General features: G+C 60.5%; 55 protein-coding genes and 1 riboswitch (2 of these 56 cut by a window edge). Of the genes, 22 read left to right on the top strand and 33 right to left on the bottom strand.

What is annotated here, in order from left to right:
- A protein-coding gene (locus tag TK42_RS04370; RefSeq protein ID WP_005790125.1) for a patatin-like phospholipase family protein crosses the window boundary here: on the top strand, positions 1–976 show its 3' portion. 1214 nt of this gene lie to the left of the window's left edge; the window shows 976 of its 2190 coding nt (coding positions 1215–2190); the start codon falls outside the window, past its left edge; it ends in the stop codon at positions 974–976.
- A 128-nt stretch (positions 977–1104) separates the two neighbouring features.
- Here the strand turns inward: TK42_RS04370 and TK42_RS04365 are convergent, their stop codons facing one another.
- Both TK42_RS04365 and recQ read right to left on the bottom strand, forming a co-directional pair.
- Entirely contained in the window at positions 1105–1539 is a 435-nt protein-coding gene (locus TK42_RS04365; RefSeq protein WP_003193007.1) for a MarR family transcriptional regulator, read from the bottom strand.
- Between the two features lie 121 nt (positions 1540–1660).
- Complete coding sequence (recQ, locus tag TK42_RS04360; RefSeq protein WP_005790127.1) at positions 1661–3790, bottom strand: DNA helicase RecQ; 2130 nt, start codon at positions 3788–3790, stop codon at positions 1661–1663.
- Positions 3791–4065: 275 nt separating this feature from the next.
- On the opposite strand from recQ, the gene TK42_RS04355 reads away from it, so the two are divergent.
- The 3 genes from TK42_RS04355 to TK42_RS04345 all read left to right on the top strand — a co-directional run bounded on the left by TK42_RS04355 (position 4066) and on the right by TK42_RS04345 (position 8646).
- Complete coding sequence (locus TK42_RS04355; RefSeq protein WP_005790129.1) at positions 4066–4653, top strand: YecA family protein; 588 nt, start codon at positions 4066–4068, stop codon at positions 4651–4653.
- 20 nt (positions 4654–4673) lie between these two features.
- Complete coding sequence (locus TK42_RS04350; protein ID WP_103733678.1) at positions 4674–5057, top strand: YbaN family protein; 384 nt, start codon at positions 4674–4676, stop codon at positions 5055–5057.
- A gap of 118 nt (positions 5058–5175) precedes the next feature.
- Positions 5176–8646 (top strand): PAS domain-containing hybrid sensor histidine kinase/response regulator, encoded by a 3471-nt coding sequence (locus TK42_RS04345; protein ID WP_103733677.1) that lies wholly within the window; start codon positions 5176–5178, stop codon positions 8644–8646.
- A gap of 61 nt (positions 8647–8707) precedes the next feature.
- On the opposite strand, the gene rmuC is transcribed toward TK42_RS04345, so the two are convergent.
- Together rmuC and TK42_RS04335 are read right to left on the bottom strand one after the other, a co-directional pair.
- The gene (rmuC, locus tag TK42_RS04340) at positions 8708–10072 is read right to left on the bottom strand and encodes a DNA recombination protein RmuC (RefSeq protein WP_177464428.1); all 1365 of its coding nucleotides are present in this window, start codon (positions 10070–10072) and stop codon (positions 8708–8710) included.
- Positions 10073–10247: 175 nt separating this feature from the next.
- Positions 10248–10571, bottom strand: coding sequence for a hypothetical protein (locus TK42_RS04335; RefSeq protein ID WP_032880044.1), 324 nt, complete (start codon positions 10569–10571; stop codon positions 10248–10250).
- 457 nt (positions 10572–11028) lie between these two features.
- On the opposite strand from TK42_RS04335, the gene TK42_RS04330 reads away from it, so the two are divergent.
- The 4 genes from TK42_RS04330 to TK42_RS04310 all read left to right on the top strand — a co-directional run bounded on the left by TK42_RS04330 (position 11029) and on the right by TK42_RS04310 (position 14183).
- Positions 11029–11334: a hypothetical protein gene (locus TK42_RS04330; protein WP_032880043.1), complete on the top strand. Its 306-nt coding sequence runs from the start codon at positions 11029–11031 to the stop codon at positions 11332–11334.
- Positions 11335–11776: 442 nt separating this feature from the next.
- Positions 11777–12001: a hypothetical protein gene (locus TK42_RS04320; RefSeq protein WP_005790139.1), complete on the top strand. Its 225-nt coding sequence runs from the start codon at positions 11777–11779 to the stop codon at positions 11999–12001.
- A gap of 275 nt (positions 12002–12276) precedes the next feature.
- Positions 12277–12759: a hypothetical protein gene (locus TK42_RS04315; RefSeq protein ID WP_078821982.1), complete on the top strand. Its 483-nt coding sequence runs from the start codon at positions 12277–12279 to the stop codon at positions 12757–12759.
- Positions 12760–12905: 146 nt separating this feature from the next.
- A complete protein-coding gene (locus tag TK42_RS04310) occupies positions 12906–14183 on the top strand; it encodes an OmpP1/FadL family transporter (RefSeq protein ID WP_005790143.1) in 1278 nt (425 codons plus the stop codon).
- Positions 14184–14248: 65 nt separating this feature from the next.
- Here the strand turns inward: TK42_RS04310 and TK42_RS04305 are convergent, their stop codons facing one another.
- The 13 genes from TK42_RS04305 to cobO form a co-directional block, all read right to left on the bottom strand.
- Entirely contained in the window at positions 14249–14800 is a 552-nt protein-coding gene (locus TK42_RS04305) for a glutathione peroxidase (RefSeq protein ID WP_005790144.1), read from the bottom strand.
- A 150-nt stretch (positions 14801–14950) separates the two neighbouring features.
- Entirely contained in the window at positions 14951–16150 is a 1200-nt protein-coding gene (locus TK42_RS04300) for an MFS transporter (protein WP_164365808.1), read from the bottom strand.
- 63 nt (positions 16151–16213) lie between these two features.
- Positions 16214–16618, bottom strand: coding sequence for a MarR family winged helix-turn-helix transcriptional regulator (locus TK42_RS04295; protein WP_103733676.1), 405 nt, complete (start codon positions 16616–16618; stop codon positions 16214–16216).
- A 42-nt stretch (positions 16619–16660) separates the two neighbouring features.
- Entirely contained in the window at positions 16661–17389 is a 729-nt protein-coding gene (locus TK42_RS04290; protein WP_103733675.1) for an adenosylcobinamide-GDP ribazoletransferase, read from the bottom strand.
- A gap of 2 nt (positions 17390–17391) precedes the next feature.
- Positions 17392–17967, bottom strand: a complete 576-nt coding sequence (cobC, locus tag TK42_RS04285; protein ID WP_103733674.1) for an alpha-ribazole phosphatase family protein — start codon at positions 17965–17967, stop codon at positions 17392–17394.
- Positions 17964–19019 (bottom strand): nicotinate-nucleotide--dimethylbenzimidazole phosphoribosyltransferase, encoded by a 1056-nt coding sequence (cobT, locus tag TK42_RS04280; RefSeq protein ID WP_103733673.1) that lies wholly within the window; start codon positions 19017–19019, stop codon positions 17964–17966. Before cobT ends, cobC begins: the two co-directional genes overlap by 4 nt.
- Positions 19016–19537, bottom strand: coding sequence for a bifunctional adenosylcobinamide kinase/adenosylcobinamide-phosphate guanylyltransferase (gene cobU, locus TK42_RS04275; RefSeq protein WP_103733672.1), 522 nt, complete (start codon positions 19535–19537; stop codon positions 19016–19018). Before cobU ends, cobT begins: the two co-directional genes overlap by 4 nt.
- A gap of 161 nt (positions 19538–19698) precedes the next feature.
- On the bottom strand, positions 19699–21150 hold the full coding sequence (locus tag TK42_RS04270; protein ID WP_103733671.1) for a cobyric acid synthase: 1452 nt from the start codon (positions 21148–21150) through the stop codon (positions 19699–19701).
- Positions 21147–22136, bottom strand: coding sequence for a threonine-phosphate decarboxylase CobD (cobD, locus tag TK42_RS04265; RefSeq protein WP_103733670.1), 990 nt, complete (start codon positions 22134–22136; stop codon positions 21147–21149). The genes TK42_RS04270 and cobD overlap by 4 nt, the downstream gene beginning before the upstream one ends.
- Positions 22129–23037 (bottom strand): adenosylcobinamide-phosphate synthase CbiB, encoded by a 909-nt coding sequence (cbiB, locus tag TK42_RS04260; RefSeq protein ID WP_103733669.1) that lies wholly within the window; start codon positions 23035–23037, stop codon positions 22129–22131. Before cbiB ends, cobD begins: the two co-directional genes overlap by 8 nt.
- Positions 23034–23684, bottom strand: a complete 651-nt coding sequence (gene bluB, locus TK42_RS04255) for a 5,6-dimethylbenzimidazole synthase (protein ID WP_103733668.1) — start codon at positions 23682–23684, stop codon at positions 23034–23036. Before bluB ends, cbiB begins: the two co-directional genes overlap by 4 nt.
- Complete coding sequence (locus tag TK42_RS04250; RefSeq protein ID WP_103733667.1) at positions 23681–25072, bottom strand: cobyrinate a,c-diamide synthase; 1392 nt, start codon at positions 25070–25072, stop codon at positions 23681–23683. The genes bluB and TK42_RS04250 overlap by 4 nt, the downstream gene beginning before the upstream one ends.
- A complete protein-coding gene (gene cobO, locus TK42_RS04245; RefSeq protein WP_005790169.1) occupies positions 25069–25680 on the bottom strand; it encodes a cob(I)yrinic acid a,c-diamide adenosyltransferase in 612 nt (203 codons plus the stop codon). Before cobO ends, TK42_RS04250 begins: the two co-directional genes overlap by 4 nt.
- 78 nt (positions 25681–25758) lie before the next feature.
- Positions 25759–26005: riboswitch (cobalamin riboswitch) on the bottom strand.
- A 99-nt stretch (positions 26006–26104) separates the two neighbouring features.
- Between cobO and TK42_RS04240 the strand changes: the two genes are divergently transcribed.
- Positions 26105–27418 (top strand): sorbosone dehydrogenase family protein, encoded by a 1314-nt coding sequence (locus TK42_RS04240; RefSeq protein WP_078821988.1) that lies wholly within the window; start codon positions 26105–26107, stop codon positions 27416–27418.
- Between the two features lie 131 nt (positions 27419–27549).
- Here the strand turns inward: TK42_RS04240 and TK42_RS04235 are convergent, their stop codons facing one another.
- From TK42_RS04235 to TK42_RS04215, 5 genes are all read right to left on the bottom strand, one after another.
- On the bottom strand, positions 27550–28089 hold the full coding sequence (locus tag TK42_RS04235; RefSeq protein ID WP_005790173.1) for a C40 family peptidase: 540 nt from the start codon (positions 28087–28089) through the stop codon (positions 27550–27552).
- Between the two features lie 144 nt (positions 28090–28233).
- Positions 28234–28863: a C40 family peptidase gene (locus TK42_RS04230; RefSeq protein WP_005790175.1), complete on the bottom strand. Its 630-nt coding sequence runs from the start codon at positions 28861–28863 to the stop codon at positions 28234–28236.
- A 209-nt stretch (positions 28864–29072) separates the two neighbouring features.
- Positions 29073–29777, bottom strand: a complete 705-nt coding sequence (gene hda / locus TK42_RS04225) for a DnaA regulatory inactivator Hda (RefSeq protein ID WP_027603798.1) — start codon at positions 29775–29777, stop codon at positions 29073–29075.
- Between the two features lie 203 nt (positions 29778–29980).
- Entirely contained in the window at positions 29981–31054 is a 1074-nt protein-coding gene (locus tag TK42_RS04220; RefSeq protein WP_078821990.1) for an AI-2E family transporter, read from the bottom strand.
- Between the two features lie 55 nt (positions 31055–31109).
- Positions 31110–32150: a DUF2066 domain-containing protein gene (locus tag TK42_RS04215; protein WP_103733666.1), complete on the bottom strand. Its 1041-nt coding sequence runs from the start codon at positions 32148–32150 to the stop codon at positions 31110–31112.
- A 355-nt stretch (positions 32151–32505) separates the two neighbouring features.
- Here TK42_RS04215 and purM point away from each other — a divergent pair, with 355 nt between their 5' ends.
- The 7 genes from purM (at position 32506) to TK42_RS04180 (ending at position 40935) form a co-directional block, all read left to right on the top strand.
- Positions 32506–33564: a phosphoribosylformylglycinamidine cyclo-ligase gene (purM, locus tag TK42_RS04210; protein WP_005790182.1), complete on the top strand. Its 1059-nt coding sequence runs from the start codon at positions 32506–32508 to the stop codon at positions 33562–33564.
- The gene (gene purN / locus TK42_RS04205; protein WP_032880020.1) at positions 33564–34214 is read left to right on the top strand and encodes a phosphoribosylglycinamide formyltransferase; all 651 of its coding nucleotides are present in this window, start codon (positions 33564–33566) and stop codon (positions 34212–34214) included. Before purM ends, purN begins: the two co-directional genes overlap by 1 nt.
- Before the next feature lie 8 nt (positions 34215–34222).
- Complete coding sequence (locus tag TK42_RS04200) at positions 34223–34936, top strand: DUF3108 domain-containing protein (RefSeq protein ID WP_032880017.1); 714 nt, start codon at positions 34223–34225, stop codon at positions 34934–34936.
- A gap of 378 nt (positions 34937–35314) precedes the next feature.
- Positions 35315–35503: a hypothetical protein gene (locus TK42_RS04195; protein WP_003193064.1), complete on the top strand. Its 189-nt coding sequence runs from the start codon at positions 35315–35317 to the stop codon at positions 35501–35503.
- Positions 35504–35691: 188 nt separating this feature from the next.
- Positions 35692–37617: an IucA/IucC family siderophore biosynthesis protein gene (locus TK42_RS04190; RefSeq protein WP_103733665.1), complete on the top strand. Its 1926-nt coding sequence runs from the start codon at positions 35692–35694 to the stop codon at positions 37615–37617.
- Positions 37607–38833: an MFS transporter gene (locus TK42_RS04185; RefSeq protein WP_078821993.1), complete on the top strand. Its 1227-nt coding sequence runs from the start codon at positions 37607–37609 to the stop codon at positions 38831–38833. The genes TK42_RS04190 and TK42_RS04185 overlap by 11 nt, the downstream gene beginning before the upstream one ends.
- Positions 38830–40935 carry a TonB-dependent receptor gene (locus tag TK42_RS04180; protein WP_103733664.1) on the top strand — a complete coding sequence of 702 codons (2106 nt, stop codon included), beginning with the start codon at positions 38830–38832 and terminating at the stop codon, positions 40933–40935. Before TK42_RS04185 ends, TK42_RS04180 begins: the two co-directional genes overlap by 4 nt.
- A 66-nt stretch (positions 40936–41001) precedes the next feature.
- Here the strand turns inward: TK42_RS04180 and TK42_RS04175 are convergent, their stop codons facing one another.
- From TK42_RS04175 to TK42_RS04145, 7 genes are all read right to left on the bottom strand, one after another.
- Positions 41002–41547, bottom strand: a complete 546-nt coding sequence (locus TK42_RS04175) for a DUF2058 domain-containing protein (protein ID WP_014719402.1) — start codon at positions 41545–41547, stop codon at positions 41002–41004.
- Positions 41548–41572: 25 nt separating this feature from the next.
- Entirely contained in the window at positions 41573–42406 is an 834-nt protein-coding gene (mazG, locus tag TK42_RS04170) for a nucleoside triphosphate pyrophosphohydrolase (RefSeq protein WP_032880011.1), read from the bottom strand.
- A 154-nt stretch (positions 42407–42560) separates the two neighbouring features.
- Positions 42561–44804: a GTP diphosphokinase gene (relA, locus tag TK42_RS04165; RefSeq protein ID WP_032880009.1), complete on the bottom strand. Its 2244-nt coding sequence runs from the start codon at positions 44802–44804 to the stop codon at positions 42561–42563.
- A 121-nt stretch (positions 44805–44925) separates the two neighbouring features.
- Complete coding sequence (gene rlmD / locus TK42_RS04160) at positions 44926–46278, bottom strand: 23S rRNA (uracil(1939)-C(5))-methyltransferase RlmD (protein WP_103733663.1); 1353 nt, start codon at positions 46276–46278, stop codon at positions 44926–44928.
- Complete coding sequence (gene cysM, locus TK42_RS04155) at positions 46278–47180, bottom strand: cysteine synthase CysM (RefSeq protein WP_003193080.1); 903 nt, start codon at positions 47178–47180, stop codon at positions 46278–46280. The genes rlmD and cysM overlap by 1 nt, the downstream gene beginning before the upstream one ends.
- A 231-nt stretch (positions 47181–47411) precedes the next feature.
- On the bottom strand, positions 47412–48017 hold the full coding sequence (locus tag TK42_RS04150) for a tRNA-uridine aminocarboxypropyltransferase (protein ID WP_032880007.1): 606 nt from the start codon (positions 48015–48017) through the stop codon (positions 47412–47414).
- 7 nt (positions 48018–48024) lie between these two features.
- A complete protein-coding gene (locus TK42_RS04145; RefSeq protein ID WP_005790200.1) occupies positions 48025–48918 on the bottom strand; it encodes a LysR family transcriptional regulator in 894 nt (297 codons plus the stop codon).
- A gap of 149 nt (positions 48919–49067) precedes the next feature.
- On the opposite strand from TK42_RS04145, the gene speB reads away from it, so the two are divergent.
- Together speB and TK42_RS04135 are read left to right on the top strand one after the other, a co-directional pair.
- Entirely contained in the window at positions 49068–50018 is a 951-nt protein-coding gene (gene speB / locus TK42_RS04140) for an agmatinase (RefSeq protein ID WP_103733662.1), read from the top strand.
- Positions 50019–50149: 131 nt separating this feature from the next.
- Positions 50150–51532, top strand: coding sequence for a sodium:solute symporter (locus TK42_RS04135; protein ID WP_103733661.1), 1383 nt, complete (start codon positions 50150–50152; stop codon positions 51530–51532).
- A gap of 187 nt (positions 51533–51719) precedes the next feature.
- On the opposite strand, the gene TK42_RS27090 is transcribed toward TK42_RS04135, so the two are convergent.
- Both TK42_RS27090 and TK42_RS04130 read right to left on the bottom strand, forming a co-directional pair.
- Entirely contained in the window at positions 51720–51842 is a 123-nt protein-coding gene (locus tag TK42_RS27090) for a PA1414 family protein (RefSeq protein ID WP_003193089.1), read from the bottom strand.
- A gap of 141 nt (positions 51843–51983) precedes the next feature.
- Positions 51984–52877 (bottom strand): LysR family transcriptional regulator, encoded by an 894-nt coding sequence (locus tag TK42_RS04130; RefSeq protein ID WP_103733660.1) that lies wholly within the window; start codon positions 52875–52877, stop codon positions 51984–51986.
- Between the two features lie 104 nt (positions 52878–52981).
- Here TK42_RS04130 and TK42_RS04125 point away from each other — a divergent pair, with 104 nt between their 5' ends.
- Positions 52982–54160: an MFS transporter gene (locus tag TK42_RS04125; RefSeq protein ID WP_103733659.1), complete on the top strand. Its 1179-nt coding sequence runs from the start codon at positions 52982–52984 to the stop codon at positions 54158–54160.
- Here the strand turns inward: TK42_RS04125 and TK42_RS04120 are convergent.
- Positions 54104–54502 (bottom strand): DUF2177 family protein, encoded by a 399-nt coding sequence (locus TK42_RS04120; RefSeq protein ID WP_032879998.1) that lies wholly within the window; start codon positions 54500–54502, stop codon positions 54104–54106. The genes TK42_RS04125 and TK42_RS04120 overlap by 57 nt on opposite strands.
- Positions 54503–54614: 112 nt before the next feature.
- The gene (locus tag TK42_RS04115) at positions 54615–55451 is read right to left on the bottom strand and encodes a S1 RNA-binding domain-containing protein (RefSeq protein ID WP_103733658.1); all 837 of its coding nucleotides are present in this window, start codon (positions 55449–55451) and stop codon (positions 54615–54617) included.
- A gap of 322 nt (positions 55452–55773) precedes the next feature.
- Between TK42_RS04115 and TK42_RS04110 the strand changes: the two genes are divergently transcribed.
- The 3 genes from TK42_RS04110 to TK42_RS04100 all read left to right on the top strand — a co-directional run.
- A complete protein-coding gene (locus TK42_RS04110; RefSeq protein ID WP_003193095.1) occupies positions 55774–55953 on the top strand; it encodes a hypothetical protein in 180 nt (59 codons plus the stop codon).
- A gap of 213 nt (positions 55954–56166) precedes the next feature.
- Entirely contained in the window at positions 56167–56889 is a 723-nt protein-coding gene (locus TK42_RS04105) for a TorF family putative porin (protein ID WP_078822001.1), read from the top strand.
- A 66-nt stretch (positions 56890–56955) separates the two neighbouring features.
- Positions 56956–57074, top strand: the 5' portion of a protein-coding gene (locus tag TK42_RS04100) for a DUF6279 family lipoprotein (protein ID WP_103733657.1). It continues 751 nt past the right edge of the window; only the first 119 of its 870 coding nucleotides appear in the window; its start codon is at positions 56956–56958; the stop codon falls past the right edge of the window.

The following is a 57074-nucleotide window of genomic DNA, read 5'->3' as shown; positions in this document are numbered from 1 at the left end:
GCGCAGCGGCACCGACTACCTGCGCCTGGGCTTGAACCTGTCGGATGACATGCGCGGCGACAGCGCTTTCAACCTTGGCGCCAGCTATCGAGTGAACGGCATCAACCGCCTCGGCGCGGAATGGCTGACTCGGGTGCAGATCGGTGATCGACAGGAGCTGTACAGCGAGTTCTACCAACCGATGGACACCGGGTCGCGCTACTTCGTCGCGCCTTACATCAGAGCCGAGGCGCAGAACGTTGAGCTGATCCTGGACAACGACCCCATCTCCGAATATCGCCTGGAACGCTATGGCTTTGGCTTGAACGTAGGACGCCAGATCGGCAACAGCGGCGAAATCCGCTTCGGCGTAGGTGAGGCGTGGGGCAAGGCGGACGTGCGTATCGGCGAGCGCGACCTGCCGAGCGTGAGTTTCAGCGAAGGGTTCTATGAGCTTAAATATTCCTTCGACTCCCTCGACAACGTCTACTTCCCGCACAGCGGCGAAGACATAGGCCTGGCCTTTCGCGAATTCGAACCCGGACTGGGTTCGGACCAGCGCTACCGTCAATGGGAGTTCAAACTGGACAAGGCCATGAGCCATGGCCCGGACACTCTGATACTCGGCGGTCGCTATGGACGCACGCTGGATAATTCCGATGTGGTGATCTCCAGCTTCCTGCTGGGTGGGGCGCGGCAATTGTCGGGCTTTCGCCAGGATGCGATTTCGGGCCAGAACGTCAGCCTGATGCGCGCGGTGTACTTCCGCCGGCTGACCCCACGCTCGTACCTGCCACTGGACTTCCCGTTGTACCTGGGTGCCTCACTGGAACGGGGCCGGGCGTGGAACAACGACAACGAATTCGACAGCGGGTATATCAATGCCGCGAGTATTTTCCTGGGGTTTGATACGCCACTGGGGCCGCTGAATTTCAGCTATGGGTTCAATGATGATAATCAGAAGGCGGTGTACCTGAACCTGGGGCAGACCTTCTGACACAGCACAGAACTAATGTGGGAGGGGGCTTGCTCCCGATGGCGGGGTATCAGTCAACAATTCTGTAGCTGGCCCACCGCAATCGGGAGCAAGCCCCCTCCCACATTTGGTTCTCGGCGAATTGGGAGTCAGGACTTTTCCAGGTTCGCCAGAATGTGCTCGTGCACACGCATGCACACGCGCAGATCCTCTTCATTCACCCCAACGAACAGCTCATGGCGCAAGGCCGTGGCGATGGTCTCGATCTGGTCGATCAGCGGTTGAGCGGTATCACACAACAAAATGCGTTTGGCGCGGCGGTCTTCCACCACGGCCTGGCGTTGCACCAGGCCCTGGCCTTCCAGGCTGTCGAGCAGGCGCGCCAAGGTCGGCCCTTCGACGCCGACACTTTGTGCCAGTTCACGTTGGGTAGGTGCTTCGACAAAACGGGCCAGATGCAGCAGCACCAGCCAGCGCGCCTGGGACAACCCTAGCCCCGCCAAACGACGGTCCAGCTCAGCGCGCCAACCTCGGGACATTTGCGCCAACTGCATGCCAAAACGGTGTTGATCGGTTAACGGCATAAAAAACTCATGTTTAAGACTGAAAATAAAGTGTGGCTAATTATTAGTCAGCTAAGCATGAGCCATGCCAGTAGGCAAGGCCCGGTATGTACTGATTCGTTACATTGTCGTAATTGCCACACTAAATTTCGAATTCCGACTGCAAAGCGGCACGCACGCAGTACAAAACACCCTCGGGAACACGCCCGGTGAACAATGGAGCGATCTCCACCACAGGTGGCAATTCGCCTTCTCCGTCGAGGAAGGCATCCTGGATTTCGCCGAGTAAATCCTCAGGCAAATCAAGGGCCTGCTCCAGCGACAACTGTTGCTTGCCAATGGCTTCGGCGAGCAGGGTATACACATTTTTTTCCGAGCATTGCAGTTGGCCGGCGATCTGGATCGGAGTCATGCCCGCGCGGGCCAGGCTGATCAGTTCGTGGCGAATATCGGCGATTTCCTTCGGCGCTTCTGCCTGGCCGCCGAGCACTTCGAGGAAGGCCTGGCCGTAACGCTCCAGCTTGCGCGCACCCACGCCACTGACCCGAGCCATCTCGGCCATGGTGGTGGGTTGCTCGCGGAGCATTTCCAGCAAGGTGGAGTCGGGGAAGATAACGTAGGGCGGCACGCTGTGTTCCTGCGCCAATTTGCGCCGCAGGGTACGCAACGCCTCCCACTGCTCGCGCTCCTCGCCCCGCACCAACTGGCTGGCCTGGCTGGTGCTGCTGCTTTTGGCGCTGGCCTGCGGCTTGAGGTCGCGGCGCAGTTCCAGGCTGACTTCACCCTTGAGCAACGGCCGGCAACTGTCGTTCAGGCGCAGCCCGCCATAGCCTTCGATATCAATGTCGACGAGGCCACGGGCAACCATCTGGCGAAACAGCGAACGCCATTCGCCCTCGGCACGGGCCTTGCCGACGCCATAGACCGACAGTTTTTCGTGGCCGAAGCTACGAACTTTTTCATTGTCCTTGCCGAGCAACACATCCACCAGATGGCCCACGCCATAGCGCTGGCCAGTGCGATAGATCGTCGACAACGCCTGGCGCGCAGGCTCGGTAGCGTCCCAGGTTTGCACGCCGTCGATGCAGTTGTCGCAGTGACCGCAGGGTTGCGGCATGTCTTCGTCGAAATACGCCAGCAGCGTCTGACGGCGGCAGCGGGTTTCTTCGCACAACGAAAGCATGGCGTCGAGCTTGTGCTGCTCCAGACGCTTGTGACGCTCGTCACCTTCGGAGTTCTGCAGCATCTGCTTGAGCATCACCACGTCCTGCAGGCCGTAGACCATCCAGGCATCCGCCGGCAGGCCATCTCGGCCGGCACGACCGGTTTCCTGGTAATAGGCCTCAAGGGACTTGGGCAGGTCCATGTGCGCCACGAAACGCACGTTGGATTTGTCGATACCCATGCCGAAGGCGATGGTCGCCACCATGATCAGGCCTTCCTCGTTGAGGAAGCGTTTCTGGTGCGCAGAGCGCGTTTCATTGGGCAGGCCGGCGTGGTAAGGCAGTGCCGGGTAGCCTTGCTCGCACAGGAACGCAGCGACTTCATCGACCTTCTTGCGTGACAGGCAGTAGACAATACCCGCATCGCTGCGCCGCTCGGACAGGAACGCGAGCAACTGCTTGCGTGGCTGCTCCTTGGGTACGATGCGATAGAAGATATTCGGCCGGTCAAAGCTGGACAGGAAGCGCTCGGCATTCTGCAAATGCAGGCGCTCGACGATCTCTTCACGGGTACGTTTGTCGGCGGTGGCGGTCAGGGCGATGCGCGGCACGTCGGGGAACAGCTCCGCCAATTGACCAAGCTGCAGGTATTCGCGGCGGAAATCGTGGCCCCACTGCGATACACAGTGGGCTTCGTCGATGGCGAACAGGGCGATTTCAAGGCTCTGCAAAAAGGCCAACATGCGTGGCTGCACCAGACGCTCCGGCGCCAGGTACAACATCTTCACTTCACCGCGCTTGATTCGTGCGGCCAGGTCGCGCTGCTGCTCGGCGCTGAGAGTGGAGTTCAGGGAAGCGGCGGCGACGCCCAGCTCTTCGAGGGTGGCAACCTGATCGTCCATCAACGCGATCAGCGGCGACACCACCACCGCCAGGCCGTTGCGCAACAGCGCGGGTACCTGGAAGCACAGCGACTTGCCGCCACCGGTAGGCATCAGCACCAGGGCATCGCCGCCGCTGGCCACACGCTCAATGATCGCACCCTGGCGGCCACGAAAACTGTCGTAGCCGAAGATGTCCTTGAGGACGCGTTGAGCCTGCTCGAGCATGTAAAACTCCAAAATGGTGCCGAAATCCCTCTGTACAGGCTGGCCGAAAAAATACGCTTTCACGGAAAATAATCCGTAAGCGAAGTTTTCCCGGATTGGCGCTAAGCCTGCAGGGGCATCACAAAACGCGGCAGTATACCCGAGCGTCATCGGCCAAAGGGCGCGACTGACGAATAGACGCCCGCTCTAAAACCGGGCAAATATGCCGTGCGGCTGGCCTGGGCGCTCAAGAAAGCCTAGAATTCAGCATCGTTTATTCCCAAGGTAGCCCTTCAATGTCCTTCGCTGAGCAACTAACCCGCCTGCAAGCCTTCCTCGACGCCGATGAGCTGCATGACGAGGCGCTGGACTACGTGGCCGCCCACGGCTACCTGACCGCCCTGTCGATCTGCTCCGAAACCGTCCCGGACCGTGAATGGATCGACGCGCTGTTCGCTGAAGAGCCTCATTACAGCGACGCCGCCCAGCGCGAAGAAATCGAATCCACCCTGATCGCCCTCAAGGCCCACATTGCGCGCCAACTGGCCTCCGACGAAGAGTTCGAGCTGCCATGCGACCTCGACCTGGGCGACGACCCGGACGACTCCGACCTGCGCGGCTGGTGCATCGGTTTCATGGAAGGCGTGTTCCTGCGTGAAGCCGCCTGGTTCGAGACCGCCGAAGAAGAAGTCAGCGAAATGCTCCTGCCGATCATGGTTGGTTCGGGCCTGTTCGAAGAGGAAGCAGAGTTCTCCGACATCGCCGCCGATGCCAACCTGATGGACGACATGATCGTGCAGATCCCGGAAGCCCTGACCGCGCTGTACCTGCTGTGCAACGCGCCTGACGAAAAACCGGCGATCCTCAAGCCACGTCACCACTGAGTCGCTTGCCCGTGGCACCCATGGGCGACCGCTCACTGCTCCTGCGCTACGTACTGCTGGCCATCGGCTGGCTGAGCGTAGCGCTGGGAGTGATTGGCATTTTCCTACCGGTATTGCCGACCACGCCCTTTCTACTACTGGCCGCCGCCTGCTTCGCTCGAAGCTCCCCGCGGTTCTATCACTGGCTGGTGGAACACCCACGGCTGGGCCCATGGATTCGTGATTACCTGGATGGCAACGGCATTCCACTCAAGGGTAAGGTCTACGCCATCGGCCTGATGTGGCTGAGCATCGCGCTATCCTGTTACCTGGTGCCCTTGCCGTGGGCTCGCGGCTTCATGCTGACCAGCGCCGTGCTGGTGACGATCTACATCCTGCGCCAGAAAACCCTGCCCCCGCGCTGAACGCACCTGCGACATTAGATCCCACGCGACCTTGGTCGACACTGACTAACAACAGGCATCATGCGAGACTGTCCAACCGGGCCCGGAATGCCCGGGTGTTCTTATGCTCGGAGTTACCATGACGCTGTCCAGCGGGCTGATCGCCGCCGTTGCCCTGGCCTATATGGCCATTATGTTTGCCATCGCTTTTTACGGTGACCGCCGCCATGCGCCGCTGCCACCCCGGGTGCGTGCGTGGGTCTATAGCTTGTCGCTGGCGGTGTACTGCACCAGTTGGACGTTCTTCGGAGCGGTAGGCCAAGCCGCCGAGCAGTTGTGGGCATTTTTACCGATCTACCTGGGGCCGGTGCTGTTACTGGTGTTGGCGCCTTGGGTGCTGCAGAAGATGATCCTGATCAGCAAGCAGGAAAACATCACCTCCATCGCCGACTTTATCGCCGCTCGCTATGGCAAATCCCAATCCCTGGCGGTGGTGGTCGCGCTGATCTGTCTGGTCGGCGTGCTGCCCTATATCGCGCTGCAACTCAAAGGCATCGTGCTGGGCGTAAACCTGCTGATCGGCGCCGGCCCCGACACCACCGGTACCCGGGCTCAGGACACCGCCTTGATCGTGTCGCTGGTGCTGGCGCTGTTCACTATCGTGTTTGGTACGCGCAACCTCGATGCCACCGAACACCACCGGGGCATGGTGCTGGCGATTGCCTTTGAGTCTTTGGTCAAGCTGTTCGCATTTCTCGCGGTCGGCGCGTTTGTGACCTACGGCTTGTACGACGGTTTCGGCGATCTGTTCAGCCAGGCCATGCTCGCGCCGCGCCTGGAGGAATACTGGAAAGAAACGATCAACTGGCCATCAATGGTGGTGCAGACTGGCGTCGCCATGATGGCGATCATCTGCCTGCCCCGGCAATTCCATGTGACTGTCGTTGAGAACATTGACCCGCAGGACCTGCGCCTGGCCAAGTGGGTATTCCCGGCGTACTTGATCCTCGCCGCGTTGTTCGTGGTACCGATCGCCCTGGGCGGAAAAATGCTGTTGCCCGGTTCGGTGCTGCCCGACTCCTACGTGATCAGCCTGCCGATGGCCCAGGCCCACCCGGCCCTCGCCGTACTGGCGTTCATCGGCGGGGCTTCGGCAGCCACCGGCATGGTCATCGTGGCCAGCATCGCGTTGTCGACCATGGTCTCCAACGACATGCTGTTGCCGTGGTTGCTGCGCCGCTCCAGCGCCGAGCGGCCGTTCGAAGTGTTCCGCCACTGGATGCTCTCGGTACGCCGGGTGAGCATTGTGATCATTCTGCTGCTGGCGTATGTGAGCTACCGTCTGCTGGGCTCGACTGCCAGCCTGGCCACCATCGGCCAGATCGCTTTTGCCGCGGTGACCCAACTGGCCCCGGCGATGCTCGGTGCGCTCTACTGGAAGCAGGCCAACCGGCGCGGTGTATTTGCCGGCCTGGCCGCCGGTACATTCCTGTGGTTCTACACCTTGGTCCTACCGGTGACGGCGAAAAGCCTTGGCTGGTCGCTCAGCCTTTTCCCCGGCCTGACCTGGATGCACTCCCACCCATTCGGGCTGTCGGTGACGTCGCTGACCTTGGGTACAGTGTTCTCCCTGGCGGGTAACTTCACCCTCTTCGTCTGGGTATCGATGCTGTCGCGCACGCGAGTTTCCGAGCACTGGCAGGCAGGCCGGTTTATCGGCCAGGAAATCAACCAGCGCGCCAATGCTCGTTCCATGTTGTCGGTGCAGATCAGCGACCTGCTCAGCCTGGCTGCACGTTTCGTCGGCGAAGAACGTGCCCAGCAGAGCTTCATTCGCTTTGCCTATCGCCAGGGTAAAGGCTTCAACCCCAACCAGAATGCCGACAACGATTGGATCGCCCATACCGAGCGTTTGTTGGCCGGCGTACTCGGCGCCTCCTCGACGCGGGCAGTGGTGAAAGCCGCGATCGAAGGCCGGGAAATGCAGCTGGAGGACGTAGTACGCATCGCCGACGAAGCCTCCGAGGTGCTGCAATTCAACCGCGCCCTGCTGCAAGGCGCTATCGAGAACATTACCCAAGGCATCAGTGTGGTGGACCAGTCGCTCAAGCTGGTGGCCTGGAACCGGCGCTACCTGGAGCTGTTCAACTACCCGGAAGGTTTGATCAGCGTCGGCCGGCCGATTGCCGACATTATTCGCTACAACGCCGAGCGCGGCCTGTGCGGGCCGGGTGAAGCCGAAGTGCACGTGGCGCGACGCCTGCACTGGATGCGCCAGGGCCGCGCGCACACCTCCGAGCGCCTGTTTCCCAATGGCCGGGTGATCGAGTTGATCGGCAACCCGATGCCCGGTGGCGGTTTTGTCATGAGTTTCACCGACATCACCGCGTTCCGCGAAGCCGAACAGGCACTGACCGAGGCAAACGAGGGCCTGGAACAGCGAGTGACCGAGCGCACCCATGAGTTGTCGCAGCTCAACGTGGCGCTGACCGACGCCAAAGGCGTGGCCGAATCTGCCAGCCAATCGAAGACGCGATTCCTGGCGGCGGTGAGCCACGATCTGATGCAACCGCTGAACGCCGCACGTCTGTTCTCCGCCGCCCTCTCCCACCAGCACGACGGCCTGTCCGACGAGGCGCGGCAACTGGTGCAGCATCTGGACAGCTCGTTGCGCTCAGCCGAAGACCTGATCAGCGACTTGCTGGACATATCGCGCCTGGAAAACGGCAAGATCAATCCACAACGCCAGCCCTTTGTACTCAATGAGCTATTTGACACCCTGGGCGCAGAATTCAAGGCGCTGGCCCATGAGCAAGGCTTGCGCTTCCGTTGGCGCGGCAGCCGCCTGCGAGTGGACAGCGACATCAAGTTGCTGAGGCGGGTGTTGCAGAACTTTCTGACCAATGCCTTCCGTTATGCCGACGGGCCCGTACTGCTGGGCGTACGTCGACGTCAGGGCGAACTGTGCCTGGAAGTATGGGACCGAGGCCCGGGCATTCCGCCGGACAAGCAAAAAGTGATCTTCGAAGAATTCAAGCGCCTGGACAGCCACCAGACCCGCGCCGAGAAGGGCCTGGGCCTGGGCTTGGCGATTGCCGACGGCCTGTGCCGCGTGTTGGGCCATCGCCTGAGCGTGCGCTCGTGGCCGGGCAAGGGCAGCGTGTTTAGCGTGTGCGTGCCGCTGGCGCGCAACCAGGCCAGCCCGCAGCCAAAAGCCGCCGTGGAGAACGGCCTGCCCCTGAGCGGTGCGCGGGTGCTGTGCGTGGATAACGAGGAAAGCATCCTGATCGGTATGCGCAGCCTGCTGACACGCTGGGGCTGCGAAGTCTGGACCGCCACCGACCAGACCGAGTGCGCAGCGCTGCTGGCCGACGGTATGCGACCGCAACTGGCGCTGGTGGATTATCACCTGGACCACGGCGAAACCGGCACCGAACTGATGGGCTGGCTGCGAGCGCAATTGGCCGAGCCTATTCCCGGCGTTGTGATCAGTGCCGACGGGCGCCCGGAGATGGTGGCGCAGGTGCATGGGGCGGGGCTGGACTACCTGGCCAAGCCGGTGAAGCCGGCGGCGTTGAGGGCACTGTTGAGCAGGCACCTGCCCTTGTAAAAGGGTCGTGCGTGGTCAAAATGTGGGAGGGGCTTGCCCACTCCCACATTTGGCCCCAAGTCTATTCGGGGAGATGCGCCACGCCATCCGAATCTGTCATCGCTCGCTCCAGCAAATCCGCCGGAAGGCTCTTGCTGGCTCGGGCGCCGAGCAACCTTAACTGCTCGGTACGGCTGACCAGATTCCCACGCCCGTCCGTCAATTTGTTGCGCGCCGCACTGTAAGCCTTGTCCAACTGCTGCAGCCGGTTGCCCACTTCGTCCAGGTCCTGGATAAACAACACGAACTTGTCGTACAGCCAACCGGCACGCTCGGCGATTTCCCGGGCGTTCTGGCTCTGACGCTCCTGCTTCCACAGGCTATCGATCACCCGCAGGGTGGCGAGCAAGGTGGTGGGGCTGACAATCACGATATGGCGATCGAAGGCTTCCTGGAACAAATTCGGTTCAGCCTGCAAGGCCGCGGAAAAAGCCGCCTCGATCGGTACGAACAGCAGAACGAAATCCAGGCTGTGCAAACCTTCCAGGCGCTTGTAGTCCTTGCCGGCCAAGCCCTTGACGTGATTGCGCAAAGACAGCACATGCTGCTTCAACGCCGCCTGGCCAATCACTTCGTCATCCGCCGCCACGTACTGTTGATAGGCGGTCAAGCTGACCTTGGAGTCGACCACCACCTGCTTGTCACCCGGCAACATGATCAGCACGTCCGGCTGGAAGCGCTCGCCATCCGGGCCCTTGAGGCTGACCTGGGTCTGGTATTCGCGGCCTTTTTCCAGGCCTGCGTGTTCCAGCACCCGCTCAAGAATCAGTTCCCCCCAGTTGCCCTGGGTTTTCTGCCCCTTGAGGGCGCGGGTCAGGTTGGTGGCTTCGTCCGACAGGCGCAGGTTCAGTTGCTGCAGGCGCTCAAGCTCCTTGGCCAGGGAGAACCGCTCACGGGCTTCGTTTTGATAGCTTTCTTCAACGCGTTTCTCGAAGGACTGGATGCGCTCCTTGAGCGGGTCGAGCAACTGGCCCAGGCGTTCCTGGCTGGTTTCGGCGAAGCGCTGTTCACGCTCGTCGAAGATTTTACCGGCAAGCTCGGCGAACTGCGCACGCAGCTCGTCCCGTGAGCCTTGCAGGTCAGTGAGGCGCTGCTGATGGCTCTCCTGTTGCTCGCGCAATTCCGCGCTCAGGGCTGCGGCCAAGGCGTCGAGACGGCGCAGTTCGGTTTCCTTGGCGCTGCGATCGAGGTTCCAGGCATGGGCGGCATCGCGGGCGTTATCGCGGTCGATCTGCAACAGTTCGACTTCGCGACCCAGTGCCGCCAGGTCGGCTTGTTTGGCGGCGTTGGCCTGGCTCAGGTCGCTGATTTCATCGCGACTGGCATCCAGCTGGGCGGCGAGCCCCTCTTGGGCCAGTTGCGCGTTTGCCAGGCGTTCTTCCAGCAGTTCCCAACCGGTGTTGCGCGCGTTCAAGCGCCGCTGAATCTGCCAGCACAGCGCCAGTAACGGTACGGCTGCGCCAACGAGCCCCAAGGCAATACTGGTCCAGTCAAAAACCATAGCCATTTCTGCCATCACCAAAAAAGATCAAGGGTAACCAAGCACAGGGCCCGAAGACAGCTCAGTCTTCGACCTGGCGCAGTTCACTCTGGGCGCGACGATCGCCGGCGCGAGCGGCCGAGCGTAATAGATCATGACCAATGCGCCGGTCACGTGCGTTTCCGCACTCGCGGCACATCAGCTGGCCGAGACGACTCTGTGCGGCCACCACGCCTTCCCGGGCAGGCTGCTTGAGCAAACGCCCAGCGAAGTGCTTGACGTTGCGGCTCTGGCCCAGACGCGGGCTGTCGAGTAGCCACAGAGCGACCTTCAAGGAAAAACGCTTGGGTGCGGTAACAGTTTGAGTAGTGTCGGTAACAGAAGGTGATACTGAGCGAAACTTCATAAAGCACTGTGGGACAGAACGGAAGGCGCGCCACTCTACTCTTTTTTTCGTACAGGTAAAGCTGAAAAAAACCTGCACGCCCGTCCTAGAGCAAGCGCTTGGGACAATCCACAGAAGCTGTGGATAACTCAGTGGACAACCCTCCTTGAACTCGCGCAAAGGCCCATGGAACGGGGCCCCCGGTCAAACTGACGATTTTTTCACCAATAAAAAAAAGCCAGATTTTTCATTGACTTAAATTTTGATTACAGGCAAATGGGCGCCCTTCGCGGTGAGTGGCAGGAGGGTTACACATGCCGCAACCAATGTGCACAAGTAACTATTCAAGGGTTATATCGCCGGCGTTTTTTGATTCAACACGCGTTAAACATGTTACTGCCAGGACAAACCCGGGGGCTTTTCAAATCTGTCCCGGCTCGCCACACTGCGCCACCGTCAACGCAACTCTGTAGGGCCGATGAAAGGAATTCTGCTTTTCGCCATGCTGCTGTTGGCCATCTGCGCGACATCGTTGGGAATCAATGCAGCGCTACCCTCTCCGGACGGCGCGTTGTTCGCTATCGCGATTTTGCTCTCGGCCGCCTTTACCGCCGCGAGCCTGTGCATCGAACTGAGTGACGGCCGGATCAATGATCTTCACGAGGTCATGAAACTGATCGAGACCGGCCAGTCCTTGCGCCTGACGCTCGCCGCTTACGCACTGGGCTGCGCCCTGGCTGCGTCTGTGACCGTATTGGTCTATCGTGGACTGCTCGGCGGCTGATTAAAGTTTTTTGCCAACCCCCTTCCCTTCCCTGCTTCATTCCGTTACTATCCGCGGCGTTAGTACCAAGCTGAAAGTCAATTCTGGTCGAACAAGTCCCCTGAACCACACGGGATCCACCACCTCGATGGTTTCCAGGTATCGCTTGCGACGACACTGCCTTTGAACAAGCAAAGGGTGTCGCGAAGTTTACATACTCTGACCGAACCAACCTGCAAATTGATCAGGATCTTCACCCCGGGCCCAGAACCTTTGCCCCTGTTGTGTTGCCTGCCCTCCTAAGTACCTACCTGCCAGCCCAAGCGCGCCTAAATTATTAGCGCTTCAAACTGGCTGCTTTGTTCCAGTCAGGTTCTTCGTTTGATCAATGGTGATCAGCGTTACTGGAACGTTTTAACGTTGCACGGTTCTTATCCGTGTCATTTGTAGGAACACCAATAATATGAACGCTCAAATCCACACTCAGGATGCCATTCGCACCCTCACTAACGCTTTTGCCCCAATGAACTGCCTGATCATGGCCGCTCGCAAAGGCTGCTTCAGCTTCACCCTGGTCAATGAACACGGTATCGCTCGTCACAGCGAACGCCTGTACCCCGATCAATACTCCAGCGCAGAACCGCTGCAGGCCGTGATCGAGCGTACCCGTCAGGCACTGACTGCCTGATCGACCGAGTCGCTGAAAACAAAAACCCTGTCTGAAAAACAGGGTTTTTTATTGCCTGAAATTTGGCGCGGGCCGGTATTTACTAAGCACCGATAGATATAAACGTTATAACTGAATAGATAAGATGTTTTAAAAACAGTCCTTTACATCATGAATATGACACTACACTTCAACTCAAGCGGCATCGTCCGCTTGCGACGGGCCTGAGATCCGATTCACCGCTGCCAAGCCCTCCTTCTCAGGCTCGTCAACCCCATTTATGGACTGAGGCTTGTATGGGTATTGCCGCCAGCGAATTGTGTCGTTATGTGATCAGGCCGACCTTGACCTACCTCGGCTGCCATAACCCAACAGCAGAGTCCTTGTTACTGGGGATCGCCGCCAGCCAGTCAGAACTGGGGTCGGCCCTGCATGATCGGCGCGGCCATGGCCTCTATAGCATCACTGAACCCCGCCACCGTGCCCTCTGGGACGAATACCTGGCGCTGGACCCGGAACGCGCAAGCCTGGTGCGCGGGCTGGCCAGCCAACATGCGTTTCTGAGTGCGCCCCAGTTGGAGTTGACGGTAAACCTGCGATACGCCACGGCAATCGCCTGGCTGCTGGTAGAACAACATCGCCCAGCACTCCCCGCCCCAGGCGACGTATTGGCCATGGCGCGTATCTGGAAAGAAATATTCCACCCTCAAGGTCGGCTGCGGGATTTCACCCAAGCCTGGCAAACCTGTGTTCCAGCCATGAAACAGGTGATCTGCTGACCGGGTAAATTGCAAGATTCGGCAAAAAACAGTGAATCTGGTCGGATTGTCCTACAAAACCGCTCTATCTCCTGCATTACACCCTATAGCGCGATCGCAAATTTATTGTTACTTTCCGCTGCGGTGATCACCTCGGAGTTCTAATAATGAAAAAAGTAATGCTCAAGACCACACTTAGCCTCGCCGTTGCCATGGCATCCTCCCAACTATTCGCCAGCGGCTTTGCCCTGAACGAACAGAGCGTCAGCGGGATGGGTACTGGTTTTGCAGGTCGATCTTCTTCTGCCGATGATGCAAGCACTGTGTTCGGCAACCCTGCCGGTATGGCACGCCTGGAAGGTCAACAGATCACCGGCGGCGTTGCAGCCATTGATGCTTCTACTGATATCAGCGACGTCAGCGGCCGCTCCCGCGGCAGCAACAAAGGCGACATGGTGCCATTCACCGCCGTCCCTTTCGGTTTCTACACCAATAAACTCAACGATCAGTGGGCTGTCGGCTTCGGTGTCTATGCACCGTTCGGCCTGGTAACCGACTACGAAAGCGGCTTCCAGGGCCGTGGCTTTGGCAGCAAGAGTGAAGTGAAAGTCATCACCTTCCAGCCAACGGTCAGCTACGCCTTCAACGACCGTGTTTCCGTTGGTTTTGGCCCGACCATCAACCGCATCGCCGGCACCCTGGAATCAGACCTGACGCTGAACGCTCTCGCGCCAGACACCAACATCAAGATCAAGGGTGACGACACCGCGCTGGGCTTCAACATCGGCGTGCTGGTACAAGCCACCGATACCACCCGCGTCGGCCTGACCTATCACTCCAAGGTCAGCTACAAGCTGGACGGCCACACCGAAGTCACCGCACCAGCCGCGACCGCTGCCGCCCTGCGCAGCAATCGCTACGATGCGTCGCTGAAGATCGATACGCCTGAGTCCTACGACCTGTCGGTGACCCAAGACCTGACCGACGCCTGGAAACTCTATGCAGGTGCAACCTGGACACGCTGGAGCCGCTTGAAAGACATCACCGTCAAGAACGACGGCGTGTCCGGCGCAACAGGCGGCGCGCTCGCCCCTGCCTTGGTAGGCACTATCAAGGAAGACCAGAACTGGCACGATACCTGGGCCTATGCCGTGGGTACTTCGTATCAGCTCACCAAGCAAGTGGTGTTGCGTACCGGCCTGACTTTCGACCAGTCGCCTACCAACAACACGGATCGTTCGCCACGCATCCCGACCGGCGACCGCACGATCTTCAGCCTGGGCCTGGGCTACGAGGTCATGCCGAACATGACCATCGACCTGGCCTACTCCTACCTGAAGGAAGAAGACGTCAAGGTTTCGCGCTCCAACCAATTGGCCAGCTACAACGCCAAGTATGAAAACAGTGCCAACGGTTTCGGCCTGGGCATGACCTACAAGTTCTAAACCGCGACCGTATAAAAAAGCCCCGCTCTCCTGTGAAGGAGGCGGGGCTTTTCAGTGGCTGGTTATCAGGGTTTGGATGCTATCGCCTGCTCGACCGCCTTGATCAACTCCGGGCTGTCCGGCTTGGTCAGGCTGGAAAAGCTGGCGACAACATTGCCCTGGCGGTCAACCACGTACTTGTAGAAGTTCCACTTCGGCGCCGCGTCGGCCTGCTCGGCAAGGACCTTGAACAGATGCACCGCATCCGGCCCCTTGACCTTCTGCGGCTCGGTCATGGTGAAGGTCACGCCATAATTCACGTAGCAGACCTTGGCGGTCTCCTCCCCGGTCTTGGCTTCCTGCTTGAAGTCATCGGACGGCACGCCAATCACTTCCAGGCCTTCGCCCTTATAGCGTTGATATAAGCCTTCCAGGCCCTTGAACTGCGGGGCAAAGCCGCAGAAGCTCGCCGTATTGACGATCACCAAGGGTTTGCCAGCGAATTGCTGGCACAGGTCAATGGATTCCTTGGCCCGCAGTTTGGGCAATTGGCCCGTAAGCAGCGACGGGCAGCTGGCGGCCATGGCCACGCTGCCAACAGCCATGAGGACGGGTACAGCGAGCCAGCGCATCAACATGATCAAAGTCCTTGAGTCAGTTCAGGCATTGAACTTAACAGATCGCCATGCCCAGTTGCATCAACGCCAGGCCACCTTGCTGCCAACCCCACCAGGCCAGTAGCAACAGAAGCAACCCTGCCGCCATCACCATCAAGCGCACCGCTACCCTCATGCCGCCTCCATCTGCGCCTGCACACGCGCCACTGGCCGCTCACGCACCGGCCAGTTCAAGGCCGCGGCAAGCAGGCTGAGCAGAATCGCCACCTGCCAGATCAAATCGTAGTTGCCGGTTCGATCATAGACTACCCCGCCCAGCCAACCGCCGAGGAACGAACCGAGTTGATGGAACAGGAACACAATCCCGCCGAGCATCGAAAGGTTGCGTACGCCAAACAACGTCGCGACGGTGCCGTTGGTCAGCGGCACGGTGGACAACCACAGAAACCCCATCGCCATGCCAAATAGATAGGCCGTCACTTCAGTGACTGGCGCCCACAGGAACAACACAATCACCACCGCCCGCAGCAGGTACAGGCCGGTCAGCAAGCGCGGCTTGGACATGCGCCCGCCCAGCCAGCCAGCGGTATAGGTGCCGAACACATTGAACAGACCGATCAGGGCCAGCACCGTGGTGCCCACCGTGGCCGGCAGATGTTGGTCGACCAGGTACGCCGGCAAGTGCACACCGATAAACACAACCTGGAACCCGCACACAAAAAAACCGAAAGACAGCAGCCAGAACCCGGAGTGAGAGCAGGCTTCCTTCAACGCTTCGCGCAGGGTTTGCTGACCGACCGTGACCGGCAACGGCCGGTCCTTGAGCATGGCAACCAGCGGCAGGATCAACGCCACCATCAAGCCCAACGCCAGCAACGCTGCGGACCAGCCCAGCCAACCGATCAAGCCGAGGGTGCCGGGCACCATGGCGAACTGGCCGAAGGACCCGGCGGCGCTGGCAATACCCATGGCCATGCTGCGTTTTTCCGGCGGTACGGCGCGACCGACCACACCGAGAATCACTGAAAACGAGGTACCGGACAGGCCGATGCCAATCAGCAAGCCTGCGCTCAGGGACAATGACCACGCGGAGTCGGACATCCCCATCAGCACCAGGCCCACGGCGTACAACACGCCGCCGACAAACACCGCTCTGGTTGCGCCGAAACGGTCGGCCAAGGCACCGGTAAACGGCTGCGCCAGGCCCCAGATCAAGTTCTGCAAGGCAATGGCGAAGGCGAAGGTCTCACGCCCCCAGCCGAATTCGCTGCTCATCGGCGCCAGAAACAGGCCGAAGCCATGCCGTACGCCCAAGGACAACGCCAGGATCAGCGCACTCCCCACAAGGATCCAACCGCTGGTGCGCCACATCGAGGTCATTTTTTATTCTCCGCTCGCGGGTATATACCCGCTTTTAGTCGAACAAACCGCCGTTCAGGCGAGTTCATCCAGCAAGGCCAACAAGGTTTCGCGCTTTTCAGCGCCGAGCTTATCAATCAGTTTCTGTTGCGCCGCTTCCCATGCCGGCAACGCGGCGGCCAATCGCTGCTGGCCATTTTCAGTCAACAGCACAAGGCGGTTTCGCAGGTCATCGCCCTCGACCAATTGCACCAACCCCTCGCCCTCCAGAACACGCAGGTTGCGCCCCAGGGTGCTGCGATCCAGGCCCATGGCTTCGGCCAGGCTGGAAATGCTCGGTTGGTCGAGGCGCTGCAGGTTACACAGCAAAGAATACTGGGCGACGTTGATCCCGAAGCCGTCGAGAGCGCCGTCGTAATGCCTGCTGACGCCACGGGCGGCGCGTCGCAGGTTGGTGCATAAACATTGGGAAGCAAGCATAGAGCGTGTATATACCCGGAGTTAAGGAATTGCAAGAAAGCGTTACAGCGCCAACCCGACCAGGACAGCGACTTCCAGTAGTTCCAATAGCGCGCCTGCCGTGTCGCCCGTGGTACCGCCAAGGCGCCTGATCATCAAGTGACGCAGCCCCATAAAGCACAGCGCCGCCAGCAACACCGCAATACCGCCGTTGAAACCACCGATCAGGATGCAGGTCAATCCGCTGAGGATCAGCACCTGCTGGCCGACAATCCGCGGTAAGTAGTCCGACAAGGCCTGGCCCAACCCTCCTGCCCGCACATAGCGCGTGGTAAGAAACAGCGCCAGCATCGAAGCCCGTCCGATCAACGGCGCCAGGATCAGGGCGGGGCCATTATGCTGCTCGATCAAGGCCACCAACGCGCTGAACTTGAGCAATAGCACCAAGCCCAGGGTAACCACCGCAATCGGCCCGCTGCGCGGATCTTTCATGATGCTGAGGGTGCGCTCGCGATCACCAAAGCCACCCAACCAGGCATCGGCGCTGTCCGCCAGGCCATCCAGGTGCAGGCCACCGCTGAGCAGCACCCAGGCCGTCAGCAACAGCGCGGCGTGCAGCAGCAAGGGCGCGCCCATCAATACCAGGTTCAACCCCCACAGCAATAGACCGAACAGCAGTCCCACCAGCGGATAAAACAGTAACGAACGGCCTAGCTCCTGAGGCTGCGGCATAACCGGCAAGCGGATCGGCAGGCAGCTGAGAAATTGCAGGGCGATCCAGAACGGCAACATCGTCACGATCCTTCTTTCAGTACGCCGTCGGCACCGACCTGCAGGCTGAAAAGCGCGCCGTGGCCGACCTCGACGTTCAGCAGTTGCTCGCGCGGCATCCCACGCGCCCGGGCCAGCAGCAGGCGCATCACGCCGCCATGGCTGACCAACAACACGCGCTGGCCGGCGTAAGCCTGATGCAGGCGTGACACCGCGCCGAGCACCCGCTCGGAAAATGCACTGACAGGCTCGCCTTGGGGCGGCGTGAACGCGTAGGGATCGGCCCAGAACAAACCCAGCCCTTCGGCATCGGTCTCCATCAGCGCCGCGGCGCTCTGGCCTTCCCAGGCACCGAAGTGGAGTTCTTGCAAAGCCGGCTCAAGGCTGACCGGCAGGCCGAGCTGTGCTCCCAGCTCCTGGGCAAACAAGGCGCAGCGTTGCAACGGTGAGCCGATCAACCGATCCCATGGCCCCTGCCCCACCACCGCGGCTCGCATTTGCGCCCAGCCCCTGGCGGTCAAGGCATCGTCCAGGCTGCCGCGCAGGCCGCCGCCCAGCTCGGTTTCGCCGTGGCGCAGCAGGTCCAGGTGCAAGGTCATGCGGGGCGATCTGCCACGGCCGCTTCGGCGAAGGTTGCCATCTGCCCGTGCAACGCACAGGCCAAACGCAACAACGGCACCGCCAGCGCCGCGCCGCTGCCTTCGCCCAGGCGCAAGCCCAGTTCCAGTAGCGGTTCGGCATCCAGGCTGTGCAACACATGGCGATGGCCCGGCTCGGCACCGCGATGCCCGAACACCAGCCATTCGCGGCACGCCGGGGTCAAGCGCACCGCCACCAGCGCGGCAACGCTGCAGATAAACCCATCCACCAGCACCACGATACCTGCCTGCGCACAGGCCAGGTAAGCGCCAACCAACGCGGCAATTTCAAAACCGCCGAGATTGAACAGCGTTTGCAACGCATCACCCCGTTGCCCGGCATGCAGCGCCAAAGCGCGCTCGATGACCGCGACCTTGTGGCTGACGCCCGCTGCATTCAAACCTGTGCCCGGGCCAGTCAGGTCGCTCACCTGGCAATCCAGCAATGCACAGGCCAATGCGCTGGCCGCAGTGGTATTGCCGATACCCATCTCGCCGCCGATAAACACCTGCGCACCGCGTTCCAGAGCGCGGTGCGCGCTGTCTCGGCCGGCTTGCAATGCCAACAGCCCTTGAGCCTGGGTCATCGCCGGGCCATCGACGAAGTTGGCCGTGCCAGCGCCGATATTCACATGACGCACGCCGGGCAAATTCAGCGAGGGCGTCACCGTGCCAAGATCAATCACTTCCAGCTGCGCATCCAGTTGCCGCGCCAACACGCTGATCGCCGCACCACCGGTGACGAAGTTTTGCAGCATCTGCCCGGTGACCGCCTGGGGAAACGCCGATACGCCTTCGGCGACCACACCGTGATCACCGGCAAAAATCGCGATCCACAGTTGCTCCACCGACGGCTTGACCTGGCCCTGCAAACCCGCCAGCTGCACCGCCAGCGCTTCCAGCTGGCCGAGGGAACCGGCGGGCTTGGTCAATTGTTGCTGACGCGCCAGCGCCTGTTCATGGGCCGCAGTATCAATGGCCTTGCAGGGGTTGAGCCACCAGGAGTCCGTCATAACGCAGTACCTTTCAAAGTCAGGGGCAGGCCGGCAACCGTCAACACCACACGCTGACACCGCTCGGCCAAGGCTTGATGCAGCCAACCGGCTTCATCCACATAGCGGCGAGTCAATTCGCCCAGCGGCACGACACCCAGACCGGTCTCGTTGCTGACAAAAATGATTTCACCCGGCAGCGAGGCCAGGGTTTGCAGCAGTTGATCGCGCTCGAACACCAGACGATCGCTATCGTCGAGCATCAGCAGATTGGTCAGCCATAACGTCAGGCAGTCCACCAACAGGCAGCGGTCGGTAGCGGCGTTTTCACGCAGCACATGCGCCAGCTCGATGGGTTCTTCAATCAGCCCCCAATGATCCGGGCGACGTTCGCGATGCAGCGCCACCCGCTGATTCATTTCACCATCCAGCGGTTGGCTGGTGGCGATATAAGTGACCAGCAAAGCGCTGTCGCAGGCGAGCTTTTCAGCCAGGCGACTCTTGCCCGAACGGGCACCGCCGAGGATTAATTGATACATGAGCAAATACCTTTTCCAGCCAGCCGAAAAAATTGCGATTGATACCATCCATTGTGGGAGGGGGCTTGCTCCCGATTAAGGTGTATCAGTCGATGCCTCAGTGACTGTAAAGCACTTATCGGGAGCAAGCCCCCTCCCACATTTGCGTCCTATACATGCCGTCAAATCCCGCACAATCGACGCAATAAATCCGTATCCAGGTGGTTCTCCACCAAGTCCGCCAACCGCTCGATATCACGCTCGCGCAACCCGTGATAATCCACCTCTTGCACCTCCTGCAATCCGGCCCACCGCAGCAAGGCACTGCACGCCGCCGGTGTTTCGAACAGCCCGTGCAGGTAGGTGCCGAGAATCTGCCCATCAGCACTCAGCGCGCCATCGCTGCGACCATCGTCCAGCAGCACCGCAGCGCTGAGCAGGGCATCGCCTGATGTCACACCCGCGTGAATCTCATACCCACTCACTTCAGCATCTTCGAGCACCAAGCGTCCGCGCACATTGCGCAGTTGCTTGTGCTCCTCCAGCGTTGTGGTAAACGCCAGCAGCCCGAGGCCGGCACTGGACCCGGCCACACCCTCCAGCCCAAGCGGGTCATGCACCTGCTCACCCAGCATCTGCAAACCGCCGCAAATCCCCAGCACCTTGCCGCCATAACGCAGATGCCGCGCCACGGCCGCATCCCAGCCATTGGCGCGCAAGAAGGCCAGATCGCTGCGTACGCTTTTGGAGCCAGGCAGGATGACCAGGTCAGCCGCAGGCATCGCCTGGCCCGGCCCGACAAACTGCAAATCCACCTGAGGATGCAGGCGCAGCGGGTCAAAGTCAGTGTGATTGCTGATACGCGGCAACACCGGCACCACCACCTTGAGCACGTGGGCGGCCTTGTCGATCTGGCGCTGGTCGATGCCGTCTTCCGCCTCCAGGTGCAGGTCCATCACGTAGGGCAACACGCCGACAACCGGCTTGCCGGTGCGCGCCTCCAGCCAATCCAGGCCGGGCTGCAACAGCGTGATATCACCGCGAAAACGGTTGATGATGAAGCCCTTGACCCGTGACTGCTCGCTGGGCGACAGCAATTCCAGGGTACCGACCAGATGGGCAAACACGCCGCCGCGATTGATATCGGCGATCAACAGCACCGGGCAATCCACCGCTTCGGCGAAACCCATGTTGGCGATGTCATTGGCGCGCAGGTTGATCTCGGCCGGGGAGCCCGCACCTTCGACCATCACCACCGGATAGGCTTGACTCAAACGTGCGTGGGAAGCCAACACCGCCTGCATCGCAATGGCTTTGTAGTCGTGATAGGCCACGGCGTTCATGCTGGTCACGGCGCGACCGTGGATGATCACTTGCGAGCCGGTGTCGCTGTTGGGCTTGAGCAGCACCGGGTTCATATCGGTGTGGGGTGCCAGGTTGGCGGCCTGGGCCTGCACTGCCTGGGCGCGGCCGATCTCGCCGCCTTCGGCCGTCACCGCGCTGTTGAGCGCCATGTTCTGCGGCTTGAACGGCACCACCGCGACACCCTGGCGCACCAGCCAACGGCATAGCGCGGTCACCAGGGTACTCTTGCCGGCGTCGGAGGTTGTGCCCTGCACCATCAGTGTACTCATGTGGCTTCCTTGTATGCGGCCAAAGCCTCGTCCAGCCGCAACCAGTCGGCTTCGGTGTCGGGCAAGCCGAAACGTACGCTGCTGTCGTGCACAAACAGGCGCAGCAGGATGCCGCGCTGGGCCATGAATTCGTGCAGGCGCTCGGCATGAGGCGTGATCAACCACTGGAACAATGCGCAGCCGCCGTGAGGTTGAAAGCCTCTGCGCTCAAGCAGTTCGAACAAGCGCTGGCCCGCTTCGATGCATCGATTGCGCTGGCGGGTGTGCCCATCCGTATCGCGCAGGCATACTTGGCCCAATACCCGCGTCGGCCCGCTGACTGCCCAGGGCCCGACCTGTTCGGCCAGCAACTTGAGCAACTTGCGTTCGGCCAGCACAAAGCCCAGGCGTACACCCGCCAGGCCGAAAAACTTGCCGAACGAGCGCAGTACGATCAGACCGACCTGATCGGCATGGCTCGCCAGGCTTGAATCGGGGGTCACGTCCATGAACGCTTCGTCCACCACCAGCCAGCCACCGCGCTGGACCAGCCGCGCGTGCCAGTCCAGCAAGCGTTGCGGGGGCAGGCTCAGGCCCGTGGGGTTGTTGGGGTTGACCACCACCAGCACATCGAGGCTGTCGAGAAAGAAGTCGACCTCCTGCTCCTGCACTTCACGCACCACATAACCGGCGCGGCGCCAGGCTTCGGCGTGCTCGGCATAGCAAGGCGAAAGCACGCCGACCTTGCCGGAGCGGCGCAGGCGCGGCAGTAACTGGATCGCGGCCTGGGAGCCCGGCACCGGTAACAACTGGGCGGCGCCATAATACTCGCAGGCGGCCTTCTCCAGGCCGTCATCGGTTTCCGGCAAGCGGGCCCAGGCACGCAGCGGGATCTCGGGAATCGGCCACGGCCAGGGCGCCAGGCCACTGGACAGATCAAGCCAATCCGCTTCGGCAATCCCGTATTCAATCGCGGCCTTTCGCAGCCGACCACCGTGTTCAAGCATAGATTTGCGCCCCTACGCACAAGACCAGCAGCCACAACCATACGCCGCGCTGCACCAGGTGCCAGCCACGATCAATGGAGTCGGCATCGGCCGGCGGGCCTTCGCCCAACTGCGGGCGCTGATGCACCTCGCCGTGATAAATCGCTGCGCCACCGAGTTCGACGCCCAACGCACCGGCACCGGCAGCCATCACCGGACCGGCGTTAGGGCTGTCCCACGTCGGGCCCTGGGTTCGCCAGCATTTGAGAGACCGGCGGGTTTTGCCCAATAGCGCGTAGGTCAAGGCCACCAGCCGCGCAGGAATGTAGTTGAGCACATCGTCGATCTTTGCAGCCGCCCAGCCAAAACGCTCAAAGCGCTCGTTGCGATAGCCCCACATGGCGTCGAGGGTGTTGCTCAGGCGATAAAGCACCACGCCTGGCACGCCCGCCACCACAAACCAGAACAATGCGGCGAATACCGCATCGCTGCCGTTCTCCAGCACCGACTCGGTTGCGGCGCGCGCAACTTCGGTGCGGTCCAGTTCGCTGGTCTGGCGACTGACCAGGTAACTCACGCGTTTGCGTGCCTCATCCAGATCATCGCTGCGCAGGGCCTGGGCCACCGGCGTCACATGCTCGCCCAGGCTGCGCATGCCCAAGGCGCAGTACAACGCCAGGATTTCCAGGAGCCAGCCTATATATGGCGCCCACGATAACGCGGTGGCCAGCAAGGTCAGAGGCACTACTGCGATAAACCACGCGGTCACGCCATGGCTGCGCCAGCCACGCCCACCGCTATTGAAACGCTGCTCGATGCGCTCGGCGAAGTTGCCGAACGCCACCAGCGGATGCCAGCGCCTGGGTTCACCCAGCAGCGCATCCAGCGCCACCGCAGCGACACACAGCAAGGCCACACTCATTGACTCACTCCCCACTTGTTTTCATACAGCATGTCACTCAGCGGCCGCGGCTCGGTCCAGCCTTCGAGCTGCAACATCGGTGCCGGGTAGAACTCAGCCACCGGCCCCAGGCACAGTACGGCCAGGGGTTTCGCGCCGGCTGGCAAGCCCAGCAGTTCGGCCAACGCCAGGGGTTCGAACAGCGACACCCAGCCCATGCCCAGGCCTTCCACGCGCGCCGCCAGCCACAGGTTCTGGATTGCGCAAGATAGAGACGCCATGTCCATTTCCGGCAAGGTGCGGCGCCCGAAGATGTGGCGCTCGCGATCATCCATCAGTGCAGCCACCAGCACCTCGGCGCAGTCGCTGATGCCTTCGACCTTGAGCTTCATGAAGTCATCGGAGCGCTCGCCCAGGGCCTGCGCGGTGCGCGCGCGCTCTTCTTCCACCAACTGTTGAATCTGCCTGCGCAATGAGCGGTCGCTGATGCGGATAAAACGCCACGGTTGCATCAGGCCTACACTGGGTGCCTGGTGCGCGGCCTGGAGCAGGCGGTGCAACAGTTCCGGGGCGACGCTGCCGCCGGTGAAGTGGCGCATGTCGCGGCGTTCGGCGATGGCGCGGTAAACGGCCTGGCGGTCGGCCTCGGGGAAGGCGTTGTCAGTCATGGCCTCATCGGGGGCAAGCCCCCTCCCACATTGGATTGGGTTTCAACTCGGTCAACTGTGGGAGCTGGCTTGCCTGCGATAGCGGTCTCAAGGTCTGGCGCGAACAACGCGGCCACCGCGCCAGGATTCGACGGAAAATAAAAGTGCACGTAGGAAGCGGTCAGCCGCCCTTGTCGGTAAACCGCTTCAGCCCCGCGCCCGCCGTTAGGGCTCAGGCCACGGGCGATCGGCGCCAATGCGGTGCTGGTCAAGGAGTGGTGATAAGTGTGCCCGCGCAACGTACCTTCCGGCAATTCGACACTTTGCAGGGCCAGTGCCGCGAGTTTCTTTTGCATCACCGCATCGCCTGGCAGCACGCCAACCAGTTCGGCTCGGGCGCCCTCTACATCCGTCAGCGAATCGAGCAGATAGAGCATGCCGCCACATTCGGCGAGCAGTGGCTTGCCGGCGGCGTGATGAGCACGGATGGCCTCCAGCATCGAGGTGTTTGCCGACAGCGCCTGGTGGTGCAGCTCCGGGTACCCGCCTGGCAGGTAAAGGCTGTCTGCCTGCGGCAGTTGGCAATCATGAATAGGTGAGAAGAATGTCAGCTCTGCGCCCATGGCCCGCAGCAAATCCAGGCTGGCGCCATAGGTAAAGGCAAAGGCTTCGTCACGGGCGACGGCGATACGCACACCGGCAAGTAACGGTTCGGCCTTGATCACTTCGGGCGCGGCAAAGGTCACGGGCGGCGGCAGGGCCACTTCGCAGCTGCTGCCCAATGCCTGGGCGGCAGCATCCAGGCGTACATCGAGGTCATTGAGTTCGCTGGCTTGCACCAGGCCCAGGTGGCGACTCGGCAGTTCGATACCGGTCTCGCGGGATAACGCGCCGTACCAACGCAAGCCCTCCGTGAGGCTGCCTTCGAGCAACTGGGCATGGCGCAAGGTGCCGACACGGTTGGCCAGCACGCCGGCGAACGGCAGGTCGGGCTGATAGCGCGCCAGGCCCAGGGCCAGGGCACCAAAGGTCTGGGCCATGGCAGTCCCGTCGATCACCCCCAGCACTGGCACGCCGAAGTGCCGCGCCAGGTCGGCGCTGGAGGGGGTGCCGTCGAACAGCCCCATCACGCCTTCGATCAGGATCAGGTCGGCCTCCCCCGCCGCCTCCCACAGCAAACGACGACTTTCCTGCTCGCCCACCATCCACATGTCCAATTGATACACCGGCGCACCGCTGGCGCGCTCGTGGATCATCGGGTCGAGAAAGTCCGGCCCGCATTTGAACACGCGCACCTTGCGCCCCAGGTTGCGATGCAAACGGGCCAGCGCAGCGGTGACCGTGGTTTTGCCTTGGCCGGACGCCGGAGCGGCGATCAAGACGGCTGGGCATTGGCGGGGCTGATTCAAAGTTCAACGCCCTTCTGTGCCTTGATACCGGCCTGGAACGCGTGCTTGAGCATGCCCATTTCGGTGACGGTGTCGCCCATTTCGATCAATTCAGGCTTGGCACCACGGCCAGTGACCACCACATGCTGCATCGGCGGGCGGGCTTGCAGGTCGCTTAGTACCTGGTCCAGGTCGAGGTAGCCGTGCTTGAGAGCGATGTTCAGTTCATCCAGCACCACCAGGCCAATGGAAGGGTCATTGAGCATTGCCCGCGACACCGCCCAAGCTGCTTCGGCGGCGGCGATATCGCGTTGACGATCCTGGGTTTCCCAGGTGAAGCCTTCGCCCATGACGTGGAAGCGAACTTGCTCGGGGAAGCGCCGGAAGAACAGCTCTTCGCCTGTGCTGTTGCGGCCCTTGATGAACTGCACCACACCGCACTGCATGCCGTGGCCCATGGCGCGGGCCAACATGCCGAAGGCCGAACTGCTCTTGCCTTTGCCGTTGCCGGTCAATACCAGCAACAAGCCGCACTCATTCGGCGAATTGGCGATGCGCTCGTCGATCACGGCTTTTTTGCGCAACATGCGCGCCAGGTGGCGTTCGTCGCGGTCGGGGGAATCGGTCATGGCAGCTCTCCGTTGGGGCTGGACAAAAACGGCGGGCAGGAAAAAGAAAAAACAGACAGCCAAGCATCGCCCACCGTGATGCTGTTGAATGTTCAAGGCCGGTCTCCGGACTCATGAGTGGCGCGTCTTGTCGAAGCAGCCGAGGGCGCGCCTTCCCATATCGCGGGCGATACAGTGGCAAACAGCACCGTCTTGACTCATTTACCGTTGCGGGGGCAGCGCCGGAATCGCGGCAGCACTGTGTACAAGTGCGCTCGCTCACCGGCTTCCCTGTTTCACCCTGTCGACGCGCACGCCACAGAGCACCTGGAACAAGCCGCGAAGGTTAGTGGGTTGGGGGTGGAGCGTCAATTAAAGCTGGCCTTGTACTTGAACCATCCGTACAGCGTGCTTCTCTACCCTTACAGGTATCAAGGAGAAAACCATGCCTAAAACCCGACTGGCCTTACTGATCATGCTCACCGGCAGCCTCGCCGCCTGCGGCGAAAGCTCTACCTTGCAAGTCTCCGATGGCACCGGGCCCTCGCCCAAACTGCCGGAGCCGAACAAGACGCTGATTCCCACCGTCAACATCGCCCCGGCGATCGGTTGGCCTGAAGGCGCCAAGCCAACGGCTGCCGCCGGCACCCAAGTGGCCGCATTCGCCGAGGGCCTGGAGCATCCACGCTGGCTCTACGTACTGCCCAACGGCGACGTGTTGGTGGCCGAGACCAATGCGCCACCCAAGCCAGACGACACCAAAGGCGTGCGGGGTTGGGTGATGGAAAAAGTCATGGGCCGCGCCGGTGCCGGTGTGCCGAGCCCGAACCGCATTACGTTGTTGCGCGATGCCGATCATGACGGCGTGGCCGAAACGCGTACGGTATTTCTGCAAAATCTGAATTCGCCGTTTGGCATGACACTGGTGGGCAACGACCTGTACGTGGCGGACTCGGACAAGTTGCTGCGTTTTCCTTATCAGCCAGGTGAAACCGCAATCACATCCCCAGGCACAACAGTCGTGGAGTTGCCAGGTGGCCCCTTGAACCACCACTGGACGAAAAACGTGGTGGCCAGCAAGGATGGCAGCAAGTTGTATGTGAGCGTCGGCTCCAACAGCAACGTTGGCGAAAACGGCCTGGACGTCGAGCAAGGCCGAGCTGCAATCTGGGAAGTCGATCGCGCCACCGGCCAACACCGCATTTTTGCCTCCGGTCTGCGTAACCCCAATGGCATGGCCTGGGAACCACAGAGCGGCAAGCTGTGGACGGCGGTCAATGAGCGCGATGAAATCGGCAGCGACCTGGTGCCGGACTACATCACCTCGGTCAAGGATGGCGGCTTCTATGGCTGGCCCTTCAGCTATTACGGCCAGCATGTGGATGTTCGCGTCACGCCGCAAAACCTGGACTTGGTTGCCAAAGCCATCGCGCCAGACTACGCGGTAGGCCCGCACACCGCTTCACTGGGGCTGACCTTCGCCGAGGGCAGCAAGTTGCCTGCGCAATTCAGCAACGGCGCGTTTATCGGCCAGCATGGTTCGTGGAATCGCAAGCCGCACAGTGGTTACAAGGTGATTTTTGTGCCGTTTGAAGGGGGCCAGCCGAAAGGACAGCCGGTGGATGTGCTGACGGGGTTTCTCAACAGCGACGAGAAAGCCATGGGCCGGCCGGTGGGCGTGGTGATTGATCAGCAGGGTGATTTGCTGGTGGCTGATGATGTGGGCAATAAGGTGTGGCGGGTTTCTGCAGCCAAGTAACCCATCTCAAGAGCATTGCAAATAATGTGGGAGGGGGCTTGCCCCCGATTGCGGTCTGTCAGCTGAGTATGTGCCGACTGTTACACCACTATCGGGGGCAAGCCCCCTCCCACACTGGATCTATGTACGACTCAAGGGTTGCGTGCCAGATTCCCCGGTAAAACCCGCTTGGCACTCAGGTAGGCATTCTGCCAATACGCTTTGGATAGCGTGTCGAGCTTAACCGTACCGCCGGTTTGCGGCGCATGCACAAAGCGCCCTTCCCCGACATAGATTCCCGCATGGCTGACCCGTGAACCACCGCCTGTGGCGAAGAACAGCAAGTCACCGGTTTGCAGGTTCTGCTCGCTGACGTCCTGGCCACGCATCACGATCAGTTCGCGGGTGGTGCGCGGCAGGGAAATGCCGGCGGCGTCGCGGAACACAAAGCCGATCAGGCCACTGCAATCAAACCCCGAATCCGGTGTGTTGCCGCCCCAGCGATAAGGCGTGCCGACCAGGCCCAGCGCACGGAAGAGCACGTCTTCGGCAGCAGGCGAAAAATTCTGGGTGGCGTAGTTGAATACCGGCTTGGGCTTGACCGCTACAGGCGCGGGCGGCGGTGGACGGCTGGCGCAGGCGCTGAGCAGCGCGGCGCAAACAATGAGCATCAGGCGGGCCGAGGTCGACATGTGCAGAACAATCCTGGTCTGGATGCGGCTTTCGCTGCCGAACGTTGAAAACCAGAACGCGCAAGCAAAGCTCGCGCGAACGGATAACAACAATGTCCAGGGATTCTAGCGCTTACACGTCAAACTTCAAGTATCACTTTAACTTTACTTACTAGCGGTAACCGTAGTCGGGGCCATGGCGAGTGCGCGCTTGGCTTCGATGAAGGTTTTGCTCCAGTAGCTGTCGCCCAGGTTATCGACCCGAACACCACCGCTGCGGCGGCTGCTGGAGTGGATAAACTGGTTATCGCCCAGGTAGATACCGGCGTGGCTGACACGACCACGACCACTGGTACTAAAGAAAAGCAGATCGCCCGGCTTGAGGTTGTTGCGTGCGACCAACGGTGCATCCACGTTGATCATTTCGCGGGTGGAGCGAGGCAGGTTCATGCCAGCTTCTTCACGAAACAGATAACCGATGAAACCGCTGCAATCGAAACCGGCTTCAGAGGTGCCGCCAAAACGGTAACGAGTACCGATCAGGGACTTGCCGCGTTCAAGAATGCTGTCGGCCAGAAGGGGCAGCTGGTAAGGCTTGCTGTCTGAAAACTCGGCGAGTTCTTTTTCGGTTGCCATCTCTTCTTCATAAACAGAAGCAGACTGTGCAGCAACGAACTTGGCCTGATTTTGAACCTGTGGTTTGGGCTGTTCTGCCACCTGTTGAGGGTGGGAGGCGCAACCAAACAATAGGGTAACGAGTGCGAGAGGCACGAGGGGTGCGAAGCGATTTAGCATGGGCACGACCGTGGCTGATGTGTAAAGAAGCCGAGACTATGCCCTCTATCACATCGATTTGCAAATTCAATCGTGATCTATGTGACTTATTGTTTGGACTATGCCATCTAAGCCGTAATTCCATTTATCACTGCACTTGCGTGGCCCGCTGGGCTCAAACGCAGGTTTTCTGGCGCCCGTAAAATGCCGATTAGTGGCAAATCAACGCCTTACCAACCCAGCGTTTCTTTCAGAAAAGGAATCGTCAATTTTCTTTGCGCCTGCAACGAAGCCTGGTCAAGCTGCTCAAGCAAATCGAACAGCGCGCTCATGCTGCGGGTGCCACGAGTCAGGATAAAGTGCCCGACTTCGTCGGTCAGGTGCAGGCCACGTCGGGAAGCACGCAGCTGCAGGGCACGCAACTTGTCCTCATCGGATAACGGGCGCATCTGGAAGATCAGCGCCAGGGTCAGGCGCGACTTGAGGTCGGCCAGCTTCACCGGCAGCTCACGAGGCGATGTGGAAGCGGCGATCAGCAAACGACGACCGCTGTCGCGCAGGCGGTTGAACAGGTGAAACAGCGCTTCTTCCCAATCCGCCTTGCCGGCCACCGCCTGCAAGTCGTCCAGGCACACCAGTTCGTATTGCTCAAGGTTGTCGAAGATGCCGATGCCGCGGTCCATCAACTCGGCCAGGGGCAAATACACTGCCGGCTCGCCCATCTGTTCGAAACGCAGGCACGCGGCCTGCAACAGGTGGGTACGCCCCACGCCATGCTTGCCCCACAGATAGATCAGGCTTTCAGTCCACCCGGCGTCGGCTTCGCAAAGCCGCTCCACATAGCCGAGTGCAGCGGCATTGGCGCCTGGGTAGTAATTGATAAAGGTAGCGTCATCACGCAGACGCACACCTAGGGGCAGCTGAATCGGTTTCATGCTGACTGAACGGCTCCCATCGAACCGTTAGTGGCCTCTGTGTAAAGTTTGCAAAGTTTATACCCGTGACGCCGGGTGCACAATGCAGCAGACCACAAGCAAAATCAAAGGTTTGCGTTAACTTGGCGGTTTCACGCGGATTGTTTGACGCACCACCGCCAGAAACAACAAACCCGGCCTTGGCCGGGTTTGTGACATTGCGATTACAACTCGGGCTCATCAACGCCCGTATACACGTCCGAATCCTTGTACAAGTCGTGAACATGACGCACCAGCACCATGATCACCGCCGCCACCGGCAGCGCCAGCAGAATGCCGGTAAACCCGAACAACTCGCCACCCGCCAGGATCGCAAAGATCACCGCCACCGGGTGCAGGCCAATCCGATCGCCTACCAGCAACGGCGTAAGTACCATGCCTTCCAATGCCTGGCCGACCATGAACACCGCGACAATCCCCAGCATTGGGTAGAGGTCGCCGCCAAACTGGAACAGACCGGCCACCAGCGCCGCACCGATACCAATCACAAAGCCCATATAAGGCACGATGGCTGCCAGGCCTGCGATCAAGCCGATCAACAGCCCCAGCTCCAGGCCGATGGCCATCAAGCCAGCTGCGTAGATCACCCCCAGCGCCAGCATCACCAGCAACTGACCGCGAACGAATGCCCCCAGTACTTCATGGCATTCTGCAGCAAGGGAGACGATGCGTTCTTCACGGTCACGGGGCAGCAGGCTGCGGATCTTGGCCATCATGATGTCCCAATCACGCAGCAGGTAAAACGCCACCACCGGGATCAGCACCAGGTTGGTCAACCAGCCGATCAGCGCCAGGCTCGAAGCGGTTGCCTGGCTGAGCACCACCGTGACGATATCGGTGGTCTTGTCCATATGCTCGCTGATGGCCGCCTTGACCTTGTCGAACTTCCAGAACCCATCCGCCAACCCGAACTTGGACTGGGCCCACGGCATTGCCGTGTGCTGCAACCAGTCGAGCATCTGCGGCGCCAGCTCGTAGAGGCGAAACAGCTGCTTGGCCAGCATCGGCACCAGTATCAACACCAGCGCCGTGATAATCAGCGTGAACAGTGCGAACACCGTGACCACGCCCAAAGTACGCGACATACCGGCTTTTTCCAGGCGATCCACCACGGGATCGAACAGATAGGCGAGCAACAGCGCCACCAGAAACGGCGTCAGGATCGAATGCAGCAAGAACACAAAACCGCACAGCAGGACTATCCCGCCAATCCACACCCAACGACGCGTATCCGCCATAAACCACTCCATCTATTATCGACGCCCTTCTTCTATATAGAAGAAGGAGCACTATTTACCAACGAAACCGCAGTTGCGCCTGAGGCTCAGGTACAGCAGCCGGTTGCGTGCCATCGACCACAGGTTGCTGGGCCGGGGTTTCACCTGCGGGAATTTCCTGCAACTTGGCCAGGCTCAATTGGGTACGCAGCTGCTCGGCACTGCCGTTGACGCGATACACAATGCGATTGCCATCCACTAACTGCGGCTGACCGCCAAAGGGCTCCAGCAACCGGCCCAGGGCGGCGTATCGCTCCAGGTTCATGCCTTGCACTTCAAGCAGCTGCTCGCTGCTCACGCCAGGCTTGACCGCAAAGCGCGGCGCCAGCTTTTGGCTGACCTCCAGCAATACAGCATCTGCCAGTGCGGCAGTATCAGCGCCTTGGACGGTACCTTGCTCAGACTTATCGCCCAGCCACAGACGCCATTTGGCCTGCCACTGACTACCTTCCTGGCGCGCATGCACAGCCAGCAACGCATCGGCTCCGTAGCGCTCGGAGGCTGCACGCAAGGGCGCAGCGTCCGCGCTTTCCAGATTCGGTGCAGTGGCAACCACTTGCTCATCCAGGTCGCCCAGCGGCAGGCGCAACGGCAAGCCACGGTGTTGCGCGGCGCGGCGCAGTGTCTGGGCAACCGCCTGGCCATCGCCCACCAGGCTGCTGCCTTCGGTGGAATCGTTCAGCCACCAACCGAGAATCGACGGCCGATTACTGCCCCAGATCGACAGGCCGGCATCACGCAAGGCGCGATCGGTGCTGACCGGGTCGAAGTCCACTTGCAGGCTCTCGGGCGGGCCCGCGTCGTAGCCATATTGGGTGATGATTTGTTGCGGATCCTTGCGGATTGCCGCCAGGCCCGGGCCATCGGCGGCCTTGGCGTCGCCGGTGAGGCGAATCACCAGAGTCTGCACGGCGCGCTGGGTGGCCTGGTCACGCTCCTGGGGCGACTGGCTGCTGACCGGTTCGAGTACTTGATAGAGGCCATTGAGGGTTTCGGCATGACTCGCCAGGCTGACCAACGACAAACAGCCCACAAAGAAGAATTTACACAGACGCATGGAAGATTCCCGAACGACAAATTTAGCGGCTGGAACAGACCGCGTGAATCGGTTTAGCCAGGCTGTGACCACAGCACCCGGCAAAACATTCACAGGGCCTCGGTAAGTTTTTGTACTGTCATAACGATAGCGGGTTCAAGGCTATACCTTAATACGCCGCTTGGCAGAGCCGATCAGCATTTTTTAACCGGCTTTTTTAATCTATATGGCCCTGCCCGTCGGCCCGAGGATGGCCGCTGCCCTTCAAGCCTGATAAAATCGCGCGCCTTCGCAGACCGTCAACGGCAGCGGCCTTTTTAAAAAGCGCCCGCCCGCTCGGTCGTTACCCCTGAATCCCCCCCTAAAGGCCTGGATCATGAGCAAGCAACCCTCCCTGAGCTACAAGGACGCCGGTGTAGACATCGACGCCGGTGAAGCATTGGTCGAACGCATCAAGAGCGTCGCCAAGCGCACTGCGCGCCCTGAAGTCATGGGCGGCCTGGGCGGTTTTGGCGCCCTCTGCGAAATCCCGGCCGGCTACAAGCAGCCTGTACTGGTGTCCGGCACCGACGGCGTAGGCACCAAGCTGCGCCTGGCCCTGAACCTGAACAAGCACGACAGCATCGGCATCGACCTGGTTGCCATGTGCGTCAACGACCTGGTGGTGTGCGGCGCCGAGCCGTTGTTCTTCCTCGACTACTACGCCACCGGCAAGCTCAATGTCGAAACCGCAACCCAGGTGGTCACCGGCATCGGCGCCGGCTGCGAACTGTCGGGGTGCTCGCTGGTCGGCGGCGAAACCGCTGAAATGCCAGGCATGTACGAAGGCGAAGACTACGACCTGGCCGGTTTCTGCGTCGGCGTCGTGGAAAAAGCCGAGATCATCGACGGCTCCAAAGTGGCTGCCGGCGACGCCCTGCTCGCCCTGCCATCGTCCGGCCCGCACTCCAACGGTTACTCGCTGATCCGTAAGATCATCGAAGTGTCCGGCGCCGACATCGAGAACATCCAGCTCGACGGCAAGCCTCTGACCGACCTGCTGATGGCCCCGACCCGCATTTACGTCAAGCCACTGCTCAAGCTGATCAAGGACACCGGCGCCGTCAAGGCCATGGCCCACATCACCGGCGGCGGCCTGCTGGACAACATCCCGCGCGTCCTGCCAAAAGGCGCCCAGGCGATTGTCGACGTGGCCAGCTGGCAGCGCCCGGCAGTCTTCGATTGGCTGCAAGAGAAAGGCAACGTCAACGAAACCGAGATGCACCGCGTGCTGAACTGCGGCGTGGGCATGGTCATCTGCGTGGCGCAAGAGCACGTTGAAACCGCGCTGAACGTATTGCGTGAAGCCGGCGAGCAACCTTGGGTCATCGGCCAGATCGCCACTGCTCCAGAAGGCGCAGCCCAGGTTGAACTGAAGAACCTTAAGGCGCACTGATGCCTGCAACCTGTGATGTCGTGGTGCTGCTCTCCGGCACCGGCAGTAACTTGCAGGCCCTGATCGATAGCACGCGCAGCGGCGACAGCCCGGTGCGCATCGCTGCGGTGATTTCCAACCGCAGCGACGCCTACGGCCTGCAACGCGCCAGGGACGCGGGTATCGACACCCGCTCGCTGGATCACAAGGCGTTCGACGGCCGCGAGGCCTTCGACCGCGCCCTGGTCGAACTGATCGACGCCTTCAAACCCAAGCTCGTCGTGCTTGCCGGCTTCATGCGCATCCTCAGTGCTGATTTCGTGCGGCACTACGAAGGGCGCCTGCTCAATATCCACCCTTCCCTGCTGCCCAAGTACAAAGGCATGCACACCCATCAGCGCGCCCTCGACGCCGGCGACAGCGAGCATGGCTGCAGCGTGCACTTTGTCACCGAGGAACTCGATGGCGGGCCTCTGGTCGTACAGGCAGTGGTTCCGGTAGAGTCAGGCGACTCGGCGCAGACGCTTGCGCAACGGGTTCATACCCAGGAACACAGGATTTACCCGCTGGCTGTTCGCTGGTTTGCCGAGGGACGGTTGATTCTTGGTGACCAGGGTGCATTATTGGACGGTCAGTTACTCGCGGCCAGCGGCCACTTGATTCGAACCTAGGAGATTTTATGCGTCGCGCCCTGCTCTTCGCTTTTGCGCTGTTCGCTTTGCCTGCCGTACAAGCGGCAGACCTTCACCCTTTCTCCGTCAGCTACACCGCCGACTGGAAGCAACTGCCCATGAGTGGTTCGGCTGAACGCAGCCTGACCAAAAACGGCGACGGCACCTGGACCTTGAACTTCAAGGCCTCGATGATGATTGCCAGCCTGACCGAAACCAGCGTGATCCTGTTCGACAAGGACACCCTGCAACCCAAGAGCTACAGCTTCGAGCGCGGCGGTTTGGGCAAGGCTAAGAAGATCAACCTGGATTTCGACCAGGCGAACAAGAAAATCACCGGCTTTGAAAACAAGGATCCGGTCAACGTCACCCTCGAAAGCGGCATGCTCGACAAGTCCACGTATCAGCTCGCCCTTCAGCGCGACGTGGCTGCCGGCAAGAAGAGCATGAGCTACCGAGTGGCCGAAGGTACTGATGTCGATACCTATGACTTCCGTGTGATTGGCCCGGAAAAGGTTCAGACCAAGGTAGGCTCCATTGACGCGATCAAGGTTGAACGCGTACGTGATCCCTCCCAGAGCAAGCGCATCACGCAGATGTGGTTTGCCAAGGACCAGGGCGGCATTCTGGTTGCCCTGCGCCAGGTTGAGACCGACGGCAAGGAATACAACATCATGCTGCAGGATGGCACCGTTGACGGTAAGGCCGTCAAAGGCAGCTGATTGCGCTGATGAGCTGGAAGAGAGCCTCGCTGAATGCGGGGCTTTTTTTTGCCTGGAAATTTTACTGTGAAGCTTATGACGCTATCGGGAGCACGCCCCCTCCCACAGTGGAATGCATTTCAAATGTGGGAGGGGGCTTGCTCCCGATAGCGGTGGTAGGGCCGACAAAGGTCTTATTGCTAGAAGCAAACATGAAACTTTTGTCATAAAACTCATGCCCCTGCGACCGAATGCCACGGGTTTAGCGGCCTGCGCGATTGTTGCGTTTTCTGCAATGAATTATTGCGCGCAAAATCAGTTTACTTAGCAAGCTAACAAATAATATAACAGAGGCCTGCGACGACTTGCCGCAGATCAACCAGAGATTGGAGCAAGCAGATGACTGTAAAAGTAACTGAACGCGACGATGAGCATATGTCCCACGAGGCGGTAGGCCACGGGATTCACATCTGGGATGTCCATCAGCAAGACGTATTGGTCGGCATGTTTCACAACGAGAGCGATGCCCACAATTATAAAAACGAGCTTGAAACTCTCGAATTGCAACGCCAGGCGAAAAGCTCCTGAAACTCTGAAATCAAGTCGACGCCCGGCCCACGCAGCCGGGCCGTCTACATCAAAAACCGCGCTTTTCGAGCGCGGTTTTTTTGTCAAAAATTCGATATGAATTAATGTAACAAAAGCACACACAAATAATGATTCTCGATATCATTCATGCGCCTTTCATTCAGGCTCACGATTAGGGAATCAATTAGATGCACGGAAATAGCAGGAAGCCGGAAAACGCGTTACTGGAACGCTGGAGCGAAGCGCTTGCCACTGCGCAATTCCAGGCCAGCCACATCAGCCTCGACGACTTGGTCAATACGCTGGCACCTGCCGCTGAACGTAGCTTCCAACGCCTGATCCAAGCATTGTTTCGTGAAAGCCTGCTGGACCCCAGCACCCTCATTTACGACGAACATGGGCAATGCTCGCTGACACTGCCTTGTCAGGCTCGCCTGCGCTTTGATCATTTTCGTCCTGGCCGCATGGCCAGCTGGGACCTGCGTGGCAAAGTCATCCTGTTGCGCGAAGGTCAGCCCGACCAGAAGATCCAGTTCCCATCACAGTTGTTGACATTGCTTAACGCCAGCCTCACGTCACCTGCCGACCTGGAAGTGCTCAACCGCCTCAATGCCGAGATCGACGACAGCTTCATCAACGACACCTTGTGCCTCGCTTTCCATGAGCAATGGACGCTCAAGCTGCATGCGTCCATGGACCCAGTACATCAAGGCAACCTGCTGAGTCATCTCAAGCACGGTGCAGGCACGATCAATCCGACATCCGTACTTGAGCAGTGGGGAACATTGGGGCACCCGTGGCACCCCAACTACAAGACCAAGCTGGGCCTGGATACCAGCCAAGTCATCGACTATTCGCCGGAGTTCGAAGCACGCTTCCCCGTGCTGCTGTGCGCGCTGCATCGCCAGTTTGCCCATGTCGAAACGTTGGCCGGGACGGCAGATTACTGGCAGTGGTGGAGCAGTCACTTTCCACACGCGGCGCAGCAATTAACCGCGACACTTCAAGCACAAGGCCTTGAAGCAGGCGATTATCTGCCGGTGCCTGCCCATCCCTGGCAGGCACGTCAGGAGCTGCCCCAGCTGTTCGCCGATGCAATCGGCGACAAGCTGCTGGTGCTGACCGATATCGTCGCGTTTACCGCCCACCCCACCATGTCATTCAGGACCGTATTGCCTGACGGACGTTGCGATGCGCCCATGGTCAAACTGCCGGTGTCGCTGCGCCTGACCAGCGTGCAGCGCACCGTCTCACCGCGCTCGGCACGCATGGGCCCACGGATCAGCCACCTGCTGCTGACCATCCTGGAGCGCGAGCCTGCGATTCAGAAAATCCTCAGCATCGTTCCCGAGCGTATCGGTGTGCATTTCAAGCCACAACCGGCCAATGACGAGCACTCCCGCCACCTGGCGGTGCTCTATCGCGACAATCCCCAGAGCCAGCTCAAGCCCGGGGAAATGGCCGTACCGGTGGGCAGCCTGTTTGCCATTGATCAACACGGCCAGCCGCTGCTGCGCCAATGGGTGCGCCTGAGCCAAGGCAAAGACGATGCGGCGGCCATGCTCGCGTTCTTCCATGAGTACGCGGCGATCAGTGTGCCGGCGCTGCTGGGCATGTATTTGCGTTACGGCGTCGCTTTCGAGGCCCATCAGCAGAACTCCTTCATGGTCATGACTGCAGATGGGCAATTGAGCCGCCTGCTGTTGCGCGATTTCGGCGATATCCGTATCGACCGCAAGACCTTGCACGCCCACAGCCTGGACGTCGAACTACACGACCCGAAGATGACGCTGTACGACGACGCAGGTTTCGTACGGGACAAACTGCTGCACACCGTATTCATGTGCCATCTGGGTGAGTTGATCCTGCTTGCTGCGCGCCACTTCGACATCCCCCAGGCGCTGCTCTGGAATGAACTGTCGGCACAGGTCAGCCAGTGTTTCGACAACCTGCGCTCACAGGTTGAACCGCAACGCTGGGCAGCCGAGCGCGAAGCACTGCTGGAGCAACCGTGGCCGGCCAAGTCGTTCATGCGCATGCGCCTGCTGGAGAGTCATGCCGATATCGTCGGACGCCTGCCCAACCCGTTGAGCGCGGCCGCCAATGCCGACTAACAACACAGCGCTGCGGCTGCTGGTGGTGATTCAGTTGGTGTCGATGGGGGCGATGGAGATGAGCGGGCCGTTTTGGCCGCTGCAAATCCAGAAGCTGCTGGGCGTCGCCAATGCCCAGTACACCGGCCTGCTGTCTTCGCTGGTATATGCCGGGCCGATGATGGCAGCGATGATCCTCACACCCATGTGGGGGAAACTGGGCGACCGTACCGGCCATAAGCCGATGATCATCCGGGCGTTGCTGGCATTGGCGGTGTGCCAGGCGCTGGCTGCGATGACGCCCGATCCGTGGTGGCTGGTGGTCATCCGCGTGGTGCAAGGTGCATTGGCCGGTTTCATTGCAGCTGCCCAAGCCTACGCGCTGGCCTGCTGCGGTGAGAGTGGACGCGGGCACATTCTTGCGCGGCTGCAATCAGCCACCGCCGTAGGCTCCCTGGCCGGGCCGGTATTGGGCGGCTGGCTGATGGACATATCCGGTTTCGCATTGCTGTGCTACAGCGCCACCGCCGTCTGCCTGTTGTGCGCGATAATCAGCGCGTTCTTGCCCAGCGATTCACCACGATCCAGACCTGCCCGCCCATCGAAGCCTGTCGCACTGCCCAAAGGCTGGCTGGGCGCAATGTTGGGAATCATCGTATTGATCCAGGCGGCCAGGATGATGCCGCAACCGTTTTACGCCTTATATGTTGCCGAGGTTTTGCAGGCACCCGCGTGGCTGATCGGCGCCAGCTATGGCGCCAGCGCCTTGACCCTGGCACTGTCCGCGCCGTTATGGGGCCGCCTGTTCGATCGACATCAACCAGCGCATACGCTGCGCATCATCGAGTGGGTCACCTGGGCGTGCGCGCTCACACTGGCCGGCACGGCGCTGGCCAGTGAGTGGTTGGGGTTCATCGCCAGCCGGCTGCTATGGGGCGTGTGGCAGGGTGCTTTATTGCCCGTGGCCTACACGCTGATCGCCAATACCGTAGCGTCCAGCCAGCAGGGTTTCGCCCTGGGCATGGGCAACAGCGCCGCCAAAGCAGGTGCGCTGTGCGGCGCATTGATAGGCGGTATCGGCATGGGATGGGTGGGCCTGGCGCACAGCTTCTGGCTGGTCGCACTGACCTACGCATTGGCCGCCGTGAGTATCCGCGCCATCCGTTCATGTACGCGAGCGCCTGAGACATCCGATTTTTCTGTCAATACTTCTAATAACTCTGAGACAAATCCATGAACACATCGCAATTGGCCGTTCTGCTGCCGCTTCTCGGCTCGATCAGTGCCCCCGCCTGGGCCGAACAGACAGAGCCGACCAGCCTGCAGTTGCAAGCGACCGTGGTGTCGGCGACGCGCAATGAAACCAGCATCGCGCAGATTCCAGGCTCCGTGCAGGTCATCAACGAAGAACAGATCCGCCAGCAAACGGGCGCGGGGCGTCGGGTCGCAGATATCCTCGGCCAACTGGTGCCTGGCATTGCGCCTTCCAGCGGCGGCATGAGCAACTTCGGCCAAACGCTTCGCGGGCGTAATACCCTGATCCTGATCGATGGGGTTTCACAAAACGCCACGCGCGATAACTTCCGCCAGCTCAACAGCGTGGCACCGGAAAGCATCGAGCGCATCGAAGTGATCTCCGGCGCCAGCAGCGTCTACGGCGCAGGCGCATCGGGCGGCATCATCAACATCATCACCAAGCGCAACAAGGGTGAGGACCTGGCCTTCAGCAGCAAGATCGGCATGACCGCCGGCAATAACTTCAGCCACAAGGGGTTCGCTTACGAGGCGTTCCAAAGCGCTACCGGGCGCAAGGGTCCAGTGGACTGGTATCTGTCGGGCAATACCGTGCAGCGCAACGACCAGTTCGACGGTAACGGCAAGCGCATTCCCCAGGATACGTCCCAGGGCAGCAACATGGACACCGACACCTACGACCTGCAAGGTCGCTTCGGCTACGAGCTCGATGACGACAAGAAGATCAGCCTGTCGCTGCAAGACTATAAAGACGAACAAGACACCCGCTACACCAAGAACCCGCGCATCACCAGCAACGCAGTCGCGGTAAAAGGCCTGGACCTGGGCGACCAGCCCTACACCCATAACCAGGCGGTCAACCTTAACTACGCCGATAAGGATTTCTACGGCCAGGGCCTGCAGGTCGAAAGTTACTGGCGGCGGGCCGACGCCCTGTTCTTCCCGGACCTGTCCCGGGGTCGGGCAGGCGTGTCCGACAACAACAGCGTGCAGGATGTCTATGGCCTGCGTGCGGCGATCGATACGCAGATGCCGGACATCGGCCCGGCAACCGGCAACCTGGTGTGGGGGGCTGACTATGATCATGAAACCTCACGCCAGCGTGGCGACCAATACCGGGTCAATGGCCTGAGCTACAGCAAAACCGGGACCACGTTCGAACTGGGCCCGGATATTGAGACCACCACCAAAGCCATCTTTGGTCAGCTGTCCTACGACATCGATGACTGGACCTTACGCGGTGGAATACGTCGCGAGTGGATTGAGAGCAAAGTCTCCGACAGCATCGCCTACGGCGAAATCGTCCAGACCGGCAACCGCGCCACACTGCCCGGCGGCACGCTCAAATACGATGACACGCTGTATAACCTCGGGGCGGTGTATCACCTGACCGAAAACCAGGACGTGTTCGTCAACTTCAGCCAGGGCTTTTCCCTGCCGGATATCCAGCGCTTCCTGCGTGACGTGAACAGCAAATACGATATTCAGGACCTCAATGCCCAGGCTCTGAAAGTCGACAGTTACGAGCTGGGCTGGCGTGGCGACTGGGACAAGTGGCAGGCCAGTGTCACCGCGTATGAAAACACCTCGGATGTCACGCAGTTCTACGATGCCAACGACCGCGTATTGCGCCTGATCAATCAGAAAGAGCGCGTGCGCGGTGCCGAAACCAGCCTGACTTATAACGTCAACGACCAGTGGTCCGTCGGCGGTACTTACGCTTACGCCAAGGGCGAGACCCAGCAGAACGGCAAATGGATCGACCTGCCCGCCACGCGTATTTCCCCCGCCAAGACCACCGCTTTTGTCGGCTATCAGCGTGACGACTACAGCCTGCGCTTGCAGGGGATGCGCCTGGCCGACTATGACGCGGCGGCCAAGGACAACAACGGTCGCGATATCCAGGGCTATACCTTGGTTGACCTGCTGGGCTCGGTAAGGCTACCGATAGGTCGCCTCGAAGGTGCGGTGTACAACCTTACCAACCGCAACTACCAGAACATGTTCGCCCAGGCCAATGCCCGCGCACCGTACCCGAATGCCGAGGGCCGTACCTTCAGCCTGAGTTACGCAGTGGATTGGTAACCGGCTGACGCTGCACGCTTAAAACACAAACCCCGCCTTTTGGCGGGGTTTGTCGTTTCTAGCGGCTTACCACATCAGATCGTCAGGGATCTGGTAGGCGGCGTACGGATCATCCTCATCCGGCACCTGGCTTTCGGTGAGGATGTTGAGCTGCACGATGCGCTCCGGTGCACGTTCCTGGATCTTGAGCGCCGCTTCACGCGGGATCACCTCGTAGCCGCCACCGTGGTGCACGATCGCCAGGGAGCCGTTGCTGAGCTTGTTGCGCATCAAGGTGTTGACCGACAGGCGCTTGACCTTCTTGTCATCGACAAAGTTGTAGTAGTCCTCGGTGGTCAACTTGGGCAGGCGCGAGGTTTCGATCAACTGCTTGACCTGGGCGGTACGCGCCTTGGCCTCGGCTTTTTCCTGCTGCTGGCGGTTGAGCTCCTGGTCACGCTTGACCTTCTCGGCGTGTGCCTCAGCGGCCAGGCGTGCCTGGGTATCATCGACTTCGGCCTGGCCCTTGTGGACCAGACGCTGCTGCTTCTGCTTCTCTTTGCCGACCTGCTTGGCCTGCTTTTGGTTGACCAGACCTGCTTTGAGCAACTGGTCGCGAAGGGAAAGGCTCATGGTGCTTACTCACTTAGGCAGCTGCTCAACCGCAGCTGGACACATTCTTTTCCTGGCGTTTGGCTTCGCCCCACAGGGCGTCCAACTCTTCGAGGGTGCAATCTTCTATGGGTTGGTGCGTATCGCGCAATGCCTGTTCGATAAATCGGAAACGTCGTTCGAACTTGGCATTGGCACCGCGCAGTGCGGTTTCCGGATCAACCTTGAGGTGACGGGCCAGGTTGACGGCGGCAAACAGCAGGTCACCGACTTCATCGGCAATGGCCTGCGGATCGTTATCGGCCATGGCTTCGAGCACTTCATCCAACTCTTCACGCACGTTGTCCACCACCGGCAAGGCGGCCGGCCAGTCGAAACCGACCTGGCTGGCGCGCTTTTGCAATTTGGCCGCACGGGACAACGAAGGTAAGGCGGTGGGCACATCATCGAGCAGGGAGAGTTGCTCGGGAGCGTCGGACTTTTCTGCGCGCTCCTCAGCTTTGATCTGCTCCCAGCGCTCCTTGACCTGTTCTTCGCTCAACTGCGGGATATCCAGCGGTGCGTACAGGTCGCCGGTTGGGAACACGTGAGGATGCCGGCGAATCAACTTACGGGTGATGCTGTCGATCACGCCGGCAAATTCGAAGCGCCCTTCTTCCCGCGCCAGTTGGCTGTAATACACCACTTGGAACAGCAGGTCGCCCAGCTCACCTTGCAGGTGATCGAAATCGCCGCGCTCGATGGCGTCGGCCACTTCATAGGCCTCCTCCAGCGTGTGCGGGACGATGGTCGCGTAGGTTTGCTTGATGTCCCACGGGCAGCCGTATTGCGGGTCGCGCAGGCGGTTCATCAGGTGCAGCAGGTCTTCGAGTGAATACATCGTATCTCTTTCCGCTGAAAATCCAATGTGGGAGCTGGCTTGCCTGCGATGCTCGCGACTCGGTGCTTCAGTTAAACCGAGGTGATGCTATCGCAGGCAAGCCAGCTCCCACATGAAGCAGCTAACACAATTCAGTTCGCGTTCATCCAGCTATTCATGGGGTGCGGTTGCGCCGCGTCTCGATGATATTCGGCAACTGGGAAATCCTCCCAAGCAACCGTCCCAGTGCGTCCAACCCCGGAATCTCGATGGTCAGGGACATCAACGCCGTGTTGTCCTCTTTGTTCGAGCGGGTGTTGACCGCCAGCACGTTGATCCGCTCGTTGAGCAGCACTTGCGAGACGTCACGCAGCAAGCCGGAACGATCGTAGGCACGGATGATGATGTCCACCGGGTAAGTGAGCACCGGCACCGGCCCCCAACTGACCTGGATGATCCGCTCCGGCTCGCGCCCGCCCAGTTGCAGCACCGAGGCGCAGTCCTGGCGGTGAATGCTCACGCCACGGCCCTGGGTGATGTAGCCGACAATGGCGTCGCCCGGCAACGGCTGGCAGCAGCCGGCCATTTGCGTCATCAGGTTGCCCACGCCCTGGATCTGGATATCGCCACGCTTGCCCGGTTTGTAACCCGTGGCCTTGCGTGGGATGAGTTCCAGCTGTTCGTTGCCGCGCTCGGGCTCGACCAGTTGCTGGGCCAGGTTGACCAGTTGCGCCAGGCGCAGGTCACCGGCACCGAGGGCGGCGAACATGTCTTCGGCGATCTTCATGTTGGCCTTTTCGGCCAGCTTGTCGAAGTCCACCTGAGGCAGGCCCAGGCGCGCCAGTTCGCGTTCGAGCAGGGTCTTGCCGGCGGCGACGTTCTGGTCGCGCGCTTGCAATTTGAACCAGTGGACGATCTTCGCCCGTGCTCGCGAGGTGGTGATATAGCCCAGGTTCGGGTTCAGCCAGTCGCGGCTCGGCGTGCCGTGCTTGCTGGTGATGATCTCGACCTGTTCACCGGTTTGCAGGCTGTAGTTGAGCGGCACGATGCGCCCGTTGATCTTGGCGCCCCGGCAGTTATGGCCGATTTCGGTGTGCACGCGGTAGGCAAAATCCAGCGGCGTGGCGCCCTTGGGCAAGTCGATGGCATGGCCGTCGGGGGTGAAGATATAGACCCGGTCCGGCTCGATATCCACCCGCAGCTGTTCGGCCAGCCCGCCGATGTCGCCGAGTTCTTCGTGCCATTCCAGCACTTGGCGCAGCCAGGAGATTTTCTCTTCGTACTGGTTGGACCCGGCCTTGACGTCGGTGCCCTTGTAGCGCCAGTGCGCGCACACACCCAGCTCGGCCTCTTCGTGCATCGCGTGGGTGCGGATCTGCACTTCCAGCACCTTGCCTTCAGGGCCGATCACCGCGGTGTGCAGCGAGCGGTAGCCGTTTTCCTTGGGGTTGGCGATGTAGTCGTCGAACTCCTTGGGGATGTGGCGCCACAGGGTGTGAACGATCCCCAGCGCGGTGTAGCAATCGCGCATTTCCGGCACCAGCACGCGCACCGCCCGCACGTCATAGATCTGGCTGAAGGCCAGGCCCTTGCGCTGCATTTTGCGCCAGATCGAGTAGATGTGCTTGGCGCGGCCGCTGATGTCGGCGTCTACGCCAGTTGCCTGCAGCTCGGAACGCAGCTGGCCCATCACGTCGCTGATAAAGCGCTCGCGATCCAGGCGCCGCTCGTGCAGCAACGTGGCGATCTGTTTGTATTGGTCCGGCTCCAGGTAGCGAAAGGACAGGTCCTCCAGCTCCCACTTGATGTGGCCGATGCCCAGGCGGTGGGCCAGCGGCGCGTAGATGTCGAAGACTTCGCGGGCGACGCGGTTGCGCTTTTCGTCGTCGGCGGTCTTCACCGCACGGATCGCGCAGGTACGCTCGGCCAGCTTGATCAGGGCGACGCGCACGTCGTCGACCATCGCCACCAGCATCTTGCGCAGGTTTTCCACCTGGCCCTGGGTGCCCAGCACCATCGACTGGCGCGGGCTGAGGCTGGCACTGATGGCCGCCATGCGCAGCACGCCGTCGATCAGCTTGGTCACCACCGAGCCGAAGCGCTGGCCAACGGTTGCCAACGGAATATGCCCCTCGCGCACGCCGCGATACAGCACGGCGGCGATCAGCGAATCCTGATCCAGCTTGAGATCGGCGAGGATCTCGGCGATTTCCAACCCGGTGCGAAAGCTTGAAGTGCCTTCGGCCCACAGGTTCTTGGCCGCATTGTCTTGCTGCTCAGACTCACGAGCGAACTCGCAGGCTGCTTTCAAGGCTTCACGGTCCAGTGCCGGGTCGACACTGACGGCATGATCCAGCCATGCCTCGAGATTGATACTGCCGTCGGTGTTGATCGGCTGGTGTGCTCTCACCTGTACCATCTTGCTTACCTTCCCTACGACGCACCTTTGATGCGCCAAAATCATCGCCGACTTTTACTGCGAGCTCCGTAGCAGTACCAAGGCCTTGGAGAACGCAGGCCAGTCGGATTAAACGGGCATCCTAGCCCGCTTCAAATAACGCCATGGCCTCGACATGCGCAGTCTGCGGAAACATGTCGAGAATCCCGGCACGCTTTAGCCGGTAGCCTTGCTTGACCAACTCAACCGTGTCCCGCGCCAGCGTAGCTGGGTTACAGGACACATACACCAGGCGCTTGGCTCCAAGGGTGGCGAGCTTGCGCACAACCTCTTGGGCACCATCGCGGGGTGGGTCCAAGAGTACCGCAGAAAAGCCCTGTTTGGCCCATGGCGCGTCAGTCAAAGGCTGAGACAGGTCGGCCTGAAAGAACTGCACGTTAGGCAAATGGTTGCTCGCGGCATTGAGTGCCGCACGGTCCACCATGGTCTGCACACCCTCTACCGCCACCACTTCGCGCACCTGGCGCGCCAGCGGCAAGGCGAAGTTGCCAAGGCCGCAAAACAGGTCCAGCACCCGTTCGTCGGCTTGTGGCGCCAGCCACTCCAATGCCTGGGCAACCATCGCCTGATTGACCCCGGCGTTGACCTGCACAAAATCTCCCGGCCGGTAAGCCAGTTCCAGATTCCACGCATCCAGGCGAAACCCCAGGGCCTGGTCGGGCTCGGCAGGTTCCGGCTGGCCCTCGCCATGCAGCCACAATTGGGCCTCATGGAAGGTACAGAATTCTTTAAGGATCAGCAGGTCTGCTTCGGACAGCGGTGCCATATGCCGCAGCAAAACGGCGATGGACGAACCACTGAACAGCTCCACATGCCCCAGCGCCTGCGGTTTGCTCAGGCGACGCAGCATATTCGGCAAGCGCTGCATGATCGGTTGCAAGGCTTGTACCAGCACCGGGCAATCGTCGATAGCGACGATGTCCTGACTGGCCACGGCGCGAAAACCCACTTCGAGTTTCTTCGCCTTGGCGTCCCAACGTACGGCCACACGGGCGCGACGCCGGTAACCGAACTCCGGCCCGCTCAACGGCGGCGCCCACTCTTGCGGTTCGACACCTGCCACCCGCGACAACTGCTCGGCGAGCATGCGCTGTTTCAGGGCAAGTTGCTGATCATGGGGCAGATGCTGCACGCTGCAACCGCCGCAGCGGCCAACGTGGGCGCAGGGTGCCGGGCGCCGTGGCTCACTGGCCTTGAACACCCGCTCGGTGCGGGCCTCAACCACTTTGCCGTGGGCGCCCAACACCCGCGCTTCGACTTCTTCGCCGGCCAGCGCACCATTCACAAACCAGGTGCGGCCTTCAAAGAACACAATGCCACGGCCATCATTGGCCAGGCGCTCGATGGTCAGGCGCTGTTTCTTGCCCACCGGGATCTGCGGGGCCCGGCTGCCGCCTGTCGGCTGGAAGCGCAGGCCTCTCTCGTGCTTGGCCATCAGTTGGGTTCGTCGAAGATGCCGGTCGACAGGTAGCGGTCGCCTCGGTCACAGATGATCGCGACGATCACCGCGTTTTCCACTTCTTTGGACAAGCGCAACATACCGGCCACAGCGCCGCCGGAGGACACGCCGCAGAAGATGCCTTCTTCACGGGCCAGACGGCGCGTAGTGTCTTCGGCTTCGCGCTGGGCCATGTCGATGATGCGGTCTACTCGCGTCGCGTTGTAGATCTTCGGCAAGTACTCTTCGGGCCAGCGGCGGATACCGGGGATGGCCGCGCCTTCCATCGGTTGCAGACCGACGATCTGGATCGCAGGGTTCTGCTCCTTCAGGTAGCGCGAGTTGCCCATGATGGTGCCGGTGGTGCCCATGGAACTGACGAAATGGGTAATGGTGCCCTGGGTCTGGCGCCAGATTTCCGGGCCGGTGCTGGTGTAGTGCGCCTCGGGATTGTCACCGTTGGCGAACTGGTCCAGCACCACGCCACGGCCTTCGGCGGCCATACGCTCGGCGAGGTCACGGGCGCCTTCCATGCCTTCTTCCTGGGTGACCAGGATCAGCTGGGCACCGTAAGCGGTCATCGCCGCCTTGCGCTCGGCACTGCCGTTGTCGGGCATGATCAGCACCATCTTGTAGCCTTTGATCGCGGCGGCCATGGCCAGGGCGATCCCGGTGTTACCCGAGGTGGCTTCAATCAGGGTGTCGCCTGGCTTGATCTGCCCGCGCAACTCGGCGCGGGCGATCATCGACAGCGCCGGGCGGTCCTTGACGGAGCCGGCCGGGTTGTTGCCTTCGAGTTTGAGCAACAGGGTATTGCTGGTTTCACCCGCCATGCGTTGCAAGCGGACCAGGGGCGTGTTGCCGACGCAATCGGCGATTGTGGGGTACTGCAAGGTCATGGCGTATTCGCAATCCAGACTGCGGGGGCGGACATCATACCGGGAAAGGCCGGCGGGCCATATCACGCAAAGTGCGGTGCTTATGGCTTAAAGGCATAAGCCATTAAAGTGTTGACTGTGAGGGCTCCATCGGGGGCAAGCCCCCTCCCACATCGGACCGCATTTTTATGCAGGAACGCGATCGACTGTGGGAGGGGGCTTGCTCCCGATGGGCGCGCCTCGTCAAACCTGCTAATCCTTCTGCCCTTCACCATGATTTCTCTGGAATACCTCATCCCCCATCGCAGCAATCTGCCCTTCGATCAGCGCTTCAAAGGGTTTGAGCAGCGGCTCGAACGATAGTGGAGCTTCCAATACCTGCAACGCTTGCGTGATTGCTTCAACCGTCGACAAGGCACCAGGCCCCGGCGCCTTGCGCAAGCGATAGCGGGAAACGCCGCCTAGGGCCAATGTCACCCGGGGCAACGCCGCCAGCAAAGGGTTGAGGTGCAACAGCTTGCGCGCCTTGCGCCAGGTGCCATCGGGAACCACCAATAACAATGGCTGATCGTCAGGTGCATAAGCGCGCAGCGGCTCGGCGTCATCCGCCGGAAACAACAGCCGCGCCCGATAACCAGGCGGGTTTAATAACGTCGCCAGATCATCAAACACCTCCCCCACCACCAACTGCGCATTATTCAAGCCCAACGCCGCCAACCTCGCGGTATTGAGCGCATGGCCGACCTCGCTCGGGTGCTGCAACAGCAACACGCGAGTGCGGCTGTCGAGGGTCGGGATCAGTGCACAGAGGCAATGAGTGGTCGGGCGCAAGCATTGCGGGCATTGGGGTCTGGACATGGTTTTTTCAGGCCTGGTTAAGCTGGGTCTTGAGCAAGTCGCGGAAGGTCTGGATCAGCGGTTCACGGCTACGACCACGGCGCATGATCATCGAGAACGGCGCCTGGTAGCCGAAGGTCGCCGGCAGTAACACGCGCAGGTCACCCTTGTCGGCCCAGGCCTGGGCGTAGTGTTCGGGCAGGTAACCGATGTAGGCGCCGGACAATACCAGGATCAACTGCGCTTCCATACTTTCCACGGTCGCGGCGCTGTGTTTGAAGCCGTGGCGCGCCAGTTCGGCCTGGCTCCAGTAGCCGCGGCCGACCATACGTTGCTGAGTGATGACCTGTTCGGGAATACGCCGCTCGCTGAACAGCGGGTGCCGGTTGCTGCAATACAGCCAGTGCTGTTCGCGGTACAGCGGCATATAGATCAGCCCGCTCATACGGTTGGAGAACGCACCGATTGCCAGGTCCAGGCGGTTGTCCTGTACGCCCAGTTGCAGTTCGTAGGGGCTCATCACCGACAGATTCAGGTGAACCGCCGGATGTTCCAGGCTGTAGGCGCCAATCACTTCGGCGAATGGCAGGGCCTTGTCGCTGACGGTGGAATCAAGCACGCCCAGCTTGAGCGTGCCGCGCAACTCGCCTTTGAGCGCGGCGGCGTATTGCTCGAAGCCCTCGAGCTCGCCCAACAGGCGCAGGGTTTCCTGATGAAACAGCTCGCCTTTGCTGGTCAGGCTGAAACCGCCACGTCCTCGATGGCACAGCACCAGGCCCAGCGCGGATTCGAGTTGGCTCATATACGTGCTGATGGCCGACGTCGACAGGTTGAGTTCGTGCTGGGCATTGGCGAACCCCTGGTGGCGCACGACGCTGACGAAGATGCGCAGGAGTTTCAGGTCGGGCAAGGCGTTGGCCATGGTCGGTTCCGGACAGGGATGCATGCAGTCTACCTCCCTGCATTAGTTTAGAAAAATCTGAACTAAGTATTTGCCCCTGCCGATTCTTCCTGCCCCGGGCTTTTCGCAGAATCGGCCATCAATAAACAAAACAACGATGAGGCAATCCCGTGGACAAGATTTTCCACCAACCACTGGGCGGCAACGAAATGCCGCGCTTCGCCGGCATCGCCACCATGATGCGCCTTCCCCACCTGCAAACGGCCAAGGGTCTGGACGCTGCCTTTATCGGCGTGCCCCTGGATATCGGCACCTCGCTGCGCGCCGGCACACGCTTCGGGCCTCGGGAAATCCGCGCCGAGTCGGTGATGATCCGCCCCTACAACATGGCCACCGGGGCGGCACCGTTCGACTCACTGTCAGTGGCCGACATCGGCGACGTGGCGATCAACACCTTCAACCTGCTCGACGCCGTGCGCATCATCGAAGAGACCTACGATGAAATCCTCGAGCACGACGTGATCCCCCTGACCCTGGGCGGCGACCACACCATCACCCTGCCGATCCTGCGGGCGATCCACAAGAAACACGGCAAGGTCGGGCTGGTGCACATCGATGCCCATGCCGACGTCAACGACCATATGTTCGGCGAAAAAATCGCCCACGGCACCACCTTCCGCCGCGCCGTGGAAGAAGGGTTGCTCGATTGCGACCGCGTGGTGCAGATCGGCCTGCGTGCCCAGGGCTACACCGCCGAAGACTTCAACTGGAGCCGCAAGCAAGGCTTTCGCGTGGTCCAGGCCGAAGAATGCTGGCACCACTCCCTGGCCCCGTTGATGGCCCAAGTGCGGGAGAAAGTCGGCGGCGGCCCGGTGTACCTCAGCTTCGATATCGACGGCATCGATCCCGCCTGGGCACCCGGCACCGGCACCCCGGAAATCGGCGGGCTGACCACCATCCAGGCGATCGAGATCATCCGTGGCTGCCAGGGCCTGGACCTGATTGGTTGTGATCTGGTGGAAGTTTCGCCGCCCTATGACACCACCGGCAACACCTCGCTGCTGGGCGCCAACTTGCTGTACGAGATGCTCTGCGTATTGCCTGGCGTCGCGCATCGCTGATGCCTTCACGATAACAATCAAGGGGATCGCGCAGATCCCCGTCCAACGATATACCTGACCTTCGCTCGCGTGTTGACCGAGCCGGCTGCCGCTTGATCGCCCATAAAAAAGATAATCGGAGAATCACCGTCATGGCTTTGGATTTATTCGTCGTACTCATCTACGCCGCCGGTATGCTCGTGCTTGGCTACTACGGTATGCGCCGCGCCAAAACCCACGAAGACTATCTGGTGGCGGGCCGTAACCTCGGCCCATCGCTGTACATGGGCACCATGGCCGCCACGGTATTGGGCGGCGCCTCCACCGTCGGCACCGTGCGCTTGGGTTATGTGCACGGCATTTCAGGTTTCTGGCTGTGCGCCGCGCTGGGCGCCGGGATCATTGCGCTGAACCTGTTCCTGGCCAAGCCGCTGCTGAAGCTGAAAATCTTCACCGTGACCCAGGTCCTGGAAAAACGCTACAACCCCATGGCGCGCCAGGCCAGCGCTGTGATCATGCTGGCCTATGCACTGATGATCGGCGTGACCTCGATCCTGGCAATCGGCACCGTATTGCAAGTGCTGTTCGACTTGCCGTTCTGGATGTCGGTGCTGGTAGGCGGCGGTGTGGTGGTGGTGTATTCAACCATCGGTGGCATGTGGTCGCTGACCCTGACCGATATCGTGCAATTTGTGATCAAGACCGTCGGCCTGATGTTCATCCTGCTGCCGATCTGCCTGTACCGCGTCGGCGGCTGGGATGAACTGGTGGCCAAGCTGCCGGCGTCGAACTTCAGCTTTACCGCGATCGGTTGGGACACGATCATCACTTACTTCATGATCTACTTCTTCGGCATCCTGATCGGCCAGGATATCTGGCAGCGAGTATTCACCGCCCGTGATGAAAAGGTCGCCCAGTACGCGGGCACTTTCGCCGGTTTCTACTGCATTCTCTACGGCCTGGCCTGCGCCCTGATTGGCATGGCGGCTCACGTGCTGATCCCGGACCTGGATAACGTCAACAATGCCTTTGCCGCCATCGTCAAAGCCTCGTTACCGGACGGTATTCGTGGCCTGGTGATTGCGGCTGCCCTGGCGGCGATGATGTCCACCGCCAGCGCCGGCCTGCTCGCTGCGTCCACCGTGTTGACCGAAGACCTGCTGCCACGGCTGCGCGGTGGCAAGCAATCGAGCCTGGGCATCAACCGCGTGTTCACCCTGATGACCGGTGTTGCCGTATTGGGCATCGCACTGGTGGTGAATGACGTGATCAGCGCGCTGACCCTGGCCTATAACCTGTTGGTGGGCGGTATGTTGGTACCTCTGATTGGCGCGATATTCTGGAAGCGAGCCACCACCTCGGGCGCGATCACGTCCATGGCGCTGGGTTTCGTAACCGCGCTGGTGTTTATGTTCAAGGATGGGTTGGATGCAAACACACCGATTTACTGCAGCCTGGCGGTAGCCCTGGTGAGTTTTGTGCTGGTGAGTATGTTGTCGCGCAAACCGGATACCGTGGCGGCTCGGGCGGCTTGAGCTATTAGGATAATTTCTTCAGCGGGTGCGACGTCGGTGTTCGCACCCGTTTTTTGCGCTGCACAAAATAATTGTGGGAGCGGGCTTGCTCGCGAAGGCGGTGTGTCATTCAACCATTTACTGGCTGATGCACCGTATTCGCGAGCAAGTCCGCTCCCACATTTCCCATATTGTTTGGGCCTGATACTCAGCGGCGACGGGGCCGGCGCTGCTCATCGTCCGTGCGGATCGGCACCGGTTGCAGCGGGGGCTCGATCAAGCCCAGCGCAACGCCAAGATCGTGGAGCCAGTTCTGGATTTTCTCTTTCATGGTTGCCCCCTTTGAGGGTAGTGCTGGTCGGCGTGAGTTTTGTCGCCGTTTCCTACAGAGATAGTAGCCCTAAGTCCTAGGTAATGCTTGAACGAAACCACAACTAACTATTACTGGATTGATCCAATCCTGACGAATCGCTCAAGCGATGGCGCGCGTATCTGCCAGGCTTGCCGGGCTGCCTTCGTGCTGCAGGTCGATCCATGCATTGAGGTTAGCGCCGAGCATACCCTTTCGCCACATCAGCCAAGTGGTCGCAGTGGCAAAAGGCCCGGTCAGCGGATGAACGGACACGCTGTCCTTGCCTGGCAGGCTGTCGAGCATCGATTGCGACATCAACGCCACCCCCGAACCGGCGATCACACACGCGAGCATCCCTTGATAGGACTCGATCTCGATAGCCCGCCCCATGGCCACATGCTCGTGGGAAAACCAGGTTTCCAGGCGCGTGCGATAGGCGCAGCTGCGTCGGAACGTGAACACAGATCGCCCGGCAACGTCCTGGGGCCCGCGCACCGGTGGGTGATCGGCTTCGCAAATCAATACCAGGCGCTCTTCGCACAGCGGTACGCCATCCAGGGTCGCGATGGTCAGCGGACCGTCCACAAACGCTGCGTCCAGCCGTCCGGTAATCAAACCTTCCAGCAGCTCCCCGCTGGGCGCCGACTGCACTTGCAGGTTCACCATGGGGTAAGTCCTGTGATAGCGCGCCAGCAGCTTGGGCAAATGCACCGCGGCGGTGCTGTACATGCTGCCCAGCACAAAATCACCAGCCGGTTGCCCGCCTTGTACGGCGCCGTGAGCTTCGTCATGCAGCGCCAGCAGCCGAGTGCTGTAGTCCAGCAGCACTTTACCCGCAGGAGAAAGCTGCAACCGCTGGCGCTCACGCACAAACAGCTCGACTCCCAGTTGCTCCTCCATCTGCTTGAGGCGGGTCGACAAGTTCGATGGCACGCGGTGCAAACGTTCAGCGGCGCGGGTGATGGAGCCCTCTTCCGCCACGGCCTGGAAAATCCGCAATTGACTGAACTCCATACCTTTCTCCAAAACTGAACAAGTTACTCACTATTATTCAATTTTACAGAAAGTCAATCCGCCTTAGCCTACAAGTCATTCGCTTTCCTGTAGGAAACCTAAGCATGTCACCGCAGATTCGTTTACTCGCCAGCTTTATCGCCCTGATGATGGCCATGGGCATTGGCCGCTTCGCCCTGACCCCGCAAATGCCGCATTTACTCAGCGAAGGTCAGGTCGACCTGGCGGATGCCGGGCTGATCGCGGCCGCCAATTACTTGGGCTACTTTGTGGGCGCGGTGGATTCGATCTTTGCTCGCAGCCATCATCATGTACGCGGCCGCCTTTATGGCGGGTTGTGGCTCTGCGTCCTGCTGACGCTGGCGTCGTACTGGGCCCATGGGTTCTGGCCGCACTTGCTGTTGCGCTTCGGAACCGGCGTGGCCAGCGCCTGGGCTCTGGTGATGATTACCAGCCTGAGCCAGCCGCTGGCGATCGCCGCCGGCCGGCCGCGTCTGGGTGCGCTGGTATTTGCCGGGCCGGGACTTGGGATTGCGCTGACGGGGCTGCTGGCGCTGGGCTCGAACTTGCTGGGGCAAGGCTCCGCCATTCTGTGGCTGGTCTACGGCATCGTTGCCCTGGTGATGCTGCTGGCGATCCTGCCCTTTTTACCCAAGCCAACCCTCACGGCGCCTGCTGAAACCCGTGCAAGCAACAACGGCAGCATCGCGCATCTGTGCTGGATCTATTTCCTGTTCGGCCTGGGCTACATCATCCCCGCGACCTTTCTGTCGCAGATGGCCAACGCACAGTTCAACGGAGCCTGGCAGGCCGATCTGTTCTGGCCCTGCTTCGGCCTGGCTGCCGCTGTAGGTGTGGTGGTGGCAAGTCTGCGCCGCAAGAGCCCGGACACCACGCGCCGATGGCTGATCGTGACCTTGTGGCTGCAAGCGGCCGGGGTCTTCGCCTGCCTGCTCGGTAACGGTTGGGGCCTTGCGCTGGGCGTGTTGTTGTGCGGCGCGCCCTTCCTGGCCTGCATGCAACTGGTAATGGCGCGCCTGCGCGAGGTTGCACCCAACGGCTACCAACGCAGCACAGGGCTACTGACCGCCAGCTTTGCCATCGGCCAACTGAGCGGTCCGCTACTGGCCTCGATGAGCAGTCACCTCAGTGGTGGTCTGCACCCGGCGTTGATCGTCGCCGGTGCCGGGTTGTTGGTGGCAGGCTCGGTCTTGATCAACCGCCAACTACCGATGCACACGCCGTGCACACAGGTGGCCGACGGTGCAGCACAGGGCGGTTAAACAGGTGCCCCACGCCATGTCCATCACCGCGAGCCCGGCGGACCAGCCCTGAAGCGTGGCCCAATTGCTCAAATCATAAGTGCCATAGGCCACCAGGCCCAGCAGTGCGCCCAACCGCGCAGCACGTTGCCAACTGGCACTGGGCAAGACCACGAACACCACACAACCGAGGACATACAGCAAATAGAACAACACCGCAGGCAAAAGGCGCGGCTGATCAAGCATCAGCGGGCCGAGCAGGGATTTGTAGGTGGGGCCCATCAACACGCCGAGCCAGAGGCCGTCGAGGACCAGGAAGGCGAGCAAGGTGCCGAGGTAGGCGAAGAGCGGTCTCTTGGACATGACACGAGCCTTTGTAGGAGCGAGCTTGCTCGCGAAAAACGTACATCCGACGCCACACTGCGCGTGGAATATTTTCGCGAGCAAGCTCGCTCCTACAGAGAGCCAGGCGCGATCAGCTTAGTTCAATGCGGTCGGCGTGAATCACGATCTGGCCTTGCTTGTAGAGCGCACCAATGGCCTTTTTAAAGTTGCCTTTGCTGACGCCGAACAAGTTGCTGATCACCGCCGGATCGCTTTTGTCGCTGACCGGCAGGGTGCCGTTGTTGTCACGCAACTTGGCGAGGATCTCGGAGTTGAGGCTGGAGGCCGCTTCCTGGCCGACCGGTTGCAGGCTCAGGCTGATGTTGCCATCGGCGCGAATCTCCTTGATGAAGCCTTTTTCTTCCTTGCCCGGGCGCAGGAACTTGAACACTTCGTTCTTGTGGATCAGGCCCCAGTGCTTGTTGTTGATGATTGCCTTGAAGCCCATGTCCGTGGCTTCAGCCACCAACAGATCGACTTCCTGGCCCACCTGGTAGTTGGCTGGCGTCTTGTCCAGGTAACGGTCAAGACGTGCGGTGGCGGTGATGCGCTTGGTGTGCTTGTCGAGGTAGACGTGCACCACGCAATATTCACCCGCCGTCAGCTGGCGCTTTTCTTCCGAATACGGCAGCAGCAGATCCTTTGGCAGGCCCCAGTCGAGGAACACCCCGATACTGTTGACTTCCACAACTTTCAAACTGGCAAATTCGCCGACTTGAACTTTGGGTTTTTCAGTGGTGGCGATAAGTTTGTCATCGCTGTCCAAGTAAATGAAAACATTGAGCCAGTCTTCATCTTCACTGGGAATATCTTTAGGGATATACCGATTAGGCAAGAGGATTTCCCCATCTTGCGCACCATCGAGGTACAAACCAAAGTTAGTGTGCTTGACCACTTGCAAGCTGTTGTAGCGCCCGACTAAAGCCATTTCCAATACCCTCATTGCGTGGGCGGCATTCTACCCGAGTTGGGCCCTGCACGCGCGCGCGCCTGAAAAATCGCGGGCTGGCATGGCGTTCTATTGGCATCGCCCCGCTCGTCTGATCAATCGGTTGAATTTTTCCGGGCCGCCAACCTCGCACACGCCCATGGTTTCGAGCTAAAACAGTAAGTTAGCGGCTTATTTCATCATTAAACCTGGGCTCTTTCCCAGCCTGGCCTATATTCTCAGGGGATATTTGCCAAGCAATTGTCAAGTATTTCCTGTACGATGCCTGGCCAAGTTAATTCTCTACAGGTTAGTGGCCGCCATGCGTGTAAAAGCATCCAACAGCAAAGCAAAGCCAGCTCCCGCCGTTGAAACCAGCGAATCGATCAACAGCCAGATTGCTGCTTTCCTCAAGTCCGGCGGCGAAATCCAGCAAATTGCCAAGGGCGTGAGCGGCCAGACTTTCGGCCCGTCCAAGCAGATCAGCCTGGGCAAGAAGTAATCGTCCTACCCGCGCACTGCATCTGGTCCCTAAGCGTCTTGCCTTCAAGGCGCTAGGACTAGAGTTGGAAACACCCTCGTACACCCTTCAATATCAAGCTAATCGACGAACGGGCCTCAATGCCTGGCATTCGCCGGTATCCTTGCACACGTCTAGCACGGGCATCTGCTCGAACCCATCCGTTACTGCTCCTCGCTTTTCATGGAGTGAAGCATGCTTAAACGCTGTATTTTCCTGGTCAGTATCCTGGTCGCCAGCCCCTTGGCCGAAGCGCAAATTTTCCAGCGCGAGTTGGGTGACTTCGACCTGAAATTGGGCACCACCCCCAGCCGTAGCATGGCCCAGGGCCTGGTCAAGCCCACCTCCCCTGGCAGTGACTCATTCCACGGTGGCCTGGACCTTACCCACGACAGCGGCCTGTATTTCGGCCAGTTTTCACCGAATATGGGCCTGTCGTCGGCCAACAATCTCGAAGTTGACTCCTACCTGGGTTTCAAACGCCCTTTCGACCAGACCCTGGGCTATGAAGTGGGCTTGATTCACTACAGCTATCCCAAGGTCAGCCCCCTCGACAGCCAGGAGTTCTACGGCGGCCTGAATCTGTTGGGCAACCGCTTCGGCGTGTCCTTCAGCAACGACCCCGACCGCCAGGACAGCACCCTGTTCGCCGACCTCGGCGGCACCCAGCCCTTCGGTATCGGCGTCAGCATGAAATACACCACCCACCAATTGGGCACACCGGTGTCGGTGGAAAACGGCGCCATCAGCAGTTTCAGCGACTGGTCGGTGCAATTCTCCCGGGCCTGGAAAGGCATCGACCTGGATCTGATCTACAGCGACTCCAGCCTCAGCGGCGGAGAGTGCTCGGCCTACTCCGGACACAACTCGCAATGCGACGGCCTGTTGACCTTGAAGGCCGTCCGGCCGTTTTATTGATGGGCTGAACTGTCGCACCCCGCGCAGGTTCACATGCATTAATCCCATCCGTGCAAGGACTCGCCCATGTTGCGCCGGCTCAAACTCCTGGTGGTACTGCTGACCCTGAGCCTGGTGCTCGCCGGCTGCAATCGCGTGGGCCTGGCCTACCGTAATCTCGACGTGATCATCCCCTGGACCCTCAA

Origin of the sequence: Pseudomonas sp. GZJR-8 (genome assembly GCF_002916705.1) — a bacterium.
GTDB lineage: Bacteria > Pseudomonadota > Gammaproteobacteria > Pseudomonadales > Pseudomonadaceae > Aquipseudomonas > Aquipseudomonas synxantha_A.
The sequence above is the reverse complement of the archived record's forward strand: the minus strand, read 5'-3'. Positions and strand labels throughout refer to the sequence as shown.

Coding starts and splice junctions, on each gene's coding strand:
- TK42_RS04200 (WP_032880017.1), top strand. CDS start 34,223: ATGCGTCGCGCCCTGCTCTTCGCTTTTGCGCTGTTCGCTTTGCCTGCC.
- TK42_RS04185 (WP_078821993.1), top strand. CDS start 37,607: ATGCCGACTAACAACACAGCGCTGCGGCTGCTGGTGGTGATTCAGTTG.
- recQ (WP_005790127.1), bottom strand. CDS start 3,790: ATGCTCGAGCAGGCTCAACGCGTCCTCAAGGACATCTTCGGCTACGAC.
- cbiB (WP_103733669.1), bottom strand. CDS start 23,037: ATGAGTGTGGCCTTGCTGTGTGTCGCTGCGGTGGCGCTGGATGCGCTG.
- TK42_RS04270 (WP_103733671.1), bottom strand. CDS start 21,150: ATGAGTACACTGATGGTGCAGGGCACAACCTCCGACGCCGGCAAGAGT.
- purM (WP_005790182.1), top strand. CDS start 32,506: ATGAGCAAGCAACCCTCCCTGAGCTACAAGGACGCCGGTGTAGACATC.
- relA (WP_032880009.1), bottom strand. CDS start 44,804: ATGGTACAGGTGAGAGCACACCAGCCGATCAACACCGACGGCAGTATC.
- TK42_RS04145 (WP_005790200.1), bottom strand. CDS start 48,918: ATGGCCAACGCCTTGCCCGACCTGAAACTCCTGCGCATCTTCGTCAGC.
- TK42_RS04365 (WP_003193007.1), bottom strand. CDS start 1,539: ATGCCGTTAACCGATCAACACCGTTTTGGCATGCAGTTGGCGCAAATG.
- cobT (WP_103733673.1), bottom strand. CDS start 19,019: ATGACGGACTCCTGGTGGCTCAACCCCTGCAAGGCCATTGATACTGCG.
- TK42_RS04235 (WP_005790173.1), bottom strand. CDS start 28,089: ATGTCGACCTCGGCCCGCCTGATGCTCATTGTTTGCGCCGCGCTGCTC.
- cobC (WP_103733674.1), bottom strand. CDS start 17,967: ATGACCTTGCACCTGGACCTGCTGCGCCACGGCGAAACCGAGCTGGGC.
- TK42_RS04175 (WP_014719402.1), bottom strand. CDS start 41,547: ATGAGCCTTTCCCTTCGCGACCAGTTGCTCAAAGCAGGTCTGGTCAAC.
- TK42_RS04345 (WP_103733677.1), top strand. CDS start 5,176: ATGACGCTGTCCAGCGGGCTGATCGCCGCCGTTGCCCTGGCCTATATG.
- TK42_RS04150 (WP_032880007.1), bottom strand. CDS start 48,017: ATGTCCAGACCCCAATGCCCGCAATGCTTGCGCCCGACCACTCATTGC.
- mazG (WP_032880011.1), bottom strand. CDS start 42,406: ATGTATTCACTCGAAGACCTGCTGCACCTGATGAACCGCCTGCGCGAC.
- rlmD (WP_103733663.1), bottom strand. CDS start 46,278: ATGGCCAAGCACGAGAGAGGCCTGCGCTTCCAGCCGACAGGCGGCAGC.
- TK42_RS04105 (WP_078822001.1), top strand. CDS start 56,167: ATGCTTAAACGCTGTATTTTCCTGGTCAGTATCCTGGTCGCCAGCCCC.
- TK42_RS04110 (WP_003193095.1), top strand. CDS start 55,774: ATGCGTGTAAAAGCATCCAACAGCAAAGCAAAGCCAGCTCCCGCCGTT.
- TK42_RS04300 (WP_164365808.1), bottom strand. CDS start 16,150: ATGTGGCGCACCAGCGGTTGGATCCTTGTGGGGAGTGCGCTGATCCTG.
- cobO (WP_005790169.1), bottom strand. CDS start 25,680: ATGACCGATTCCCCCGACCGCGACGAACGCCACCTGGCGCGCATGTTG.
- TK42_RS04115 (WP_103733658.1), bottom strand. CDS start 55,451: ATGGCTTTAGTCGGGCGCTACAACAGCTTGCAAGTGGTCAAGCACACT.
- TK42_RS04230 (WP_005790175.1), bottom strand. CDS start 28,863: ATGCTAAATCGCTTCGCACCCCTCGTGCCTCTCGCACTCGTTACCCTA.
- TK42_RS04335 (WP_032880044.1), bottom strand. CDS start 10,571: ATGAAGTTTCGCTCAGTATCACCTTCTGTTACCGACACTACTCAAACT.
- TK42_RS04310 (WP_005790143.1), top strand. CDS start 12,906: ATGAAAAAAGTAATGCTCAAGACCACACTTAGCCTCGCCGTTGCCATG.
- TK42_RS04330 (WP_032880043.1), top strand. CDS start 11,029: ATGAAAGGAATTCTGCTTTTCGCCATGCTGCTGTTGGCCATCTGCGCG.
- TK42_RS04355 (WP_005790129.1), top strand. CDS start 4,066: ATGTCCTTCGCTGAGCAACTAACCCGCCTGCAAGCCTTCCTCGACGCC.
- TK42_RS04125 (WP_103733659.1), top strand. CDS start 52,982: ATGTCACCGCAGATTCGTTTACTCGCCAGCTTTATCGCCCTGATGATG.
- TK42_RS04135 (WP_103733661.1), top strand. CDS start 50,150: ATGGCTTTGGATTTATTCGTCGTACTCATCTACGCCGCCGGTATGCTC.
- TK42_RS04240 (WP_078821988.1), top strand. CDS start 26,105: ATGCCTAAAACCCGACTGGCCTTACTGATCATGCTCACCGGCAGCCTC.
- TK42_RS04220 (WP_078821990.1), bottom strand. CDS start 31,054: ATGGCGGATACGCGTCGTTGGGTGTGGATTGGCGGGATAGTCCTGCTG.
- TK42_RS04350 (WP_103733678.1), top strand. CDS start 4,674: ATGGGCGACCGCTCACTGCTCCTGCGCTACGTACTGCTGGCCATCGGC.
- TK42_RS04180 (WP_103733664.1), top strand. CDS start 38,830: ATGAACACATCGCAATTGGCCGTTCTGCTGCCGCTTCTCGGCTCGATC.
- purN (WP_032880020.1), top strand. CDS start 33,564: ATGCCTGCAACCTGTGATGTCGTGGTGCTGCTCTCCGGCACCGGCAGT.
- TK42_RS04120 (WP_032879998.1), bottom strand. CDS start 54,502: ATGTCCAAGAGACCGCTCTTCGCCTACCTCGGCACCTTGCTCGCCTTC.
- TK42_RS04195 (WP_003193064.1), top strand. CDS start 35,315: ATGACTGTAAAAGTAACTGAACGCGACGATGAGCATATGTCCCACGAG.
- TK42_RS27090 (WP_003193089.1), bottom strand. CDS start 51,842: ATGAAAGAGAAAATCCAGAACTGGCTCCACGATCTTGGCGTTGCGCTG.
- TK42_RS04305 (WP_005790144.1), bottom strand. CDS start 14,800: ATGTTGATGCGCTGGCTCGCTGTACCCGTCCTCATGGCTGTTGGCAGC.
- TK42_RS04130 (WP_103733660.1), bottom strand. CDS start 52,877: ATGGAGTTCAGTCAATTGCGGATTTTCCAGGCCGTGGCGGAAGAGGGC.
- cobD (WP_103733670.1), bottom strand. CDS start 22,136: ATGCTTGAACACGGTGGTCGGCTGCGAAAGGCCGCGATTGAATACGGG.
- TK42_RS04295 (WP_103733676.1), bottom strand. CDS start 16,618: ATGCTTGCTTCCCAATGTTTATGCACCAACCTGCGACGCGCCGCCCGT.
- TK42_RS04315 (WP_078821982.1), top strand. CDS start 12,277: ATGGGTATTGCCGCCAGCGAATTGTGTCGTTATGTGATCAGGCCGACC.
- TK42_RS04215 (WP_103733666.1), bottom strand. CDS start 32,150: ATGCGTCTGTGTAAATTCTTCTTTGTGGGCTGTTTGTCGTTGGTCAGC.
- bluB (WP_103733668.1), bottom strand. CDS start 23,684: ATGACTGACAACGCCTTCCCCGAGGCCGACCGCCAGGCCGTTTACCGC.
- cysM (WP_003193080.1), bottom strand. CDS start 47,180: ATGACCTTGCAGTACCCCACAATCGCCGATTGCGTCGGCAACACGCCC.
- TK42_RS04290 (WP_103733675.1), bottom strand. CDS start 17,389: ATGTTGCCGTTCTGGATCGCCCTGCAATTTCTCAGCTGCCTGCCGATC.
- TK42_RS04320 (WP_005790139.1), top strand. CDS start 11,777: ATGAACGCTCAAATCCACACTCAGGATGCCATTCGCACCCTCACTAAC.
- cobU (WP_103733672.1), bottom strand. CDS start 19,537: ATGTATCAATTAATCCTCGGCGGTGCCCGTTCGGGCAAGAGTCGCCTG.
- TK42_RS04190 (WP_103733665.1), top strand. CDS start 35,692: ATGCACGGAAATAGCAGGAAGCCGGAAAACGCGTTACTGGAACGCTGG.
- hda (WP_027603798.1), bottom strand. CDS start 29,777: ATGAAACCGATTCAGCTGCCCCTAGGTGTGCGTCTGCGTGATGACGCT.